General features: G+C 54.6%; 48 protein-coding genes and 1 tRNA gene (1 of these 49 only partly in view). 16 read left to right on the top strand and 33 right to left on the bottom strand.

Annotation, left to right across the window (positions count from 1 at the left end; translation table 11 throughout):
* The 7 genes from B2310_RS07675 to B2310_RS07645 all read right to left on the bottom strand — a co-directional run.
* Positions 1 to 294: the beginning of an FISUMP domain-containing protein gene (locus B2310_RS07675; protein ID WP_290730221.1), read on the bottom strand. It extends 363 nt beyond the left edge of the window; 294 of the gene's 657 nt are visible here — the first part of the coding sequence; it begins with the start codon at positions 292 to 294; the stop codon falls past the left edge of the window.
* Between the two features lie 2 nt (positions 295 to 296).
* The gene (locus B2310_RS07670; protein WP_290730218.1) at positions 297 to 2111 is read right to left on the bottom strand and encodes a fibrobacter succinogenes major paralogous domain-containing protein; all 1815 of its coding nucleotides are present in this window, start codon (positions 2109 to 2111) and stop codon (positions 297 to 299) included.
* Complete coding sequence (locus tag B2310_RS07665) at positions 2111 to 3670, bottom strand: PEGA domain-containing protein (RefSeq protein WP_290730215.1); 1560 nt, start codon at positions 3668 to 3670, stop codon at positions 2111 to 2113. Before B2310_RS07665 ends, B2310_RS07670 begins: the two co-directional genes overlap by 1 nt.
* 145 nt (positions 3671 to 3815) lie before the next feature.
* The gene (locus tag B2310_RS07660; RefSeq protein ID WP_290730212.1) at positions 3816 to 4451 is read right to left on the bottom strand and encodes a 50S ribosomal protein L25; all 636 of its coding nucleotides are present in this window, start codon (positions 4449 to 4451) and stop codon (positions 3816 to 3818) included.
* A gap of 36 nt (positions 4452 to 4487) precedes the next feature.
* Positions 4488 to 4559 (bottom strand) — tRNA-Gln (locus tag B2310_RS07655).
* An 83-nt stretch (positions 4560 to 4642) separates the two neighbouring features.
* Positions 4643 to 5527, bottom strand: a complete 885-nt coding sequence (gene ispE, locus B2310_RS07650; protein WP_290730209.1) for a 4-(cytidine 5'-diphospho)-2-C-methyl-D-erythritol kinase — start codon at positions 5525 to 5527, stop codon at positions 4643 to 4645.
* 34 nt (positions 5528 to 5561) lie between these two features.
* Complete coding sequence (locus tag B2310_RS07645) at positions 5562 to 8384, bottom strand: DNA translocase FtsK (RefSeq protein ID WP_290730206.1); 2823 nt, start codon at positions 8382 to 8384, stop codon at positions 5562 to 5564.
* Between the two features lie 206 nt (positions 8385 to 8590).
* Between B2310_RS07645 and B2310_RS07640 the strand changes: the two genes are divergently transcribed.
* Entirely contained in the window at positions 8591 to 11650 is a 3060-nt protein-coding gene (locus B2310_RS07640; protein WP_290730203.1) for a CHASE2 domain-containing protein, read from the top strand.
* Between the two features lie 71 nt (positions 11651 to 11721).
* Here B2310_RS07640 and panC read toward each other — a convergent pair whose 3' ends face one another.
* The 3 genes from panC to folK are packed head-to-tail and all read right to left on the bottom strand — an operon-like array spanning position 11722 to position 13742.
* Entirely contained in the window at positions 11722 to 12573 is an 852-nt protein-coding gene (panC, locus tag B2310_RS07635) for a pantoate--beta-alanine ligase (RefSeq protein WP_173364895.1), read from the bottom strand.
* A 9-nt stretch (positions 12574 to 12582) separates the two neighbouring features.
* Positions 12583 to 13233, bottom strand: a complete 651-nt coding sequence (locus B2310_RS07630; RefSeq protein ID WP_173364894.1) for a deoxynucleoside kinase — start codon at positions 13231 to 13233, stop codon at positions 12583 to 12585.
* The gene (folK, locus tag B2310_RS07625) at positions 13233 to 13742 is read right to left on the bottom strand and encodes a 2-amino-4-hydroxy-6-hydroxymethyldihydropteridine diphosphokinase (protein ID WP_290730199.1); all 510 of its coding nucleotides are present in this window, start codon (positions 13740 to 13742) and stop codon (positions 13233 to 13235) included. The genes B2310_RS07630 and folK overlap by 1 nt, the downstream gene beginning before the upstream one ends.
* Before the next feature lie 224 nt (positions 13743 to 13966).
* Here folK and rho point away from each other — a divergent pair, with 224 nt between their 5' ends.
* Genes rho through B2310_RS07610 form a run of 3 tightly spaced genes read left to right on the top strand, consistent with a single transcriptional unit; the run spans position 13967 to position 18072 of the window.
* The gene (gene rho / locus B2310_RS07620; protein WP_349679644.1) at positions 13967 to 15853 is read left to right on the top strand and encodes a transcription termination factor Rho; all 1887 of its coding nucleotides are present in this window, start codon (positions 13967 to 13969) and stop codon (positions 15851 to 15853) included.
* Between the two features lie 56 nt (positions 15854 to 15909).
* On the top strand, positions 15910 to 16716 hold the full coding sequence (proC, locus tag B2310_RS07615) for a pyrroline-5-carboxylate reductase (protein WP_290730196.1): 807 nt from the start codon (positions 15910 to 15912) through the stop codon (positions 16714 to 16716).
* An 18-nt stretch (positions 16717 to 16734) separates the two neighbouring features.
* A complete protein-coding gene (locus tag B2310_RS07610) occupies positions 16735 to 18072 on the top strand; it encodes a sigma-54 interaction domain-containing protein (protein WP_173382003.1) in 1338 nt (445 codons plus the stop codon).
* Here B2310_RS07610 and B2310_RS07605 read toward each other — a convergent pair.
* From B2310_RS07605 to B2310_RS07540, 14 genes are all read right to left on the bottom strand, one after another.
* Positions 18038 to 19246: a bifunctional diaminohydroxyphosphoribosylaminopyrimidine deaminase/5-amino-6-(5-phosphoribosylamino)uracil reductase gene (locus tag B2310_RS07605; RefSeq protein WP_290730193.1), complete on the bottom strand. Its 1209-nt coding sequence runs from the start codon at positions 19244 to 19246 to the stop codon at positions 18038 to 18040. The two genes, B2310_RS07610 and B2310_RS07605, sit on opposite strands and share 35 nt — an antisense overlap.
* A 30-nt stretch (positions 19247 to 19276) precedes the next feature.
* Positions 19277 to 19726 carry a rhodanese-like domain-containing protein gene (locus B2310_RS07600; RefSeq protein ID WP_290727379.1) on the bottom strand — a complete coding sequence of 150 codons (450 nt, stop codon included), beginning with the start codon at positions 19724 to 19726 and terminating at the stop codon, positions 19277 to 19279.
* Between the two features lie 20 nt (positions 19727 to 19746).
* A complete protein-coding gene (locus tag B2310_RS07595) occupies positions 19747 to 21030 on the bottom strand; it encodes a hypothetical protein (protein ID WP_290730190.1) in 1284 nt (427 codons plus the stop codon).
* A gap of 45 nt (positions 21031 to 21075) precedes the next feature.
* Complete coding sequence (locus tag B2310_RS07590; protein ID WP_290730187.1) at positions 21076 to 21822, bottom strand: hypothetical protein; 747 nt, start codon at positions 21820 to 21822, stop codon at positions 21076 to 21078.
* Positions 21806 to 23197 carry a lamin tail domain-containing protein gene (locus B2310_RS07585; protein ID WP_290730184.1) on the bottom strand — a complete coding sequence of 464 codons (1392 nt, stop codon included), beginning with the start codon at positions 23195 to 23197 and terminating at the stop codon, positions 21806 to 21808. Before B2310_RS07585 ends, B2310_RS07590 begins: the two co-directional genes overlap by 17 nt.
* An 82-nt stretch (positions 23198 to 23279) precedes the next feature.
* The gene (locus B2310_RS07580; protein WP_173364886.1) at positions 23280 to 24200 is read right to left on the bottom strand and encodes a M23 family metallopeptidase; all 921 of its coding nucleotides are present in this window, start codon (positions 24198 to 24200) and stop codon (positions 23280 to 23282) included.
* A gap of 107 nt (positions 24201 to 24307) precedes the next feature.
* Entirely contained in the window at positions 24308 to 25921 is a 1614-nt protein-coding gene (locus B2310_RS07575) for an ABC transporter ATP-binding protein (protein WP_290730181.1), read from the bottom strand.
* On the bottom strand, positions 25918 to 26187 hold the full coding sequence (locus B2310_RS07570) for a PqqD family protein (protein WP_290730178.1): 270 nt from the start codon (positions 26185 to 26187) through the stop codon (positions 25918 to 25920). Before B2310_RS07570 ends, B2310_RS07575 begins: the two co-directional genes overlap by 4 nt.
* 12 nt (positions 26188 to 26199) lie before the next feature.
* Complete coding sequence (locus B2310_RS07565) at positions 26200 to 26658, bottom strand: S24/S26 family peptidase (protein WP_290730175.1); 459 nt, start codon at positions 26656 to 26658, stop codon at positions 26200 to 26202.
* On the bottom strand, positions 26655 to 27572 hold the full coding sequence (locus B2310_RS07560; protein WP_290730172.1) for a hypothetical protein: 918 nt from the start codon (positions 27570 to 27572) through the stop codon (positions 26655 to 26657). The genes B2310_RS07565 and B2310_RS07560 overlap by 4 nt, the downstream gene beginning before the upstream one ends.
* Positions 27572 to 28636 carry a nucleotidyltransferase domain-containing protein gene (locus B2310_RS07555; protein ID WP_290730169.1) on the bottom strand — a complete coding sequence of 355 codons (1065 nt, stop codon included), beginning with the start codon at positions 28634 to 28636 and terminating at the stop codon, positions 27572 to 27574. The genes B2310_RS07560 and B2310_RS07555 overlap by 1 nt, the downstream gene beginning before the upstream one ends.
* Before the next feature lie 85 nt (positions 28637 to 28721).
* Entirely contained in the window at positions 28722 to 28862 is a 141-nt protein-coding gene (locus B2310_RS07550; RefSeq protein WP_290730165.1) for a hypothetical protein, read from the bottom strand.
* Between the two features lie 137 nt (positions 28863 to 28999).
* The gene (locus B2310_RS07545) at positions 29000 to 32776 is read right to left on the bottom strand and encodes an InlB B-repeat-containing protein (protein ID WP_290730162.1); all 3777 of its coding nucleotides are present in this window, start codon (positions 32774 to 32776) and stop codon (positions 29000 to 29002) included.
* A 200-nt stretch (positions 32777 to 32976) separates the two neighbouring features.
* Positions 32977 to 33738, bottom strand: coding sequence for a Nif3-like dinuclear metal center hexameric protein (locus tag B2310_RS07540; RefSeq protein ID WP_290730159.1), 762 nt, complete (start codon positions 33736 to 33738; stop codon positions 32977 to 32979).
* Between the two features lie 183 nt (positions 33739 to 33921).
* On the opposite strand from B2310_RS07540, the gene metK reads away from it, so the two are divergent.
* Entirely contained in the window at positions 33922 to 35112 is a 1191-nt protein-coding gene (metK, locus tag B2310_RS07535) for a methionine adenosyltransferase (RefSeq protein ID WP_290730156.1), read from the top strand.
* 87 nt (positions 35113 to 35199) lie between these two features.
* Here metK and B2310_RS07530 read toward each other — a convergent pair whose 3' ends face one another.
* Complete coding sequence (locus B2310_RS07530) at positions 35200 to 36612, bottom strand: glycine--tRNA ligase (RefSeq protein WP_290730153.1); 1413 nt, start codon at positions 36610 to 36612, stop codon at positions 35200 to 35202.
* A 198-nt stretch (positions 36613 to 36810) separates the two neighbouring features.
* Between B2310_RS07530 and dnaA the strand changes: the two genes are divergently transcribed.
* Positions 36811 to 38139 carry a chromosomal replication initiator protein DnaA gene (dnaA, locus tag B2310_RS07525; protein WP_290730150.1) on the top strand — a complete coding sequence of 443 codons (1329 nt, stop codon included), beginning with the start codon at positions 36811 to 36813 and terminating at the stop codon, positions 38137 to 38139.
* A gap of 10 nt (positions 38140 to 38149) precedes the next feature.
* Positions 38150 to 39217: a CapA family protein gene (locus B2310_RS07520; protein ID WP_290730147.1), complete on the top strand. Its 1068-nt coding sequence runs from the start codon at positions 38150 to 38152 to the stop codon at positions 39215 to 39217.
* Between the two features lie 132 nt (positions 39218 to 39349).
* On the opposite strand, the gene B2310_RS07515 is transcribed toward B2310_RS07520, so the two are convergent.
* Positions 39350 to 40336 carry a diaminopimelate dehydrogenase gene (locus B2310_RS07515; protein WP_290730144.1) on the bottom strand — a complete coding sequence of 329 codons (987 nt, stop codon included), beginning with the start codon at positions 40334 to 40336 and terminating at the stop codon, positions 39350 to 39352.
* Between the two features lie 384 nt (positions 40337 to 40720).
* Here B2310_RS07515 and B2310_RS07510 point away from each other — a divergent pair, with 384 nt between their 5' ends.
* The 5 genes from B2310_RS07510 (at position 40721) to B2310_RS07490 (ending at position 45108) form a co-directional block, all read left to right on the top strand.
* A complete protein-coding gene (locus B2310_RS07510; protein ID WP_290730141.1) occupies positions 40721 to 41851 on the top strand; it encodes an FISUMP domain-containing protein in 1131 nt (376 codons plus the stop codon).
* Between the two features lie 115 nt (positions 41852 to 41966).
* Positions 41967 to 43109 (top strand): LEPR-XLL domain-containing protein, encoded by a 1143-nt coding sequence (locus B2310_RS07505; RefSeq protein ID WP_290730139.1) that lies wholly within the window; start codon positions 41967 to 41969, stop codon positions 43107 to 43109.
* A gap of 132 nt (positions 43110 to 43241) precedes the next feature.
* Positions 43242 to 43502: a DUF4160 domain-containing protein gene (locus tag B2310_RS07500; RefSeq protein WP_173555229.1), complete on the top strand. Its 261-nt coding sequence runs from the start codon at positions 43242 to 43244 to the stop codon at positions 43500 to 43502.
* 3 nt (positions 43503 to 43505) lie between these two features.
* Positions 43506 to 43742: a DUF2442 domain-containing protein gene (locus B2310_RS07495; protein ID WP_290730136.1), complete on the top strand. Its 237-nt coding sequence runs from the start codon at positions 43506 to 43508 to the stop codon at positions 43740 to 43742.
* An 85-nt stretch (positions 43743 to 43827) separates the two neighbouring features.
* Positions 43828 to 45108, top strand: a complete 1281-nt coding sequence (locus B2310_RS07490) for an ATP-binding protein (protein WP_290730133.1) — start codon at positions 43828 to 43830, stop codon at positions 45106 to 45108.
* On the opposite strand, the gene B2310_RS07485 is transcribed toward B2310_RS07490, so the two are convergent.
* On the bottom strand, positions 45105 to 45542 hold the full coding sequence (locus tag B2310_RS07485) for a dUTP diphosphatase (RefSeq protein WP_290730130.1): 438 nt from the start codon (positions 45540 to 45542) through the stop codon (positions 45105 to 45107). The genes B2310_RS07490 and B2310_RS07485 overlap by 4 nt on opposite strands.
* 236 nt (positions 45543 to 45778) lie before the next feature.
* On the opposite strand from B2310_RS07485, the gene B2310_RS07480 reads away from it, so the two are divergent.
* Positions 45779 to 46120, top strand: a complete 342-nt coding sequence (locus B2310_RS07480; RefSeq protein WP_073113603.1) for a P-II family nitrogen regulator — start codon at positions 45779 to 45781, stop codon at positions 46118 to 46120.
* Positions 46121 to 46177: 57 nt separating this feature from the next.
* Positions 46178 to 47443 (top strand): ammonium transporter, encoded by a 1266-nt coding sequence (locus B2310_RS07475; RefSeq protein ID WP_290727425.1) that lies wholly within the window; start codon positions 46178 to 46180, stop codon positions 47441 to 47443.
* A gap of 99 nt (positions 47444 to 47542) precedes the next feature.
* Here the strand turns inward: B2310_RS07475 and trpA are convergent, their stop codons facing one another.
* Together trpA and trpB are read right to left on the bottom strand one after the other, a co-directional pair.
* Positions 47543 to 48292: a tryptophan synthase subunit alpha gene (trpA, locus tag B2310_RS07470; RefSeq protein ID WP_290730126.1), complete on the bottom strand. Its 750-nt coding sequence runs from the start codon at positions 48290 to 48292 to the stop codon at positions 47543 to 47545.
* A 74-nt stretch (positions 48293 to 48366) separates the two neighbouring features.
* Entirely contained in the window at positions 48367 to 49641 is a 1275-nt protein-coding gene (gene trpB, locus B2310_RS07465) for a tryptophan synthase subunit beta (protein WP_290730124.1), read from the bottom strand.
* A gap of 546 nt (positions 49642 to 50187) precedes the next feature.
* Here trpB and B2310_RS07460 point away from each other — a divergent pair.
* Positions 50188 to 51075 (top strand): hypothetical protein, encoded by an 888-nt coding sequence (locus B2310_RS07460; RefSeq protein WP_290730121.1) that lies wholly within the window; start codon positions 50188 to 50190, stop codon positions 51073 to 51075.
* Positions 51076 to 51109: 34 nt separating this feature from the next.
* Positions 51110 to 52093, top strand: a complete 984-nt coding sequence (locus B2310_RS07455) for an FISUMP domain-containing protein (protein ID WP_290730118.1) — start codon at positions 51110 to 51112, stop codon at positions 52091 to 52093.
* A gap of 44 nt (positions 52094 to 52137) precedes the next feature.
* On the opposite strand, the gene B2310_RS07450 is transcribed toward B2310_RS07455, so the two are convergent.
* From B2310_RS07450 to B2310_RS07435, 4 genes are all read right to left on the bottom strand, one after another.
* Complete coding sequence (locus B2310_RS07450; RefSeq protein WP_290730115.1) at positions 52138 to 53643, bottom strand: bifunctional indole-3-glycerol phosphate synthase/phosphoribosylanthranilate isomerase; 1506 nt, start codon at positions 53641 to 53643, stop codon at positions 52138 to 52140.
* A gap of 40 nt (positions 53644 to 53683) precedes the next feature.
* Complete coding sequence (locus B2310_RS07445; protein ID WP_290730112.1) at positions 53684 to 55279, bottom strand: bifunctional anthranilate synthase component II/anthranilate phosphoribosyltransferase; 1596 nt, start codon at positions 55277 to 55279, stop codon at positions 53684 to 53686.
* A 1-nt stretch (position 55280) separates the two neighbouring features.
* On the bottom strand, positions 55281 to 56750 hold the full coding sequence (locus B2310_RS07440) for an anthranilate synthase component I family protein (protein ID WP_290730109.1): 1470 nt from the start codon (positions 56748 to 56750) through the stop codon (positions 55281 to 55283).
* A 369-nt stretch (positions 56751 to 57119) separates the two neighbouring features.
* Positions 57120 to 57671, bottom strand: a 552-nt coding sequence (locus B2310_RS07435; RefSeq protein WP_414655107.1) for a type I glyceraldehyde-3-phosphate dehydrogenase, incomplete at its 5' end; no start/stop codon positions are given.

Here is a 57671-nt window from a genome sequence, read left to right as displayed (position 1 = left end):
TCCTGCTATATCGCAGTTCCTGTCATCGTTATCGTAGCAATAGCTCTTTCCTGTATCAAAATTGAGATTTTCCGCCATCCATACCTGACCTGCTATATTAACGGTACTATACCAACGGCCATCACGTTCGTCCGTCATATATCCGTACGAGGGCAGAGGATTATCTTCCGTAGTCGCCGACGAACCGCTTGCATCATCCGGTTCAAATTCGTCCTTGATTTGCTGAGCATAGTCGGTGCAGGCGCAGAAGCACATCAACGAGAAAAGGACAAGGATGTCAATCAACTTCGTCATAATCAGTCTCTAATGCAACGGATAGATTTTGATTCTTTCGTGTCATTGAGGAACATAGAAGCGGTATCATCGGAATACGAAAAACTCAGTGTATATACTCGATCCACATTTACAGAGGATGTCCAAAATAAGGTCACAGCGGTCTTAGAGATGAAAGCTTCGTTAGTGTTAATGTATCCAGCCGGCAGCACCGTAAATCCAAAATCATCAGTTCCGCCTTCTCCTTTCCCGGTATCCCACCAGCCAGTAGTAGATTTGAGCGTCTTCCCCGCTATCTCATAGCCGCCGGCAACCGTAATTAAAGTTTCGAATTCATCCTTCGACGGCAAATGCCATCCATAAGGGCAAGCGAGCTGCGCATCCTGCCATTTGTAAAGACGGCCATACGTATCGCAACTGGACTCATCGTTATTATAGCAGAGGCTGTTTTCCGTCACAAAATTAAGATTCTGCGCCATCCACGTCTGCGATTCGATCGTCACTGTTCTATATGTCCGTCCGTCGCGATCATCAAAGAGGTCTTCATCCTGGTAAAAGACAACAGATGAAGAAGAGGATTCCGCGCTGCTGGAAGAGCTATAATTTTCGCCATTCATAATGCAACGGACACTGTTTCCATCGGCAGAATCATATTCGCCATGGATTGAAGCATCTCCAAAGCGGTCTATTATCAGATTATATCCAGAAGTACCATTTGAAGCCTTGGCGTTGCTCCAGAAAAACGCCATTGAACCTTCGTCGGAGTAGTTTCCAGAATTCCCCCTAAATCCGCCGGGAAGTGCAGAAAAGCCAAAGGAATTTTTTCCCTCACTGTCTATCCAGCTATTCGTCGCCATCAGTTTCTCGGCCGCATTATTCCCCACCGTCGCAAGCAGAGTATCAAACTCTTCTGGCGAAGGCAGGTGCCAGCCATCCGGACAAGCGTCCTGTGCTGCAGTCCAAACATAGAGGCGACCGTATTTCTCACAGTAGCTCATATCATCATCATAACAATAACCGTCATCCATTTCAAATCTGAGATTTTCGGCCATCCATGTCTGCGAGCCGATTTCTATAGTCTTATAGGTCCGGCTATCGCGATCGTCAAAGAATTCCCCATACAGGTGTTGACTGGATGAAGACTTGGGCCCCAAGCTGCTTGAAGACAGATCGCTTTCTCCATAAAGGCAGCGTATGGAATAACCGTAATTCTTGCTCCCTTGATTCAGACGAACCTCATCATAATCACTGCGCATGATCAGGTAGTCGGCAAGGGTATCGTTATCCCCCTCGGTCGAGCTCCAGAACCCAGCAGTAAGGCCGATTCCATCAAAATATCCTTCATAGCCCAACAAGCCACCAGGTAATGCACCAAAGCCAAAGGAATCCGTACCATTACCCCTATCATCCCATAGTTTGGTATACTTGAGCACTGTCGCAGCCGTAGACCTGTCACCCACATTCTTTATCATTATATCTATTTCCTCTTTTGTGGGCAAGTGCCAACCGGCAGGACAGGCATACAAAGCGGCATCCCATTTGTAAAGACGGCCATACGTATCACAATTCTGATAATTGTCATCATAGCAATAGGTGTCCACGATATAGTAATTCAGGTTTTGCGCCATCCATTCCTGGCCTGCAATCTTAACTGTCCGATATTCCTGGCCATCACGATCGTCCGTCATGTATCCGTACGAAATTTCCTTAATCTCATTAGCAGCCATGCTAGCGTCATCCGGATCGAATTCGTCCTTGATTTTCTGGGCATAGTCGGTACAGGCCGAAAGCACAAGGCTTACAAGCAAAGCAAGCAATATCTGAAATTTTCTATTCATCAGAAGTCTATGATTAAGAATGTTGTACCAAGAATAAAACCGAATCCACCGACTCCAGTCAAAACCCATCCAATGTTTCGAAGCATCTGAGACTGCTTAGCGGCATCCATATTTTCTTTATAGTTGTCGGCAGTGGCAGATTTGTACTGTTCTTCTGCATCGATATTGAAGACTATACCCATGGCAAGCCCTGCTCCCGCAAGAACTGCCGATACAGGCAGAAGCCATGCGGCATGGTCAACCAGGCTCCATGACGACGAGGAAGAACTGGGCACATTTGTCGGCACGCTCGTTCCCTTGGGAGGCGTCGTACTGGTTGTCGGAGTCGTACTTACGTCAGGCCTTGCCGCGCCACCCCTCCTCTTGCGTCCAGAGACCTTGCCCTGCCCACCGTTTTCCGGGACCGTATATTCGTATTCGGTGGTTTCGCCAGCAACGAGGTCCAGCTTGAGAGCCGTCCTTGTGGCACCTTCTCCGATTTCGACTTTTGAACACAGGGGAACGCTTCCCAAGTAGGGAGTCTCACCTACGGGAGCATCATTGACGAACACGGGCAGCTTCAACAGTTCACCCGAAGGCTTGCTCGCCGATAACGCGATTCCGCTGGGAATCGGAACAAGCGCGTCTCTAAAAGTTTCTTCCTTGCCCTTGTAGATTCCGACCTTGAAAGAAGCGGGATTGTAGCAGCGGTGAGAAAGTTCCACGGAATGAACGCCCGGATCAAGTTCGATTTTTCCAGCCTTCACCTTGTTCCCGTCGAGGGTCATTTCCAGTTCATCGAGTGTGCCACCGCCATTGAGCTGCGGTTCGACAACGAGCGTTCCGAAGCGAGGCACGAGGTCGAGAGAAACTTGCTGGCCGTTCCCGGTTATATCGAAAGATCCTTCCGCATCCTCGTAATGATCAAGGACCGCCAGAAAACGATGCCTTCCCGATTCGAGGAGGATCTGGCACGGGGTCGAATTGCACTTCGGCACAGGACGCCCGTCGATACTCAAGGCTGCACCGGGAGGATTAGTCGAAACGTGTATCGCGAAGGACTGGTTGCCGGCCCCGTCAAAGCCAGTGCGGATAATCCCCTTCGCACCGCCGCGAACCTTCCTGAAGAACTCGGGAGCCTTCGCCATAATCACTTCGATCAAGGCCTCGACATCGGCACCCAGTCCGTTGAAGCTGGCGACCAGCTTGTTTGTGGACGTCTCATAGATTTCGGTGCTGATGGAGAACTTGGAGCCCACCTTACCGACACGCGCCTGGCAGATGTAATCGGCGGAAATATTCTTACCCGTTTCCACAAGGCAGCTGCCCTCGCAGTCCTCAATGGCCTTGCCCGGCGGAAGCATTTCCTGGATGTTCTCGCGGGTCATGATGGTGTATTCCAACTCGGCAGGGAGTTCCTTGACCGCCTCTTCACGAAGTGTATTCGTGAGATATATACGTTCCGAAGGAGACAAGAGGTCCTTGGTATCGGAGACTGTCTCCAAAACCGCAACATGCTTAGCAAAAGAGGCTCCCGTAAAGAAAGCCAAAACGAGAAAAATATGGATAAGACGGTTCATACCGCATAAATAATTTTTTTTTTGCAATAAAGCAATACCCAGCGGGCCCCAATGTGAACTTTTTGACACATTTTTCAAAGTTTCCTCCGTGCATGCGAAAAGGGCCCGCCACAAATGGCAGGCCCCTTTGCAAAACCAGGCAAAATTACTTGGCTTCGGCGGCAGCCGGAGCAGCAGCGGCAGCGGCCGGAGCAGCTTCCGTAGCGGCAGCGTCGTCCTTCTTCTTGGACTTCGAGGTAATCGAGAAGATCACCGTGCGCGGGAGGCTGGCGAGCTCGCAACCTTCCGGGAGCTTGAAGGACTTGGCGTAGAACGTCACGTTCGTCTCGAAATCGGAAATATCCATTTCGAGGACGGTCGGGATGCAAGCCGGCTTGGCGGCGAGGTACAGGTAGCGGGTTTCCTGAGAGAAGAGGCCGCCCTGGGTCTTGACACCGACCGGAAGACCGGAAAGCTTCACCGGCACGCGGACCTTGACCTTGGAGTCGTCGCTGATCTTGATGAAGTCGATGTGGGTGATCGCCTGCGTGATGGCATCCTTCTGGTAGTTGTAAATGACAGCGGGATTGCCGGCCTTGCCGTCGATCTCGAGGTCGAGAAGGGTGTAACGCTTGCCCGGGGCGAGAACCTTGCGAACATCGATAGCGCTGACGCTGATATTCACAGACTCCTGACCCTTACCATAATAGACGGCCGGGATCTTGCCTTCCTTGCGGAGACGGGCGCAGTCGCGGCTCTTGCCTAGCACTCTCGAGGTTGCTGCGAGTTTTGTGAGTTCCATTGTAGACTCCAATTTGGTTTATTGTTAAAAGATTCATTGGGGTAGCTGGATTCGAACCAACGAATAACGGAATCAAAATCCGTTGTCTTACCACTTGACGATACCCCAATGGTGGGCGCAAATATAAAAAAAGAATCCCCTTTTTCAAAGGGGAAATGCGCTTTTCATGCCTAAAAAGGGCATTTTTGACGCTAACTGTGCCAAAATTTGGTGAGGGCGATGTAGCGGGAGTATGCCTTGAGGGTTTCAGCGGCGGCTTCAGCCTGCTGCCTGTCGACAAATATTCCGAAGACAGATGCGCCGGAGCCGCTCATGAGGGCGACCCTCGCCCCGAGGTCCAAGAACTTGTCCTTCATCGCGGCAACGAGCGGGTGCTTCGGGAAAACGGAAATCTCGAAAGCGTTGAAGAATGCGCCTGAATCGAGCAGCGGCCCGCCGAAAGAACGTTCCGCATCGGAGGCAGTTTCCCATGCGAGCTTGTAGCCTTCCCAGCGGTCAGGCCCGGACTTGGGTACTCCCGCATAGGCATCCTTGGTGGGGACAGCGTCGTGCGGGGTCGCGATGAGCAGGACCTCGCCTGCAGGCAGGTCGAGCGGGGAGATAAACGATAAACGATCGCCGATGCCCTCGGCGAAAGCCGTGCCGCCTCTGACCAGGAAGGGAACGTCAGCCCCGAGCTTTGCCCCGATGCGTTCCAGTTCCGCAGGCGGCAACCGCAACTCCCAGAGGCGGTTCAGCGCGCGGAGCGCCGCTGCTGCATCGGCGGAACCACCGCCAAGGCCTGCACCGAGCGGCATTATCTTGTCCAAAAAGATATCCGCACCCAGGTCGTTGTTGCCCACATGCGAACGCAGTGCGACCGCCGCCTTGTACACGAGGTCCGATTCCACGGGGTATTCCTGCGGGTTGCTGTACTCCAGGTGGATTTCTCCGTCGTCGCGGGCGCTGAATTCAAGCGTATCGCCGACATCTACCGTCTGGAAAACCGTTCCCAAGTCGTGATAGCCGTCCTCACGCTTGCGGATGACATCGAGAAAAAGATTGATTTTAGCGGGAGCAAATTCTTTCATAGTCATTTCAAACTTCTCACTTCACACTACACACTTCACATTATCTAAACGCTCCGGAGCGTTCGAGTTGCATGAGTTCGTCCATGCCGATAAGCATCGCGCGCGGCTTGGAGTTGCCGGTACTGCGGGCGCACAGGCCCATGCCGTAAAGCTGGTCCACGATCTTGCCTGCACGGCTGTAACCCACGCTGAAGTGACGCTGCACGGCAGAGGTAGAAAGGCCGTTCCCGCATTCGATGGCCCACTTGGCCACCTCGAACAGGAGCTTGTCCTTCTTCTCGTTCATTGCGGCATTGCCATCGTCGTCATCGCCTTCCCCGCCCGCTTCCTCGACCTCGAAGGTCTCGAGCTGCGGGTAACAGACGTTCTGGTTGCTACAGGCGTCGGCAAGTTTTTCCGCTTCCTCGTCACTCAGGAATGCGCCGTGTACGCGCACCGGGTCGGGTGCATTCACCGCCTTGAACAGCATGTCACCGCGGCCAAGCAACTTCTCGGCACCGGCGTGGTCCATCACGGTACGCGCGTCCACCTGGGAGGCCACCTTGAAGCTGATACGCGTCGGCAGGTTCGCCTTGATGTTACCGGTTATCACCTTCACCGACGGGCGCTGGGTCGCAAGCACCAAGTGGATTCCCACGGCGCGCGCCTTTGCGGCAAGACGGCTCACGTTCTTCTCGATTTCCTTCCCGGCGACCATCATGAGGTCTGCCATTTCGTCGATAATCACGACGATAAACGCCATGCGGTGGCCGCGGTCCGTATCGGGCACGTCTTCGGGGAGCAGGCCTGCATCGAATTTCTCGTTAAAGCCGTTGAGGTTACGCACCTTCGCCTTCGCAAGCACTTCGGTACGGCGGTCCATCTCGTAACAGAGCCACTGGAGCGCCTGGATGGCGACTTCGGGCTTGGTAATCACGGGAGCGAGCAGGTGCGGAATGTTCTCGTACATCTTGAGTTCCACCGCCTTCGGGTCCACGAGAATCATACGCAACTCGTCGGGAGTCTTGCTCAAAAGCATGCTCGCCATGAGGGCGTTAATGCACACGGATTTACCGGAACCGGTCTGGCCCGCAATCATCAGGTGCGGGGCCTTCGCCAAATCCATCGCAAACGGCTCGCCGGAAATATCCTTACCGAGGGCCATGATAATCTTGTCCGGCGAGGGCTTGAACGCATCGCTCTCGAAGATGTCGCGCCCGAAGATGGTCTGCATCTTGCGGTTCGGGATTTCAATGCCCACGGCGCCCTTTCCAGGAATCGGCGCGAGGATGCGGATAGAGACCGCCTTCAGGGCCATCGCGAGGTCATCTTGCAGCGCGCTGAACTGGCTTACCTTCACGCCCGGGCCCGGTTCCACCTCGAAGCGCGTAATCACGGGGCCAGTCTCGCAACCGACCACCTTCCCCTTCACCTTGAAGTTCTCGAGCTTTTCCTCGAGCATGCGGCCAATCGCATTGAGTTCCTCTTCGGTGTAGTCCGCAGGCTGCGGATCGTGCTTGTCCAGAATTTCATCCACCGTCGGAATGCGGTACGGGTCGTAATGCACCGTCGGGTCGGGCTGTGGTATCCCGTTAGCGGCACCACCCGTAAACGAGGTGCCCGAAGAAGATGTTCCAATCTGGTTCGGAGCCTCGTATGTCGGATCCTGTTCCATTGTCGGGTCGCGTTCCGCCTCGTCGCTCGTGACAATCTCGGGCATAAAGGTCTCTTCTTCAGAAGAAGCGTCGCCACCCGCAGCCAGCGTCGGCTCATCATCTTTTTCTGTTCCGGGGAATGCGGCGATCCTCGGAGCCACATCCGGTTGTTTCTGTCCAGCGACCACGGTCCTTTCAGATTCATTTTCTGCGACCACGGTGGCATCATCGCGCGTTTCGGCCGGCAAAGCATCGGGCTGAGTCCCACGAACAGCACCTTTCACCACAATCTTGTTCTGGTGGGCGCGTTCCCAGTTGAGCATTTCGCGGGCACGGCGGATTTCGGCAATCTTGTCCCTGATTTCCTTGATTTCGAGCGCACTCATGTTGCGGTAGTTGTCACGCAGTTGCTGTTCCAGGCGCAAGATTTCAGGATCTTCGCCCGTAAAATCGGGTTCAATCGCCTGGTCCGCAGCCACCGGAGCGGCGGGCATCGTCGGCGCAATCGTCGGAGCGACAGTCGACTCGTCCAGTTCTTCGCCGTTTCCGCGGGCCAACACTGGAGTTTCCATCCAGTTCTTGCGAGCACTAAAGGGTTTGAGCTTACCTTTATGCTTGAGCTTGAAACCGTCCGGTTCCTTGAAAATCGTGTCGTCGTCGAGGAACGTGATGCCCTTGCGCTTCGAAAGCCCGATATTCTCGCTCACCACGCCACTTTCGGTATCATCTTCCTCGGCGGTTTCGTCATCTTTTCCGCGCTTCATGAAGAGCCCTACAAGCCAACGGAATCCGCTTACGACAAAAGCAAAATGCCTCGGTCGCAACCCGAACGAGATGACAAGAATCAGAACCAGCCCCGCAAGAAGCAACAGGAACGGAGCCAGTGCAGACACATTGCCGAAAACGGGTTCCGCAATGTTCTTGCAGAAAAACTGGCCCACGATGCCGCCGTTCATCATCAACACGTCGCGGCCCAGCTGCGATTCTCCATAATTCTTGAGCGCAAGGAGACAAGCAAGATCAATCGTAAGAAGGCTCATGCCGACAGCAAGCCCTATCCCCCGCATCCGTACCGGACGGAGCGCAAGGCAAAGGCCCCAAAGCACAAGAGCAAACGTAAATGCAACAACAGGAAGTTTGCCGAAGATAAAGCAGAACGTTTCGGGAATCAGCTTGCCGAAATAAGGGCCAAGCCAGTTGCCTTCGGTGCCGCTATAGACAGAACTCACACAACCTAACAAAAGCACCAGGCCTACACCGACCAGAATCCATCCGCACAAAATAACTCCGAATGGCAAATCCCCAGGTTCGGTTCCCTTCACAGCCGACTTTGTTTTTGTTTTTTTACTAGAAGTCTTTTTCCGTTCAGCCAAAATACGCTCCTTCGAGTTTACTTACGAAATATAGTTTATATTCTTTTATTATTATTGACAGCATGAACAAGAAATTATTGAAAAAACTGAAGAAAATCGGCGTCGGTTCCGTTATTACTGCAGTCATCATTTTCCTCATTCTTTTCCTTGGTAACGCGCAGGATCCGTATGTCGAGGTGATGCGCTCTACCGCCGAAGACCTCGAGAATTTCTTCTACGACCAGTTCTTCAAGATGAAGACCGGCAAGACATTCGAAAAGCTTGAAAAGGACGGCAAGGTCGCCGTGAGCAAGAGCTTCGACCCGAACATCATGATCGTGGATATAGACGAGCCTTCCCTTACCAAGCTCGGCAACTACAACGAGTGGGACCGTTCCATCCATGCAAACGTCATCAAGAACCTGAGTGACGGCGGCGCATCGGCGATCGGCTTCGATATTCTGTTCAAGGACGCGGACTTCGGCGAGAAAAAGGCGAACCAGGCCATCAGCATCCTCAATACGGTGGACTCCACCAAGCCCTGGGATACGCTTTTCACGAGCATCCGCTCGCACTACAACTTCGACTCGCTCATGGTGAAAAACATCGAGGAGAGCGGGAATGCCATCGTCTGCTTCATGATGGACGAAACGACCTCGTTCAAGCACAAGACCATGTGGGAAAAACTGGCGAAATACGAACGCGCCGAAGAACTCGGGTTCGGTTCCACGTTCGCAGAATCGCAGGTCGATTCCGTAGAATATGTCGAGACGAAGACCCTGCTCGACAACATCTACCCCGAACTCGCACACGCAGGCGCGCAGATGGGTTCCGTGAACGCCTACCCCGACGATGACGGCGTCGTGCGCCACGTTTCGATGCTCTACCGATTCCCGAACCCCTACGTCTACCCCGACGTCCCCAGCCGCATCTATTCCACGATGTCGCTCATGACGACGCTGCACCTTTTCCACCAGAAGCCCGAGAACGTGGTCATCAAGATGGGCAAATACATCGACCTCGGCAAGCCATTCGGCGTCTACAAGGACTCCACAGACAAGTTCCACGTCACCTACCCGCAGTTCAGCTACCCCATGTTCCTCCAGCTGCGCAATTTCCTCAAGAGCCCGGATGCCATCAAACGCGCGACAAACGAACTCGTCGACATCACGACGAAGGTCGCCGTGCGCAAGAGCGAAAACGGGAAACCCCTGTTCATGCTCTTCGAAGGCCAATCCCTTGACGAAGACCTCTCTAGCACGCTTCTCAAAATCGCCGATACGATTGACGGGGACGAAATGAACGCAATCGGAGCCGACGAAGAAAAAGAAATTTTCGAAGGCGTCGTGATGAAGCGCGATACCGAGGAGGACGCCCCCGACCACTTCCTCGTGGAAGATTCCAACAATGACGACGAATTCATTATCACCCCCTACATCCTGAACACGATTCGCTATTTCAAGGATTCTCTCGAAAAGATTCCCGAGAACCGCACTATCCACCTTTCCATCGATGTTGACCTCCGCTACGATGCAGAAGCCAAAACATGGAAATCGAATCTCGACATCCTGAGCGACAAGGTGCTCCAGGATATCGCCCGAACACCCAACAACAAGGTCGACAGCCTAAAGCCCGGTGAAGAATTCCGCTTCGGCAACCGCAAACGCGTCCCCATCGACAACTACGGCCGATTCCTCGTCAACTACATCGGCCGCTACAACACCGACCCCGAAATGCGTCCGTTCCAGCATGTCGCCTACTACGATGTCACCAACAACCGCCAGGACCCCGGTCTCTACATGGGCAAGGTCTTTATCCTCGGGTCCGCCGCCCCGGCACTGTTCGACTTTGTGCCAGGCCCGCACGAAGAAAACAACCCCGCCGTGCTTATCCACGCAACCATTATCCAGAACATCCTGAACGACAACTACATCGTAAACCTCGCGGAGCACTACCAGCAGATTATCGTCATCCTGCTCGCCATCGTGTGCATGCTGCTCGGCCTGTTCGTCCGCAGCTACATTTCCATCGGCATATCGCTTTTGATGATGGGAGCCTACGCGTTCATCGCGTTCCGCTATTTCCAGGGCGGCATCTACCTGGGCGTCTCTAAGCAGCTCCTCGCCATGCTGCTCACGAACGTCGCTGCACAGGTTGTCCAGTTCTATTTCGAAAACAAAGAAAAGAAGTTCCTGAACGACGCGTTCAAGCAGTATATCTCCCCCGAACTGATCGACGAGATGGTGAACAACGAAGTTATGCCCAAGCTCGGCGGTGAAAAGCTCAATATCACGGCCTACTTTACCGATATCGCAAGTTTCTCCACCTTCTCCGAAAAAATTGGTGACCCGAGTAAGCTCGTCGACCTGCTGAACGAATACCTGACCAAGATGACCGACACGTTGCTCCACAACAAGGGCACGCTGGATAAATACGAAGGCGACGCCATCATCGCGTTCTTCGGAGCGCCGATGCCCCTGCCCAACCATGCGCAGAACGCCTGCGACACGGCTGTCGGCATGCAGAGCGAACTCATGAAACTCCGCAAGAAGTGGGCCGTGGAAACCGATGAGCACAAGAACCAGAAATGGCCCAAGGTGGTCCACGACATGCACATGAGAATCGGTATCAACTCCGGCGACATCGTTACCGGAAACATGGGATCCGAAACCCGCAAGAACTACACCATGATGGGCGATGCCGTGAACCTCGCAGCTCGTCTCGAAAGTGCCGCGAAGCAATACGGGGCCTACATCCAAATTAGCGAGGACACCCAAAAGCACCTCGACGAAGGCCGTTTCATCTACCGTTCTCTCGACACCATCCGCGTGGTGGGCAAGAGCCAGCCGGTCCGTACCTTCGAACTTCTCGAGCGCACCGGATGCGAGAACGAAGCGAACCTCCTCAAGCTCGTCGAAATCTGGGAACAGGCCCGCGCAGCCTACCTCGCCATGGAGTGGGACAAGGCCATCGAACTGTTCACGCAGTGCCTCGACTACGAGCCCCACCATCCCGACCGCGACCCCGGCAGCAAGACGACACCTTCGCACGTCTACATCAAACGTTGCGAAAGCTACAAGGTCAACCCGCCTGTCGCTGCCGGCGAAACCTGGGACGGAGTGTTCACGGCCACCGAAAAATAATCGGTCCAAGGCCCCGAATACAAGAAGCGCCGGCAAATTGCCGGCGCTCTTTTCATATCCGATGGAACACGCTAGTTGAGCTCGATGTTGTCGATGAGGCGCGTCTTGCCGAAGAACGCGGCGACGAGAATGACCGCCTTGTCCGACGCCTTGAGGACACCCGAGAACTTCTGGAGGTCTTTCTGGTTCACGACCTCGACGAACTGGACCTGGCCGCGGTTCAAGAGAATCGACTTCACCACGATATCGCGGAGTTTAGCGACACCCTTCTCGCCCGCGACAAACGCGGCCTTCGCATCAGCGAGACCCTTCGAGATTCCGAGCGCCTGGGTGCGTTCTTCTTCGGAAAGGTACTCGTTGCGGCTCGAAAGCGCAAGGCCCGACTTTTCACGGACAATGGGGACGCGCTTGATTTCGATGTCAAAGTTCAAGTCCTTCACCATGCGTTCGATGAGGAACACCTGCTGGTAGTCCTTTTCACCAAAGTAGGCGCGGTTCGCCTTCGTGATGAGGAACAGCTTCGAGACGACCGTCAGCACGCCACGGAAATGGCCCGGACGGTAGGCTCCGCAGTAGAGGCTCTCGAGAGTCTCGTCGCGCACCATCGTCAGCGGATCGCCGGCCGGATACATCTCAGAGACGCTGGGAGCAAAAACAAAGTCGGCACCCAGTGATTCAGCCAATTTCGCATCCGCTTCGAGACGCTTGGGATACTTGTCCAAATCCTCGTTCTTGCCAAACTGAATCGGATTCAAGAAAACACTGACAACCGTTATATCGCAATCCTTTACCGACGCCTTGATAAGCGCCCCATGGCCTTCATGGAGAGCCCCCATCGTCGGAACAAGACCGATGGTCTTGCCGGATGCCGCGAGCGGCTTGAGGGTGTTGCGAAGTGTTTCGATTGAATCAATGATTTGCATATAACCTTCTTAATTACTTTCTGGAACAAAATAAGTCGTTTGCTTGGGACATGCAGCAATGGCGTCGAGCACCAGCTGCAGGTGGTTTTCGTTGTGCACGAAATCGATATGGTCCGTGTTGATAATCAGGACGGGCGCATGCGAGTAGTGCCAAAAATGGTGGTCGTAGCGGCTCTGGAGGTCCTTCAGGTAGTTTCCCTCGATGGCTCTTTCCATGGGGCGGCCCCTACTCTTGATGCGGTTCAAAAGCGTGGGGATGCTCGCCTGCAGGTAGACGACCATGTCCGGTCGGGGAATCTCGTGTTCGATAGCCTTCGATACCTGCTCGTACATGGCGAATTCGCTGTCGGAGAGGTTCTGGGCCGCAAATATGGCATCCTTGTCGTAGGTGTAGTCGCTTACGAGCAGGTCGTGGAAAAGGTCGCTCTGGAGCGCCGAATGCTGAAGTTGCTTGTGGCGTTCGAGCAAGAAGAACAGCTGCGTCTGGAAGGCGTAGGGTTCCGGATTCTCGTAGAACTTTTCCAGGAAGGGGTTTTCCTCGTAATTTTCCTCGATACAGAGGGCGTTCCAGCGCTCGGCGATAATTCGCGCAAGCGTGGTCTTCCCCACGCCGATAACGCCTTCGATGGCGAGAAAGTGAACACCTTTTTCGGTCAGCATTACGGTTCCTCCGCTGTAATAGTACGGAACGGAATCTTGCCTTCGCTTTCGACGAGGTTTGCAAGCATTTCCTTCACGGTACAATTGTTCAACGGGTCCACCCAGTCCGACGCGATGTCATTCAGGGGGACAAGCACGAACTGGCGGTTGGGAATTTCGGCATGCGGGATCGTCGGCCGGCCGGCCATGACCTTGTTGCCGAAATAGAGCAGGTCGAGATCAATTTCACGGGAATTCCAGTGACCGCGGGGCTTGCGTCCAAGTACGACCTCGGATCCCTTGAGGTAATGGAGCAGGCGTTTCGGATCCCCATCGTACCAGAAACTCACGACCTGGTTGAAATAGGGACCTTGCCCTTCCGGACCTACCGGAGGAGTCTCGTAAATCGGGCTTTCAAGCCACCCGCCCGAAGATATGCGCGAAAGCATGTCCCGTCCTTCGGCAAGCCTACGGGAGCGGGGACTTAAATTGCTTCCTAGCGCAACAAAAACGCGGTCTAGTGATTCCACGTGCTTTAATATAGCTATTGCAGAAAAATTTTGAGTCCCGTTTATTCCTTTTTTTTGCTGGATAATCATCTTTTTTTCTTTTTTCCATCGAAAAAAGCATTTTTTATGACAAACATCATTTTTTTTTGTATTTTATACGTGAATTCCGAGGGAACCTCCGAGCGGGGCCCTATCTTCTGGAAAATTTATTCTACCCAACATCATACAAGCCAAAGGAACGAATAGTGCCTAGACAAAAGAAGGTTCAAGACGAACCGCAACTGCTTTCCGACACCATTGATTTAAACTCCCCCATCGACTACGAGAAACTCGGCGACCTAGCGCAGCCGATTCCGAGCGCCGAAGGTGCGGAACCCCAGCCCAAGCGTCGCGGCAGGCCCTCCAAAAAAACAGCCGAAGCCCCGGAACCCAAAGAATCTTCCAAGACAAAACAGCCGGCCTCCGAACAGGCCCCCGAACCGGCACCCGCGGCTGTCGAATCCGCACCTTCGGAACCGAAGGCAGAAAAAGCGGAAGCTCCTGCCGATACAACAAAGCCCGAAGCCGACCCGAACAAGGGTGCACAGGCAAACGGTCAGAACAACCCGCAAAACAACGGCCAGAACAACGGGCAGAACGGCGGCAAGTTCAACAACAATAACAACAACGGAAAGTTCAACAATAACAACAATAACAACAATAACAACGGGAACAACGGCAAGTTCAATAAGTTCAACAAGTTCAAGAACCGCCACAACAGGAACCTCCCGCAAGACGACTTTATCGACGAGAGCATCCAGCTGCCCCCGCCGCCGCCCGAAGTAGTGGCGGCCGCAAAGGCAAAGTGGCGCGAACTCCGCGGGCTCCCGATGTTCGAACTGCAGCAGCGCGCCGAAGAACTCGGCATCGAAGACTACAAGCGCATGCGCAAGCAGGCCCTCGTCTACAGCATCCTTTCTTCTACCGGTGGCGAAGAGACTCCCATATACACCGAAGGCGTGCTCGAGATTATCCCGGAAGGCGGCCACGGATTCCTCCGCAACCCCGACCACAACTACCTCGCCGGCCCCGACGACATCTACATCAGCAGGAACATCATCCGCCGCTACGACCTCAAGATGGGCGACACCATCACGGGCCAGGTGCGCCAGCCACGCGAAGGCGAGAAGTATTTCGCCCTGATGCGCATCGACACAGTGAACTTCGAACCGCCCGAAAAGACGAAACGCCGTGTGGCATTCGAATACCTCACCCCCATCCACCCGATCGAAAAGCTCAATCTGGAATGGAAGAAGGACGAATACAGCACACGCATCATGAACCTCTTCACCCCCATCGGCAAGGGCCAGCGCAGCATTATCCTCGCGCCCCCACGTACCGGTAAGACGGTGCTCCTCCAGAACGTGACGCAGGCGCTCACCGTGAACCATCCCGAAGTGAAGCTCATGGTGCTCCTCATCGACGAACGCCCCGAAGAAGTGACCGAAATGAGGAAGCTCATCGACCGCCTCAAGGACGATGCCACCAGGGCCGGCAAGAACATCCAGGCCGAAGTGCTCGCATCCACGTTCGACGAACCGCCCGAGCGTCACATCAAGGTGGCCGACATGGTCCTCGAGAAGGCGAAACGCCTCGTGGAACACGGCAACGACGTGGTGATTTTGCTCGACTCCATTACGCGTTTTGCCCGCGCGAACAACGTTGTCATCCCGCATTCCGGCAAGATCCTCTCCGGCGGTGTGGACGCGAACGCCATGCAGCGCCCCAAGCGCTTCTTCGGTGCCGCACGTAAAATCGAAAACGGAGGCTCCCTCACCATCATCGGTACGGCACTCATCGAGACCGGCAGCCGCATGGACGAAGTGATTTTCGAAGAGTTCAAGGGTACGGGCAACATGGAACTCGTGCTCGACCGCCGCATCGCCGAAAAGCGCATCTGGCCGGCCATCGATATCTTCAAGTCCGGCACCCGCAAGGAAGAACTGCTGCTTAGCGACGAGGAACTGCGCCGCGTCTGGGTGCTGCGCCGCTACCTGCAGGATATGACCACCGTCGAAATCATGGAATTCATGCGTGACAAGCTCAAGCTGTTCGAGACGAACCGCGACTTCCTCACGTCCATGAATGGATGATAATTAATTGATAATTGATGATTGATAATGGATGATTTTATATAAGGATTAAGGTTATGAACCAGAAAATTTTCTTTGCGGGCACGGGCAACATGGGCGGCGCAATCCTGCGCGGGCTCCTGAATGCGAAAGTTGACCCCAAGTCCATATTCTTCTTTGACCCGAGCGATGCTGCCGCGGCTGCGGTAAGCGCACTCGGCTGCGTCCGCGTGAAGAACTTCGCGGAAGGCGTCAAGAAGGCCGACATCACCTTCCTCTGCGTGAAGCCTCAGATTTTCAAGCTCGTCGCCACCGAATGGAAGAACGCCGTCAAGGCCCTCAAGGGCACAAAGACCTTCGTGAGCATCATGGCGGGTGTCGCCCGCAAGAATCTCGTCGAAGTTCTCGGCGCAAAGAACCAGGTGCTCCGCGTGATGCCGAACCTGCCGCTCACTGTCGGCAAGGGCACCGTCGCGCTCGCGACGGACGGCGTCAACGAAGCGACCCTCAAGGCTGCCGAAGAAATCTTCGGGAACATCGGCGTCACCTGCCGTGTCGCCGAAAGCCTCATGGACGCCGTCACCGGACTTTCCGGTAGTGCCCCCGCCTACGTGTTCGAGTTTATCGAAGGCCTTACCCGCGGCGGCGTAAAAGCCGGTTTAACCCGCGATGTGGCCCTCAAGCTCGCCCTCGGGACCATCGAAGGCAGCGTGGAACTCGTGAAGCAGTCGGGCAAGAGCCCGAGCGACCTCTGCGCGATGGTCTGCTCGCCTGCCGGTACGACGATTGCAGGCGTGGACGCCCTCGAAGAGGGTGCATTCCGCTCGAGCCTCATCAAGGCCGTAGTCGCCGGTACCGAACGCTCTAAGGAACTGGGCAAGTAGTCCCGGAACAAAAAAGCGATGTCCGCAATCGATCTGTTCACCAAGGAAACGGACACGTCCTCGTTCATACAGGACGTGCTTTCCTCGGTAAACTATTCGGTAGCCCTGCACGACACCGCAAACGCCTCAGAGGCAACGGCACCCATCGTCATCTGGGACCTTGATTCCTTCGCGGCCGACAACGAACGCGAACTTCCGAGAATCCACAGGGAGCATCCCGAAACGATGGTGCTCGCCTACGCCCACAGCCCGGACGCCTACAGTTTTGCGGGGAACTCCTACGACATCATCCTTTCGGTAGAAGCCGTACGTCTCCACCTCATGAGCAAGATAAGCCGCCTCAAGGAAATCCAGAAGGCACGGCTCATCTTCAAGGAACGCATGAGCCACCTCGTGGGCAAGAGCAGGGCCATGCAGGATCTCCGCAAGAAGGTGGAACGCGCCATCCTGCATACGGGACCAGTCCTTATCCAGGGAGAATCGGGAGTCGGCAAGGACCTCGTCGCACGCGCGATTGCCTGCATGTACGACAAGTTCGTGGTCGTGAACTGCAGCGCCATCCCGGACACCCTATTCGAAAGCGAACTCTTCGGACACACGCGCGGTGCTTTTACCGGAGCGCAGAACGAACGCATCGGGCTCTTCGAAGACGCTAACGGCGGAGCCATTTTCCTCGACGAAATCGGGGACATGCCGCTGCATGCACAGGTAAAGCTCCTGCGCGTCATCCAGAACAAGGAAATCCGCCCCATCGGCGCGAACAAGACACGCCATATCGACGTGCGCATCATCGCCGCCACCAACCGCGACCTCCGCGACGAAATTCGCGAAAAGCGCTTCCGCGAAGACCTCTTCTACCGCCTGAACGTGATTCCCGTGCAGCTTTCGCCGTTGCGCGAACGCAAGGAAGACATCGAGGACCTCGCAAACTACTTCATAAGGCAATACGCGCCCGCGGGCGAACCCTACACGCTGTCGGAAGATGCCCTCGAGAAACTCCGCAACCACAGCTGGCCGGGCAACATCCGCGAACTCGAAAACGTCATCCAGCGTGCGCTGTGCTTTACTGCGCCCGGGACTCTCACGGCAGACGACCTGCAGATAGAACCCGCAGCCAGTCTCCAGAGCCAAGCACAGGGCAACATTTCTGCTTCGAGCTTCGAAAGCTACAACGATTTTCAAGATTGGCAGCACCAGGAAGAACGCACGTTCCTGATTGCAAAAATCCGCGAAAACGGGGGATCCGTGAGCCTTGCCGCCGAAAAGCTTGGCCTATTGCGCACGACCCTCTACAACAGGCTTTCGCGCCTGGGCATAAACGTCAAGGATTTTCGCCTGGGCGATAAAATACAGTAAGAACGTCGTGCCCCGCCATGTAGGATTCGCGGGCGACCAATTCTTCGGGCATATCAGGACACAAAAGGCCTTCTAGACCGGGTTCTTCGAGCCGCTCCTCGACGCTGCAGTCGGTGGAACGCCAAAGGTCGAGCCGGTCCCAGAGCCCGCATTCGAAAATCATGGAGGCCAGCTTGGCACCCGGTTCGACCATGAGCCTGTGCATGCCGCGTTTGCCCAGATCCTGGACCATGAATTTCCACCGAGACGCAAAGTCTTCGCCGAGCAAGCGAACGACCTCGGCTTTCGATTCGAGCGCAGGCTGTTCCACACAGGAATAGACCAGGGTCCGGGAATCGCCAAAAACCTTCAGGGAATCAACCTCGCAAGCCGTAAATTCGCGGTACGGCGCCCAGACGATTTTAACGGGGCTGTTTCCATGGACTAAGCGAACATCAAGCCCCGGGTTGTCCGACAGGAGCGTCCCCGACCCTACGAGAACGGCATCGCTCATGGCGCGCAACTCGTGATTCCAGCAGTTGGCGGCCTCCCCCGTGATGGAAACCGGCAAATGAGCCCCGCCACGGCCGACGGCACCCATGAATCCGTCCTGCGATACGGCCATTTTCACCTCGACAAAGGGAGTCGCGTTACGGACAAAATGGTCGTAGCCTTCGAAATAGCGTTCGACGTCGCGATAGACTTCGCGACCCTCCAAAAGGGACTCGTCCGCCACTCCATGCGACGGCGATTGCCCGGAGGAAATCACCATGCAGCCCTCGGGACAGGATTCGTCGTCCCAATTTTCGGCCACATGCGCACGCGCACAGGCATCCTCGCCCTCGTAGACTTTTATTCCCGCATTTTCGAGAATGCCGCGGCTCTTGCCACGGACAACGGGATTCGGGTCCGCATGCGCGAAATAGACCTCGGAAATGCCGGCCGTGATAATGGCGGATGTGCAGGGGGGCGTGCGGCCCTGGTGACAGCACGGTTCGAGCGTCACGAACAGGGCCGCCCCGCGGGCGAGTTCGCCCGCGTCACGCAGCGCCATGACTTCGGCATGGGCCGAGCCGGGGCGCTGAGTCCGCCCCTTCCCCACGACAATGCCGTCCTTCACGACGACAGCACCGACTGCAGGGTTCGGTCGGCTCACCCCCACGGCAAAGAACGCCTCATCCAAGGCGAGCCGCATATAGTTCGTAACGTTACTCAATTTTCCGCGTTAGTTTTTCGGAAACGCCATGAACCCGCCGACCACGTTGAACACGCGCTCGTAGCCATTCTGGATCAGGATGTTCGAGACAGCCATGCTGCGCTTGCCGCTACGGCAGAAAATCAGCAGGTCCTTGTCCTTCGGGAACTCGGCAAGCCTCTGTTCGGCTTCCTGCAGCGGGATGTTCACGGAGCCTTCGGCGGTCCCTTCCGCCACCTCGCCCGGAGTGCGCACATCAATCAGCATCGCACCCGCCTTTTGCATTTCGAGCGCCTTCGCCCAGTCGATATTCGTAATCTGGGCCTTCGGGGCCTCGGGCGCCGGGGCCGGGGCTTCCTTCTCGGCCGGAGCAGGCTGGGCCGGGGCGGCTTCCGCCTTTGCGGCAGGCTTGGCCTGGGGGTCGTTGCAGCCGGCCATCATGAACATTGAACATGCAAGCATTGCGAATAGCTTTTTCATATCATACCTCACTTAAAAAATTAACGGTGGTCCTCGAAATCGTACTGGTTAAAGAGGATGGACACACCAAGGACAAAGACCGTTTCACCGTTGGCCCCCTTGATGGGGACCATGTTATACATGATGCCCTTGCCAATATTTCCAAAAAAGCCCTTCCACGAGACGCTCCTGCCCGTATCGAAAACTTCCGTCAGTGCACGCATCATCATCGGGAGCGCCTGCTGGTTAACCACGGCATCAAGGCACTTGCCTATCGCATCGTTCGGGCTCATTATCTGGAAATCGGTCACGAAGGCCTGGTTACAGCCGCGCACGATATAGTTCGGGTCCACCCAGAAAACGCGGATATCCGGGAACATGAACATGGCAGAGAACATCGAATCACGGTAATCCCCCGCATTGAGGACCGCATTTTCGAGAATCATGTCCATGCGCCGAGCCGATCCCTGGAACACAAGGTTGTTCCGTTCGTCCGTCGTGAGGCTTCCTCGGAAGCTGTACCACACGAGAGTCTTCTCCGGGCCATACAGTCGCAGCTTGATCGATTCAAACGGGTCGCCCCTCGAACCGAATGTATGGAAATCCTTGACCCTCCTGTTCAGCATGGCGTTCAAGAGTTCCCAATCCGGTTCGGGCATCATCTCGTGGACATTCACGTAGCCCGTAGATTGAGGGATTACGCGGTGTTCCTCGTCGAGAAGCGGAGTCAGGAGCCTGAACTTGCGGTCCTCGACTTCGAAATTCCAGAGGAAGTCGCCCGTATTCTGCAGAAGGTTGTCGAGCCTGGACTGCAAGCGTTCGCGTTCCTTCCTGTTCTCGTTCTCTTTCGTGATGTTCCTGATAAAGCAGACATAGTCCGTCTCCTGAACAGAAATATGTTCTACCACGGCCCTCATCTCGTACCACTGGATTCCGCTACTTTCCTGGTTCGAATCCAGCTTGGGCAAGTTGATGGAGAAAATGAACGACACATTCTGGTGTTTCTCGACATCGTCGAAGAATAGGGTCATCCTGGCCCAGTCCTTCGGATCCTGAAGGTCCTGGAACGAGCTTCCCGAGCTCAGGCGCTTAAAAAGGGGGTCCGACATATACATCGGAAGCCCGTAGAGGAACTCCATCTTTTGCGAAAATACGACGATGAATTCGTTAAGGTTGCCCGAAAAGCGCTCGTAGAGGTGCTGCCTGCGCATGCTGTCCTTCAAGAGGAAAACGCTAATACCGCAGACGACAAGCAGGATGATCGTCACCAGGAGGAGCACGATAATCCAGTTCATGCCAAATTCACTCGTCACCAATGCATTCATACAACACAAGATAGACAAATTTGGGACCCGTCAGCACGGCCAAAATCACTTGTTGATTCTTTTGACGGCCCAGACACCGTTCCAGTCGCCGATTTCGTCGCGAATTCCGTGCTCCGCACCGAGCAGAAGCCCGCCCCATGCGACGGAAATCCCGAAATCGAGCCCAAAACCCGGAAAGGCATAAGAAGCCTCAATCGAAAAGACGCCAATCCGCACCGAAGTCCCAAAGGAGACGGACTCAAAGTCGCTCACCGCAAAGGCGGAAAAATTACCAGTCGACTCCCAAAAGATTCCGACCCACGGAAGCGAAATCTTTTCGTCGACAAAGCCGCACCACCAAGAAGACAGCGCGAACCGCCCAAGCCGTCCGAGCAGGCCGAACTTCACGCGGTACCGGAGCCACGCCGCATCGCCCGGGACCCATTCGGCAACGGGACCCCAGGCAGCCCCCGCCTTCAGCTTCCAGAATGAAAGCGAAGCCTCAAGCATGGCGTAGGATTGCCGGAACGTCGAATCGAGACTGTAGTAATCGTAGACGAAGGCCCCGCCCAGAACTCCCATTTTCCAGCTTGCGGACAAGGAGGCGGCGCGCTCGGAGGGGCCGGAGCCTCGCCACCAGGTCGAGGCCGCGAGGGCACCCCCGTGTGCCCCCGCAGGGTTGGAGTTCCAACCCGCCGGCCCCCCGGGAACTGCAGATGCAAAACCGGCAAAAGAAACCGGCGATTCGAACGCGCATGCCAAATCCAGAAGCACGAGCACCGATGCCAACGCAATTCTACGGACGCAAGACAATTCCCACCACCTTCTCGTAATTTCCGGATTTCACACGGACATAGTTCACACCCACGTTCCCGAACTTCTGCAGCGGAATCTCCCGCCATACCGATGAATTCGAATCCGCATTCCCACTCCAGACCTTGCGACCGGCCGAGTCGAGCAAGCCCAGTTCTACGGCCGTTTCGCTCACCACGCGCACCCGCGGAGGCGGCCCCCCCATGCGGAAAATGCGACCCGAAACCGTAAACTCGACCGCACCGGCATTCCCTCCGCGCACCTTCCCCACAAACCCCGGCGAATTGTCGCCCCGGGAGGTCAGCGGGCTGAATCCCGAAGGACATTCGACCGTAGACTTGTCCCACGAGACGCTATCGATGGCGCTCGAATCAAAACAAAGCGACAGCGAACCGCCCGCGTTGTTGAGGACGCCCATCTTTACCTGCGATATTTTCACGTCGGCAATGCCAAGAAAAGCCCTCAGTTCCAAGGAATCCTTCGTCACGAGAAGAAGCCCGCCCGGGCCGATGGAATCGGCGATACCGCCCAACGCACCACCCCTGCCACAGAACCCGAACCGCGAAAGCGGAAGCGGACGCTGCGACACGTTGTAGATTTCGACCCATTCGGGTTCCGGTTCCTGGGGGCAGTGATGCACCTCGGACACCACAAGGGGGGATTGCCCCGGAATAAACGCGAGGGAATCCCACGAATCGTTCGCCGGGTAATCGTCTTCGGGAAGCCGCACCCGAATCCAGGCCGCCCCGTCCGCAGCCACCTCGCTCTCGAAACTTGTAGTCGACGGAAGCATTTCCGTTCGGCTACTCCCCCTTCCGAAAAGCCCCGTCCATTCGAGCGAGACGTCCGTCTCCCCACACCCCGTCAGCCTGCCCGACACGAAGAAGCCGTCCCCTCCCGGAGCGGCAGAGACCGAAACCGAAGCCACGCCGCAATCCTTTACGCCCGTCTCGAAGGCAGGGTTCGCAATTCCAAAAGTCGGGGCCGCAAAGTCCCAGTCGTCCGTCGAGCCGCGCCTCTGCATCGACTTGCCCGGCTTGGGAATATCGAGTTCCACCGAATCGGAACAGGCCCCGGCATGCAAAGTCCAAACCGAGCCGCGAGAATTGGGAAGCGACGGCCGCAAGGGGGCGCATGCGACAGCGCTCCGTGCCGGACACGACGCGCTGTCGTGGACCAGGACGAGCCTGGTCCCCGCCGGGTAGGCGTATGCGCCCCGCGTCCCGTCCATCGAAATATATAGAGAATCGGCAGCAAAAGCGGAATCCAGCAGGATTTCTACGAATTCACCCTCGCTGTCCGGAACATCGGTCGGGTCCGGAAAGAACTCGACAAACATCGGGCATGCCGCAGCAGTCGCCGCCGCGAAAAGCATGTATTTCAAGATATCCCCCGAAGGGGTTTACCCCGCCCGCCGCCCCGAAGGGACGCCACCTATACTGGAACAGGCAAAGGTATCAGTCGACCGAATAGTCGCCTGGAAGAATATAGGCAACCGGATTCACCGGATGATCCCCGACCCAGACCTCGTAGTGGAGGTGAGGGCCCGTGGAGCGCCCTGTGGAACCCATATAACCAATTGTCTGGTAGCGCCGGATAAACTGCCCGGGCTTGACAATGAACATCTGCATGTGGCCATAGCGGGTCTTGAGACCGTTGCCATGGTTTATCGCCACGTAGTTTCCGAAAGAGGAACTGAACTGCGCAAGCTCGACGATGCCGTCCGCCGTCGCATAGATCGGGGTCCAGCGGTCGTTGGAAAGGTCTACCCCCTGATGCATCTTGCCCACCTCGCCCGTCACCGGATGGATGCGGGGGCCGAAACCGGAACCCACGTGACCGCGCGTCGGGGCAATAGAGGGAATGTAGCGCCAGCGGGACTGCTGCTGGCCCACATATTCGGAAAGTGCAAGGAAAGACTTGTTGTTGAGTTCAATCTTGTTCTGGAGGCGTTCAGCATTTTCGCGGAGCAGCGCCATCCTCTCAAAAACAGGAGAAGAACCGCGCAAAAGGAGTGAATCGGGGCCGATATAGCCGCCGGTGCCGAGCTCGCGTTCGGCCTCGTTCGGAGGGGTCAACGCGAACTTGGAATGAATCCTCTGCTCGTCCTTGAAAAACACGGAAGACGTCTGGTTCAGGTAATCGATAGAGTTCTCGATCTGGGCCATCTGCTTGTTGAGGTCCATGCGGCCCTTGATGACATGCTTCATCACCAGGTCGTAGCCGATGGTCGCACCGAGCTGGACAACCAGCAGCACCAGTCCGACGACGACGAAGGCACGGATAAAACCGTAACCACGGAACAAGAATTCGGGCAGATGCAAAGTCAGCGACTTCGATGAATTCTGGTAGTGGATGTTTGCCTTCACGAATTTCACGGGAACGAAGATAGAAAAAACGCCCTAAAAAGAAAAGTCCAGGACCGCCGCAATCACCCCAAAAGGGCGAAATCGGGCATCTAGTAATGTTTTTTTAACAGAAAGGCCTAAAAAGTAAGAATTTCGTCACAAAGGCCGGCGACAGTCCCGCGATGAGTCACGAAAAGCATCGTCTTTCCGGGATAGGCATCGAAGAGCCTGCGGAAGAGTTCGCGTTCGGTCTCCTCGTCGAGGGCGGAACCCACCTCGTCGAAAAGCCACACGTTCCCCGGCCGCAAGAGCCCGCGCGCGACAGCTATCCTCTGAGCCTGGCCCTCGCTCAAGCCCAGCCCGCGTTCGCCAAGTTCCGTGTCGAGCCCCTGGGGCATGTCGAGCACAAAATCGGCACAGGCGTCGTGCAGCGCCTTCCGCATTTCGTCCTCCCCCGCCTCCGGGTTCGCGAGCTGGAGGTTGAAGCGCACCGTCCCGCTCAGGAGCGTATTCCCCTGCGGCACGTAGACGAAATTCGAGCGGGTCTCTTCCGAAATCTCCACCTCGGAAGCACCGGAATAGAGCGACAGGCGACCACCCTCGGGGTGCGCGAGCCCCAGAAGCAACCGGAAAAAAGTCGTCTTGCCCGCACCCGTCGTCCCCATGATGGCCGTCTTGGAACCCGGCTTAAAGTCGTGACTGAACCCGTCTATTACGCCTGCGCCATCACCATAGCCGAAACGGAGGCCTTCCACACGGATTCCCGGTATACCGTCGAGCGTCACGCCCTCGCCGCGAACCGCCGGAGCACCACGCAGTTCCTGCAGTCGGTCGATGCTCGCTGTGGAATGCACCACCTGGGGTACCATGTTGAGAATCGAAAGAATCGGGCCCTGAATCTGCCCCACCAACTGCAAGAAGGACGTCAGCATGCCGACCGTGATAACCCCGTCGCGAAGCCCGAGAGCGCCCCACACGAAGGCGAAAAGGTAGCCGAGCCCGAAAGCGGAGCCCAGCGCGAACCGCGAAACGGTCGTGAACCGCGTCCTTTTCAGCACCTTCGATTCGAGTTCGCCCTGCATCTTGCCGAGGCGGCCCGCGACCCAACCCTCGCTCTCGAGACTACGGAGCACCGCATTGAATTCCACGCCCTCCTGCACCTGCATCTGGATACGGCTCTCGCGGTCGCGGATTTCGAGGGTCATGTTGCGCAACTTGCGCGAGACGAGCTTGCCGAGCACGATCGCCACGGGGGTGAACAGGAGCAGCGCCCAGGCGAGGCGGGCGTCGAACCAGCGCATCAGCAGGAACGCACCCACCAGCTGGAGCCCCGTCACAAGCATCTGCGGCAAGGTATCCATGGCCGTCGTCGAAACGGATTCTATGTCTTTCGAGAGCCTGGAGGCCACGTCGCCCGAATGGAGCTTGTCGCCGCCGTAGAGGCTACGCGAGAAAAGCCCCTCGAACGCCTCGAGCCGGAGAGCATTCGACTTGCGGACCACCGCGGACGCCGTCATGTAATAAAAAAGGAGCCTGAGGACAATCCCGCCGACCACCGTAAGCACCAGGAAGACCACCATCCGGACGATATCGGTTTCGCTCCCCGTAACGATAGTCTCGTCGATAAAGCGCTTGCTGAGCCAGACCATCAGAAGCCCGAGCGATACGCGGCCGAGGCCCGCAACGATGCGGAAGGCAATGTTCAGGCGGAACCCGCCCGTACTATCCCACAGCCACGAGAGGTATCTCATTCGAGCACGTTCACCTTCTGCCATTCGCCGACAATCGCGGCGACATCGGCATGGGCGCGTTCCGCGTCCACGTCGTATTCGGCGCACAGAGCATCCGCAAGGGCATCGACCGTAAAGTCGCCCGCCTCGCACGCCTTGTCCCAGAGCCAGGCCGCCGTCTCGTTCAGGCACAGGAGTTTGCCGAAGTCGAGGGCGCCGAGCCCCTCGCCCATGATAACCTTTTCGCCGCACACGTCGCGCAGCACGAAACCTTTCTTAATACGCATAGAAAACTCCGTCTAGTTGCCAATCCGGTGGCAAACCCTATACAATTTAAGCAAAATCCTGCGGAACGGCAGGAGCGCAACCCACATTTTCACGGCCAGACGCATCCGCGGCATTTCGAGCGGAATCCGTTTACCGCCGGGGCGCACCACGTGAGTCACCTTCGCAAGCACGCCGTCCATGCCACAGGTCTCGCGACCGCAGAGGTTGCCGTCGCCCATGAGCGTCACGCGCCCGCCATCAAGAGAGACAATCCTGTGGACCACGAAGCGCCCGGTGTCCGTGCGGGCAAGCACCACGTCGAGCCTCTTCACCTCGCCGGGCTTCACGAGCACCACGCTGTCGCGGCCACCCTCGATGAAGGGACGCATGCTACGGCCGTTCACGGGAAAAGTGACCTCGATACCCTCGTTCACGAGGCGGACCGCCTCCGAAAGGATAACACCGTCGTCTATGCAGGTGCTCTCGCTCACTTGGCGACCGCCTCCACGCAAACCTTCGCCGCCTCCTCGTCGGGGAGGCACTGCAGGAACCACACCGGGACATTCATCGCAAGCCCGTTCTCCGTAGCATGGAGGCCGTCCGCGACGCCACGGTCCCAGCGCGCCCCCGAAATGCTCGTGATGAGGGCCGCATAGGCCTCTACACCGCGCAGGCGCACTATCTTGTTGAAAGGAGCCTGTTCCAGGAGCACGATACCGCCGATTTTAGCTTCCTCGTTCCTGTAGCATGGGGTCTTGCCGCTCCACGGCGAGCCGTAGACCCGGACGTCCTTGGAGCCGTCCGGCGATTCAAGGATACGCACCACCGGGTTGTCGTCGTTCAGGAGATCCGAACCCGCGTTGTGCTTGAGCCAGAGACGCGCGTGCGTACTCTTTCCCGTGCCGCTCTTGCCGAGGAACATGTAGCCGCGGCCGCCGTAGGTGACGACCGCCGCATGGAAAAGTACAGTGCCGAACTTGGCCGTCGCGAGAGCGTAGAGTACCATCAGGGAATTGTTCAGCGCAAAGCGCGAGAGGTGCTGCATCGTCGGACTATCGCCACAAGCACACAAATAAAGCGTTGCCTCTCTATAACCGGGCGCACACACAAGCACGCCCGCCCTTTTCCCGAACAGGCCGAAGTCGAACACGGACTCGCCCGCCGCCGTACGGCCGCAGACGATGATATCGCCTTCCTCTTCCTGGCGCGTATCCTCGACATACTCCGGAATAGACATTCCAGAGGCCACTGCCAATGTAAATATAAGAGAACATTCGTCATTCGGACTGCCGGCCGTGGTCTCCGCCACCTCGAACGGGGAGTAGTTCTGCATCAGCGCAAAGAGGGACTCCCCTGCCTCTACACGGAACAAGTGGCCCGCAACGCGGAAGAACTTCGAGACCATCAGAAAAACTCCTTGATCGAGAGCTTGCGCAACTTTATACGCAGCGGAACCGTACGAAGGAAAAGCTTCCAGTAGCCGACCTCGGACCAGAAGGTCTCCGCCGCATCGAAGGGGAACATCCGGAGCGAATTCTTGCGGTTCACGAGCCAGCGCATGACGGTACCCCTGCTGCGCTTGCCCGCATAGCGCCCGAAGTTGCCGCCCTTCATGACAACGTCCAGCATCCAGGCACCGCGCCCGGGATCCGGCCTGCAGAGCATCTTCGAACGGTCTAGCCCGAACGCTTGGCCCAAAAGCCACATCAACGCACCAGCCGTCCGATAAAGCCCGAACTTGCGGAGTTTCACGGAAATTTCAGCGCGGTCCGCCTCGGTCGCCTGCGACAGTAGCACGTAGTAGTCCATGATCTGCCGCATCCCGATGCCGCCCGCGATAAAATGCCGCTGGATATGCGAAAGCTGCATCGCGAGCGCGAACTTCATCGACGGAACGTTGAACCCCTCGGGAACCGGTTCCGGATGGGCTATCTCATCATCCAAAAAGCGCATGAGCCGCGCATTGCTAAACGGACTCCGGTTGCCCGACGACGGCCTGTAGTGGACTTCGACCGTTATGCCGTCCGCGGTCCGCGGCAGGTGCAGGTGGTGGCTCGATGCCATATTATTGACGCGCGTGGCGACATCGTCGTTCTCGCCCGTTTCGGACAACAGCCCCATGCGACGGAGCAGGGCATCGACGCTTTCGCGACCCCCCTCGACCCAGATGTCGATATCGCCACACTGGCGCATGAACGGGTCAGGATAGAGACGCGCGTTCGCAGGCCCCTTGAGGATGGCGCACTTGCGGCCCTCCGCCTCGAACAGCCGGGTAAGCCGCGCCGCCTCGCGATTGATGAGCTTGTTCTGCCCCCTGACGGTCTCCGCCTCGCTCGCCCACTGGAAAACGACGTCGAACGGCGGTTGTCTGTCCTTCGGCAACTTGCAGACACCGGCGTATGCGACCCCCAGAAGCGACTGCTGGGTGGCCATGCGGTAGAGGAGCGGCCACTCTTCGACAGACCCCACCTCAAAACAAGAAAAACCCTCCCCGCTTACACCGAGTGCAAGTCGAAGAAGGGCAAAGAAATGCTCGTGGAGAGTATCCACTAAATTATGCTAACGGATCCTGTTTGAACGGGGCAAAGCCGACTTCACCGGGATTTTGGGGATCAGGGCTACCGCAAAGAATGAGATTGCCCTTGTTTTTCAGATCAACAGTTTCCATTTCCGGAGCGATGTATTCTTTTTTCATGACTTCCTCTTTTTAAGGTCTAGGAACAATGATGACATCAAGCGTTTCAGGAGCACTATCTCCCAGGAGCCTTACTCGGTGGGCAACAGCGACAACCTTCATTCGAGGTGCAACATATTTCCTTTTTTTATTCATCATTACCTTACGATTACTCGTTTACCATTATAATAGTAAATTCCCTTGGTGGTTGGCTTGGCGTTGAGCTTGCGGCCCTTCATATCGAACCAGCTGTCGATAAACTTGATTTCGCCAGTCCTCGTGTCGAGGGTGCCGATGGCTGTCGTTTCGCCCGTCTCGCGTTCGACAATCACAACATCCAGTGTTCCCGGGACGGAATCTTCGTCGATGGAAGCCCTGTCGAGTGACGTGCTGGATTTCTTCAGCGGGAATGCAAGTCTGTTACCCTGCTGGGCATTCATCTTGAGCAGGTAGGCGCGGAAAGGACGGATAAATGCGCCCGCCGCATTCTTTGCAAACTGACCCGCGGCAAGGTTGTTTATCGCATTGGCGGTATAGCCATAGGCCGAGCCTAGCTCCTCGTCGCCCTCGTTCCACTTCTTGTATTCGTACATTCCCTTGAACATCCACTTGGTGGCGGTCCCGCTTACCGGATTGTTCATCTCGGCCGTGTTCAGCAGAACCTTTTCACCATTCAAGTTGAACGTGATGTTTTGGGAGGTCGCACGGACGATGTAGGGCGTATTCGCGATAAGCTGGGTGTGGTTCTCGTCAGCAGCCGGGCAGAACGAGACCTGGTGCTTTGCCAAGTCGACATCCACGAATTCGTAGAATTCAGCCCCAGAGATTTTTGCCCAATCAACCGTAAAGGGCAAGACAATCGACGAGAACTTCATATCCGATGAGGTCTCGTTCACCGGGAAGGTCCTGCTGAAGCTGATGGCATCCACGCGAACATTTTGTTCAGCCGTGATAGCGTCAACCGAGCCCGAGGACGCTCCGTCAAGCTCCGCGGTCAACTTCCCGTTTTCGTCTTCGTAGACCTTGATGGCACCGAAGTCGTTCACGAGGAACGGATAGACTTTGTTCCACTTTGCGTAGAAGGTCGTATCGCCGGTAGAAGCAGCTTCAATCGATATAACCTTCTCTCCGGTATATTCAGCGTTGCCATACCAGCCATCGAATTCATAGCCATCCCTGGTCGGGGTAGCAAGTTCTGTTGCCTCTGCAGCCGTGTATGTATTCGGCGTCAGTTCAGCGGGTTCGCCATCTATATTGTATGTAATCGTGTACGGAACCGGCACCCACTTAGCGTAGAAGGTCGTATCGCCCGTAGAGCCCTTGGCAATTCCTGTCACGGCATCGCCTTCGAATTCGGCGTTAGTAAACCAGCCGCCGAAGGTGTAACCAGCGCTATCTGCAGGATTCCTTAATGTAATAGCATCATCAACAGTATACAAAGTATCACAATAAGGTTTATCCGTTCCTACATAAGTGATCTTGTATATCTTGTTCAACTTGGCATATAATGTCGTGTCACCATAGGCACCTTTTTTGATTTGTTCAACTTTGGTTTTATAGTCCATAGCAGAGTACCACCCCACCATCTTGTAACCATCAGGAGGCGTAAGATTTTTAAATTTCACGCTAAAGGTTGACGTTTCAACTGTATAATTATCTGGATTACTAGGATCATTGACACATCCATCACACACATAGGTAATCGAGTATACGATTGGATCGCTCCACGTCGGGTAAACAATCAAAGGAGCATTAGCGGAATACTCATCACCGAAAGCGTAAGTTAGCCCTTCTTCAGAAACCCATCCACTCTGCAAATAACCTTTGCGAGTATAAGACGCATCCCTTAATGTATAGGCTTCATTATGAATCTTTTTCTCTGCAGCAACAAGCCCTGTTCCATAGGCTCCCGCTCTATATGTGATGTCATAAGAGACAGTATCCCATTTCGCATAAAGTGAGATATTTTCGGTTAGACCAGAAGGAATACTTGTTTTCTCGTCTTTAAATTCAGCATCAGCATACCAACCCAAAAAACGATACTTTTCATTCCATTCTGGATCGGAAAGCGGCATTCCATCAACAGTAAACTCGTCTGCATTTGAATTTGTGCATTCATCCGAACAATTCAGCACATAATTCACCGTATAGGTATTCTTTGTCCACTTGGCAAAAAGATCGACATCACTCGTAATATTCTGTGTAAAGTCAAACGAATTTTCTGCATCTCTTTCAAACCATCCTTCAAATGTATATCCAGGGTGCGGATCCATCTTATCGACCGTCAGCTCTGTTGCATGCTCGTTTTCATAGACGGAACTTACATACGAAGCCGTAGATGTTTCATCTTCATAAAAACGAACAGTAAAAACAGGAGCGGTAGTCCATGCGGCAACCAAAGTCATGTCCTCTGTTGCAAGCGGAAGATTATCGAGCCCGTTTTCAACATAAAGAATCGTTGGATCATCCCCATTCGCCCAACCCATAAAATTATACTTCACATTTTGAACGTCAGTGAATGTAGTCGGCCTTTCAAAGCCCTGTACTGCAATTCTCTTTCCGTTTTCAACCTTTATCGATACCGATTCAGAAGATCCATTTGGGAATGTTCCGTGCAAATTCCCGTTAACAGGACTGAATGTAATCGTATGCATCTTATTCCAAGATGCCGTAATCGTTGTTGCCTTGGTAGCAGCTTTATTGTAATCATCACCAGACCAACCGGCAAACACATAACTGTCATCGCCCCAAGAGGGGTTTGCAACGCCATCATTATTAATTATATTCCCAGCCTTTACATATTTCACAAATGTTGTTCCGCCAGCAAAGGAGCCTTCATTTGCATTGAAGGTTATCTTGTAACCATCAGCGCCGTAACCGTTCAAGGAAATGCTAGTCGCAGCATCAGACCACGGAGAATCCTTAGTGCAAACACCATCCACCATTTCACCACCATTAAGGGTACAGGCGATCAATGCCGAGTTCAACTCCGACGCTCCTGTCGGAGAACCTGTAGTGTCGCCAGCCCTAGTACGGCCTATACTGTTATCCCCAAATATATCGCTATCATAATAAACATTTTCAAAAGCAGTTGTTCCATCATAGTGATTGCCAACAATGGCTCCCGCTGCACCTGCCCCCGTACTAGAGAGAGTGTTTCCAGCATAAACGCAAGAGGATATAGTTGCAACTGCACCAGAAGTATATGCCTTTGTATAACCCGCAATTCCTCCAACATAGGCAGTACCACTTGCATCGATGTTTACTTCACTATAACAATTGCGAATCGTTCCACCACCATTGTTACCAACAATACCGCCAACGGCTTGCCCATCACCAGAAGTAACCATCTTACCCGTCACATAGCAATTTTCAACGATGCTATTCGGATTTGCTTGCCAGCCAACAACAGTCCCAATGGAAAGCGGACTCTTTTCATTGTCTTTGTTTCCAGAAACATATCCATTTCCATAAGCATAAACCTCAACATTTTCAAGGATTACATTCTGTACATGTCCCGTGAAGGCTCCAATAAGCCCCAAATTCTGCGCATATTGTCTATCGTTCGGATACTTTTTTAGAATTTCCTCTGCACTTATGTACAAATTCGATATTATCTTATTATTGCCATCAAAATCAACTGCTCGTTGAGTCCCCTTTGCCGAAATCGGAATCCAGTGATAGCCAGCCATATCCAAATCAGCCATAACTTTTGCGCAATAAGGCGTTTGGTTGTCATTTACTTTTTTCGCGAACCAGGCTAGTTCCGCTGGAGACGTGATCTGATAGCACTCATTCACCTTTTTAGGCGCATCTGCATCTGCACTCCTGTGATCAATCCACGCATCCATAGCAAACCCCTGCCCCACAAGCATCAGGCAGGCCGTACAAACTAAAATTTTAAATTTATTTACAAAAGGCATAAAAACCTCCATTTTTGCTCAAATTTAGCAAATATTTGTAAAGATATAATAATTTTAAGAAAAATAACAACATCAAAAAGAAGGCGTGTGAGAATCATCACGCGCAAAAGCCTTTTTACGGTCCAATCCCTTGCCAGACATGTGATTTAGGTCAAATTCCCTACCTGCCCGGTCGGAATTCACATTCCCTCTTTTTTTGGGGGGCGGACCCGCTAGATTTCGTTGTCGATGTCGACAAACATGGCGGGAATCTTGAGCTCGTTTTCGATTTTCGCAGCCAGCGCCCGGACGCCGAAAATCTCGGTGCGGTGGTGGCCCGCCGAAATCAGGTTGAAACCGAGTTCCTCGACGGCGATGGGCACGGCTTCCTTGATGTCGCCCGTGACAAAGGCGTCACAGCCGAGCGAGATAGCCTCCTCGATGCCGCTAGCGCCCGAACCGCTGCAGATGGCTACCTTCCGGACCATCTCGCTGCCGTAAAGGAGGCTGTGCTGAACCCCGTGCTCGAACACTCCGCACGCAAGGTCCACAAAGCCCTCGCGGGAAACAGGCTCGGCAAACTCCCCCACGACGCCCACGGTACGTTCGCCCTCGCGCATAAACCCTTCGAGCTTCTCGAGGCCGAGCGCACGGGCTATAAGCACGTTGTTCCCGATTTCCATGTGGCCGTCGAGCGGCAGGTGGTAGCCGTAAAGCGAGATGCCGTTCTGCATCAGGCGGCGCATGCGCTCGCCGAACTTGCCCACGAGCACGCGGTTCTCGCCCTGCCAGAACCCGTTCGGGTGGTGGACAATAATGCAGTCCGCATGTTCCTCGATTGCCGCATCGATAAGCCTGTCACGGAAGGATACTCCCGTCACGATTTTGGTCACCTTGTCGGACGCCTCCACGCAGAGGCCATCCACACAGTAGTCCTTGAACGCGTGCGGTTCAAGAAGGTCGTTCAGCCAGCCGGAAAAATCAGATATGTTCATACCCAGAAAATAGCAAAAAAGAGAAAAATGACCGAACCGAACCTCACCCGCCCGTCCGGAGTTGTCAAACCTTATGCGTTTTTGTACATTTATGCATAGAAAACCAAAAAACGTTTTTTCAGCGCTTGGGGAAGCTCAAAAATGCGACTTTCTTTTCGGTGCTGTTAACAAAGGAGCCCAGCAATGGCACACTATCTATTTACCTCTGAATCCGTGTCCAAGGGACACCCGGACAAGGTTGCCGACCAGATTTCCGATTCCATCCTCGACGCCTGCCTCGCACAGGACCCGAAGAGCCGCGTGGCCTGCGAAACGCTCGTGAACACGGGCCTCGTCGTGATTTCCGGCGAAATCACCACCAAGGCGAACGTCGATTTCCAGGAAGTCGCCCGCAACACCATCAAGAATATCGGCTACGTGAACCCCGACCTGCAGTTCGACTACAAGGGCTGCGCCGTGCTCGTCGCGATGGACAAGCAGTCCCCCGACATCGCGCAGGGCGTGGATGCCAAGGCCGCCGACGGCAAGAAGGATGACAAGCAGGGCGCCGGTGACCAGGGCATGATGTTCGGTTACGCCGTGAACGAGACGCCGGAACTGATGCCCCTCCCGATCAGCCTCGCCCACAAGCTCATGGAAAAGATCCAGGAACTCCGCGAATCCGGCGCCATCAAGTGGCTCCGTCCGGACGCCAAGTCCCAGGTGACTGTGGAATACGACGAGAACGACAAGCCCGTACGCGTGGACACCGTCGTGATTTCTACCCAGCACGATGAATTCGTGAACGGCAAGGAACTCAAGCACGCCGTGATCGAAAAGGAAATCATCGAGAAGCTCATCAAGAAGGTCATCCCGGCCAAGCTCCTCGACAAGAAGACCCGCTACCTCGTGAACCCGACCGGCAAGTTCGTTGTCGGCGGCCCGCACGGCGACTGCGGCCTCACCGGGCGCAAGATTATCGTGGACACCTACGGCGGCATGGGCCGTCATGGCGGTGGCGCGTTCAGCGGCAAGGACCCCTCCAAGGTCGACCGCAGTGCAGCATACGCTGCCCGCTACGTAGCCAAGAACATCGTGGCTGCAGGCCTCGCCTACCGTTGCGAAGTCCAGCTCGCCTACGCCATCGGCTACAGCAAGCCCGTGTCCGTGCTGGTGAACACCTTCGGTACCGGCAAGATCGACGACCGCAAAATTGAAGAAATCGTTGCGAAGAACTTCGACCTCTCCCCGGCCGGCATCGAGAAGATGCTCGACCTGAGGAAGCCCGGCTACGTAGCGACAGCCGCCCTCGGCCACTTCGGCCGCACCGGCAAGCGCTTCACGTGGGAAAAGACAGACAAGGCCGCAGCACTCAAGAAGGCCGCGAAGATCTAATCCTGCGAAGCCGCAGAAAACGACATACGAAAGAGCGCTCCCGAACCGGGAGCGCTCTTTTCATTTATCCGTTACGGACAAACGCTATTAACAACCGAGCTTGGCGGACAGGTAAGCTTCGAGTTCGTCAATCTTTACCAGTTCCTGCTTCATGGAGTCGCGTTCGCGAACGGTCACGAAGCCCAGCTTTGCCGGATCGGATTCACCCTCGCCCACCGTGTCGAAGTCGACGGTCACGCAGAACGGCGTGCCGAGTTCGTCCTGACGGCGGTAGCGCTTACCGATGGACTGCGTTTCGTCGTATTCCACGTTCCAGCGGTTGAGGAGTTTCTGGTAGAGTTCTTCGGCCTTGGCCTTCACCTGGCCCTTCTTCACGAGCGGAAGAACGGCGACCTTCACCGGAGCAATCTTCGGGTCGAAGTGGAGAACGGTACGTTCGTCGTTTTCGAGCTTTTCGACTTCATAAGCGTCGCAGAGAAGCACCAACAGCAGGCGTTCCACACCGAGAGACGGTTCCACCACGTACGGAATATAACGCTTGTTCTGCACCGGGTCAATGTATTCCTGCTTGACCTTGGATTCGTTCTGGTGCTGCGTCAGGTCGTAGTTTGTACGGCTTGCGATACCCCAGAGTTCGCCCCAACCGAACGGGAATTCGTATTCGATGTCGGTGGTACCGTTGGAGTAGTGGGAAAGTTCTTCCTTGGCATGTTCGCGGAGGCGGAGCTTTTCCTTGTTCACGCCCAGGTCGTTCACGAGCCAGTCGAAGCAGTACTTGCGCCAGAAGTTGTACCATTCCAGTTCGGTGCCCGGTTCGCAGAAGAATTCCAGTTCCATCTGTTCGAATTCGCGGGTACGGAAGATGAAGTTACCCGGAGTGATTTCGTTACGGAAGCTCTTACCGATCTGGCCCACACCGAACGGGATGCGCGGGCGGACATTGTCGACAATGTTCTTGAAGTCCACGAAGATACCCTGGGCCGTTTCCGGACGGAGGTAAACCTTGTTGCCTTCGCCTTCGATCACGCCGATTTCGGTCTGGAACATCAGGTTGAATGCGCGGGGCTTGGTCCAGTCGGTCTTGCCGCAGGTCGGGCATTCAATCTTGTTGTCCATCATCATCTGGTGGACTTCGTCAAAGTTCTTGCCGGCGCAGCAGCCTTCGCCGAGTTTGTCTTCCAAAAGTTGGTCGGCACGGAAACGTTCGTGGCAAGCGAGGCAGTCGACCAGCGGGTCAGAGAAGTTTCCCACGTGGCCAGAGGCCTTCCAGACGCGGGGGTTCAAAAGAATGGAACTGTCGAGACCGAGCACGTCCTGGCGGCTCGTGACGAACTTCTTCCACCAGAGGTTCTTGATGTTGCGCTTCAGTTCCACGCCATACGGACCGTAGTCCCAAGTGTTGGCGAGGCCGTCGTAAATTTCGGAGCCGGGGAAAATGAAACCGCGGCGCTTGCAGAGGGAGATGATGTCCTTGAGGGCATCCTGAACTTTCTTTGCCATTATGTAATCCTTTATCGGCTAAATCAAGCCGGACTAGGAACCTACCTGGATGGTAGGCCCTGACGGGGGTCAAATATAGTTTTTTTGAGGACTTTCCCTCTACCTTATCAACATTTTACTCTTTTTTACTAGATTTATAGGCCTACTTGTTGATAGATTTATGATGTCCGCCCCTCACGGACAAGGAATAGAATATTTATGCAGATCGACTGGGAAAGATGCCTGAACTACTTGCGCGGAATGCTCTCCGATTCCGTCTTCAAGACTTATTTCGCACAGACAAAGCTGGTGAACCAGACTGCCGGACACACAGTGATTTCCGTGCCGCCCGGACTGGACACCAAGGTCTACTCTGCCTACAAAGAACTCATCAAGCTCGGATGGAAGGACGCGACGCACCTGGACACGCCCATGGAGTTCGAGTTCCAGCCGCAAGAAATCGCACTGCAGCCCGCACAAGCCCCTAGCGACAACAGCTTCAAGGACTTCCTCAAGCCGAGCGTCCCGCTTTCGGGGAGCTTCCGCTTCGAGAACTTCGTGCCCGGCGACAAGGCGCAGCTCGCATTCAACGCGGCCATCGCCGTCGCGAAAAACCCCGACGGCACGCAGTACAATCCGCTGTTCATCTACGGATCATCGGGACTCGGCAAGACGCACCTCCTGCAGGCCATCGGCAACTACATCCTCGAAGAAGACCCGACCAAACGCGTCTGCTACCTCACCAGCGAGGACTTCTCGCAGCAGTACATGAAGTGCCTGCGCGAAGGCCGCGTCACCGAGATGAGCGACTTCTACCGCAACGAGGTCGACATCCTCCTCATCGACGACATCCAGAACTGGACGGGCAAGTACGAGACGCAGAACGAGTTCTTCCTGATTTTCAACGCGCTGCACCAGGCGGGCAAACAAATCGTACTTACCTCCGACGCGCCGGCGGGCGAAGTGAAGAACCTCTCCGACCGCCTCGTGAGCCGCTTCGCCTGGGGCCTCACCGTGGACATCCAGCCGCCCGACGTCGAGACACGCGAAGCCATCCTCCACAAGAAGGCCGAAGAACGCCACCTCGAAATCAGCGACGACGTGCTGCATTTCCTCGCCGAGAAGATTGCGAGCAACGTCCGCTGCCTCGAAAGCGCCATCATCAAGCTCACGCTGCAGTCGAGCCTCATGAACCACGATATCGACATGAGCATTGCGCAGAAAGTGGCCGCCGAAATCGCGCCCACGCTCCGCCGCCGAGTAAGCCTCGACGCCGTGCTCCACGCCGTCTCGCAGCATTACGAGGTGCCCGAATCCAAGCTCACCGAGCCCGGGCGCGGCACCAAGGAAATCTCGAAGGCGCGCCAGGTCGCGATGTACCTCATGCGCGAATGTTCCTCCATCAGCCTCCAGAGCATCGGTTCGCGCTTCGGCGGCAAGGACCACTCCACCGTCGTCCACGCCATCAAGAGCGTGAAGAAGGAGATGGAGACGGACGCCGCTTTCGCACGCCTCATCGAAGGCCTCAAGAATTCCATCCACGACTAACGGAATCAAGATGAATTTATTCAAAGCCACCGGAATCTGCCTTGCGATGAGCGCAATGGCAGCTTTTGCCGAACCCGAAACGCTTACCGTCATCGGCGTCGGCGACATCATGATGGGCCTCAACTTCCCCGAAGAAAAAACCGTACTCCCCAAGCAGGACGGCGAGCTCGTGTTCTCCGAAGTGAAGGACATCCTGAGGGATGCCGACCTCACCACGGGAAACCTCGAAGGCGTGCTCATGAACAAGGGCGGGCTCCCGAAGCCCTGCTGCCGCTCCACCAAGAAGTCCGGCAACTGCTACTGCTTCCGCTCCCCCGAGAACTACACGCGCCACCTGCTCGACGCGGGATTCGACTACGTCAGCGTCTCGAACAACCATTCCGGCGACTTCGGCAGCGAAGGCAGAATCTGCACGCAGCGCGCCCTCGACGAAGCGAAGCTCGCCTATGCAGGATTCGAGAAGAGCTGCGAATACAAGATCCTTGAACTGAACGGCGTGCGCTACGGCTTCGCCTCGTTCTCCGTGAGCAGCGGCACCCTCACCGTATTCGATACAGAAAAGGCGAAGAAGACCATCGCCCTCCTGCGCGACTCCTCCGACATCGTCATCGCCACGATGCATATCGGAGCCGAAGGTTCCAAGTACACGCATATTACCCGCGAATCGGAAACATTCCTGGGCGACAACCGCGGCAACCCCTACCAGTTCGCGCGCCTCGCCATCGATGCCGGAGCAGACATCGTATTCGGCCACGGCCCGCACGTGCCTCGCGCCATCGACCTCTACAAGGGCAAGTTCATCGCCTACAGCCTCGGGAACTTCGCGACCTCCACCAGCGTAAACATCCAGGGCGTCACGGGATACGCCCCCATCGTGAAGATTACCATCGACAAGAAGACCGGCGACTTCAAGGAAGGACAAATCTACTCGTTCATCCAGAAGGGCAACAACGGAGATCGCAAGCCCAACCGCGACGACAAGGGCGCCTGCATCAAGCTCATGAAGGAACTCACCGAACAGGACATTCCCGAATCCCCCATCCAGATTGCCGACGACGGAAAGATAACGCTCAAGTAGCCGCGGTTAGCAATAGCAAAGCGCGACACGCCTATACAAAAAGCCCCGGACCAAAGTCCGAGGCAATTTTTTACGATTGTCATCACCGATTTTCACGGTTGTCATCCCCGCGCAGGCAGGGATCTAAATCGATTACAGGCAGTGAGCGCGGAGGTCTTCGTCGCTGAGCGTGCTGAGGTATGCAGGCGGAACGTCGAGAACGGTGAAGCAACCGGTCTTGCCGTCGTTAGCCTTCATGCGGAGTGCCGCGCGGGCGTAAACCACGAGAACGCTCGTCGTGAATTCCGGGTTGGAATCGAGCTTCAGGCTGTATTCGATCACGTGGGTGTGTTCCTTGTTCATGCCGGTCTTGCCGGTACGAATCACAAAACCGCCGTGAGCGAGCCCGCTGTGGTTCTTGTTGAATTCTTCTTCGCTGATGAAGTTGACCGTGGTGTCGTATTCGTCGAAGTAGTTCGGCATCGTCTTGATGGCGTTTTCGATATAGGCCTTGTCGGCACCTTCTTCGGCCACCACGTAAACGAGGCGCGTGTGCTTCTGGCGGGTGGTGAGTTCCGGCATGGAACCGCTACGCACAGCTTCGAGAGCGGCTTCCACCGGGCAGGTGTACTGCTTCGCGTTCTTCACGCCCTTGATGCGGCGGACAGCGTCGCTGTGGCCCTGGGAAACGCCCTTGCCCCAGAACGTGTAGTCCTTGCCTTCCGGAAGGATGGACTGGGCATACACGCGGTTCAGGCTGAACATGCCCGGGTCCCAGCCCACAGAAATCATCGCGATGTTGCCGGCGGCCTTGGCGGCAGCGTCGACGGCAGCGAAGTGCTGCGGAATCTTGGCGTGCGTGTCGAAGGAGTCGATCACGTTGAACATAGCGGCGTACTTCGGGGTGAGCACCGGCAGGTCCGTAGCGGAGCCGCCACAGATGATGAGCAGGTCCACCTTGCCTTTCCAGGCTTCCATTTCAGAGACGTTCAGCACCGGAACGCCCGCCGTCTGGATCTTGACCGTAGCGGGGTCACGACGCGTGAAAACGGCGACCAGTTCCATATCCGGAGCCTGCTTCACGGCGCATTCTACACCGCGACCCAGGTTACCGTAACCGAGAATAGCAATCTTTGCCATAACAATATCCTTGTTAAAAATTTTTGCGTAGAAAATATAGCATTAGACGAAAGACGATAGACGAAAGACGAAAGAAATTCATGTAAAAATTATAGGGAGTAAAGGGGGACGCCTCCCCCTGGCTGCAGCCTCGCCCTTCTGTCACCCTGGAGCACAGCGATAGGGTCCAAGGCGAGTCTTCCGTCACCCCCTCGTGCGGGCGCGGCAACCCCCGGAATGCGTAGACACGGAGGAATTTGTTCAAAATTTTTACTATTTTTTGGGATAGAAGGAACGAAGAGTATGTCTATCATTAGAAAAGCACCATTTGGTCATGTGGTAACCGCATTTCTGCAGTCATCTGGGTCCCGGCACGTAGGCCGGGATAAACTCCGGCGAGGATCTGTGCGTCTTGTGTTTGCTCTTGCATTGACGCTTGCGCTTGCCGCCTGTGATGACGACGAGAGCAGTTTCGTGCGGCCCGGGGAAGATTCCTCGTCGAGTGTCTGCGAGGACTGCGACGATGCCAGCAGCAGTTCTGTAAAGTCGAACTCTTCGTTCAGCGCGAAGTCATCTTCGAGTGTCAATGCGAAGTCGTCTTCTTCCAGCGTTGCACCGAAGTCGAGCAGCTCGGTGCGTTCGTCATCCAGCGTCGCTTCGAGCAGTTCCGTGCGTTCGTCATCCTCGGCTCCGGTCGAGGATCTGTCGAGTAGCAGTTCGGCGAAGTCGAGTAGCTCTGCAAAATCTAGCAGTTCTGCGAAATCCAGCAGCAGCGCGAAGTCCTCTTCCAGTAGCGTCACACAACAGTCCAGCAGCAGTGAATATGTGCCGTTTGACCATTCCGATGCTTTAGCAGAAGATTGGCGTATTGGTGAAAATCGTTATAAGACATTTACGGATCCGCGCAATGGTCGTAGCTATTACTACATAACGATAACGGGACATCCATTAACGGGAACAGGAAACGTGTCGGTGACAGTTATGGCAGAAAACTTGAATATCGGCGAGATGGTGCTCGGCGAAAACGACCAAAATAATGATTCTAAGGTTGAGCGCTACTGCTACAACAATGATACTACCAAGTGCGATGAATTCGGTGGCCTCTACCAGTGGGCCGAGATGATGCAGTTGCCGAGCCGCTGCAATACTGAAAGTTGTGCCGATTTGATTCAGCCGAACCACCAGGGAATCTGTCCCGATGGTTGGAGGCTTTTTACATATGAAGATTATATTGTTGTTCGTACAGCCGAAGGAAATGATGATGGCATCAAGGGCTTGCGTTCAATGCATGGCTTTAGCGGGAAGAATACAACCGGGTTCTCCCTAGTTGGCGCTGGATTAAGGGACCCTGAGGGAGGTGTGTTTAAATCTCTTAAAAAGGTTGCTTTCTGGTTTTACCCGCAAGAGCATAGTTACGATGTGACTGTATACGCAACGGGTGGCTATGTATCTGGCTCAAATGAGCGAGCTCCGCAACCAGATGATGGGGATTTAAAAACATATGGCTTCTCCGTCCGTTGCGTGAAGGTTGAATAATCACAAATTTTGACACAAAGTACAGCGCACCTGGAAGTGCGCTGTAATTTGTATATCCCAAATGGAATTTTTTTCAAATTCCACACAAAAAGTTTTAACTAAAAAGGCGAAAATCATGTCCAAGAATGTCAAGTCCAACAACAAGAACATCAAGAAGTCTGCTCCCAAGGCTAAAAAGTCCACCCGCAACAATTACAAGATCGAATCTCTCGAGCCTCGCTTGATGATGGATGCCGATCCTGGATTTGATGTAGAGCACTTGAATGATTATGCGGAACAGATTGAATCTATCTCTGGGAATATGGGCGAACAGGTGTCTGCTGCTGTCAATTCCATTGAAGGTTTCGATGCTTCTAAACTTGGTCTTGCGGAATCTGTCGGCTCCTTTACCACAATGTTTGGCGAAAGTGTAGACACCCTGAAAACGACTATTGCGGACAAAGTAAATGACGTGCTTACTCAGTCCTTGGATATGGCCCGCACTGCTATCGAGCAGGCGAATGCCAACCTTGAACAAGGGGTTGAACCTATCACCAAGCTTAGCCTTACGAAGCTTGTGGATACCTATGTGAAGAATTTCCTTGAAAGCGAACAGGGCGAAGAGTACAGGGGACTCACGTTCTCTGCGGAAGGTTCTAGGCTCACTGTCGGTATCGACCTTTCTGAATCTAAGTCGCTTGAGAATCTCGGTGTCGACCTCGGTTCTTGGGGCAAGGTTTCGGTAGATGGTTCTGCCAATCTTTCTGCTGCTGCACAGGCTAGCATTTCTGTTGAATTGGACAAGGACGGAAGTGGCACTTTCTTCGATAGCGACGATGATTTCGAGATCACTGCGCCGCAGGTCAATAAGCTTGAAATCTCCATCGACATTGCCGAAGCTTCAGCCAAGTTCATGAATATCGCTGTTTCCGAAACTGAATCCGATGCCGAAGCAAAACCGGACATGACCCTCAGTTATGCGCCTGATGAGGGTGTGACCAAGAATGTGGACCTGGAATTCAAGGTGGGCGAAATCGCCAATCTCCCGTTCTATGTGGCCGATGAGGGCGTCTTGAAAGTGTCGACCAACGATGGTGAACTCGATGTCCAGGTCCCGGAATTCAAGCTGAATAAGGATTTTTCTCTGGGTACGGTGCTCAAGGCTGTTGAATCAGTAAAGATAGAAGACTTGGTATCGGCCCTTAATAATAACATAGGTGATCTTCCTTCTGGGGTGTCCGAATTGTCTTTTGTCCAGGAAGGGCACCCGTTTCCTTGACCACCCCGCGCCCAAGCACCCCGAAAAAGTCCATTTTTGTCATAATCTGACATGGCAATTAAAGTATATTTGTTCGCAGACACTAAACCACAAACCTCGCCTTTTTATGCTTGTAGGCGAAAGGAGTAAAAAATGCCAGAATTATGCCGTTTTTTGGGCATCGTCATCCAAATGTACTTCAACGATCATATGCCTCCACACTTCCATGCGATATATAATGACTTGGAAGGTGTCTTCGAATTATCTACATTTGAGATGTTGGAAGGCAATCTTCCGGCAAGGGTCAAAGGTCTTGTTGTCGAATGGGCAACTCTTCATAAGCAGGATTTGCTAGATAATTGGAATTCTTTGACAAACACCGGAGAATACAAGAAAATCGATCCACTGGTCTAGACTATGCTTCACGTGATTGACGCAAAATATATTGGCGATTACAAGATATCCGTCGAATTCAACGACGGATGCCGTTTTGTCACTGATTTCGAAAGCGTCATCAAGTCGGACCACCGACCCATCGTGCAGCAACTAGCAGACATCAATACCTTTAAAGATTTCACGCTGCAAGCGCACACGATTACATGGTCAAACGGCGTCGATTTCGCCCCCGAATTCATCAAGAGCCTTAATTTTTGACAAAAATAGCAAAAAATATATTGTATTTTTGACAAAAAGTTATATATTTTTATTGTATTTTTGACAAAATGGCTAAAAGAAGGCCTTGCTTGTCAAAGGGGCCCGCCAGGTGGGGAAAACTCACGCCATTCGGGACGTACTGACAGCAGAACATGCGGATTTCTTTGAGATAAACCTCATCGAAACCCCTGCCGCGGTAGATGTTCTTGCCGCAACGCAAACTGTCGATGATCTTGTCCTGGGCTTTTCGGCTCTTAGCACGCAGAAACTGGAAAAGGGCAAGACAATCATCTTCATCGACGAAGTCCAGAAATACAAGGAAATGATTACCAAAATCAAGTTCCTTGTAGAAGAAGGGAGTTTCCGATATGTCCTGAGCGGGTCGCTCCTTGGAGTGGAGCTGACGAATCTCGATTCTGCGCCTGTGGGCTACATGACCACGGTAGAAATGTTCCCGCTGGATTTCGAAGAATTCCTGCAAATCACGAACATCGATGACAACATCATTTCTAGTTTGCGCTCGTCCTTCGAAAACCGGACGCCCGTCATGGATGCGGTAAACCAGAAAATGCTGGACCTGTTCACGCGCTACCTTATCGTGGGCGGCATGCCGGAGGCCGTGAGCAACTTTGCGGACAACAGCAACCTGAACGATGTCATGCGGATCCATCGCGACATTCTGAGTCAGTACAAGCTCGACTTTACGCAATACGAAACGGAAGACAAGCGTTTGTTGCTGACAAACGCTTACGAACTGATTCCTGCGGAACTTCTGAAACAGAACCGTCGGTACATCGTGACGGACTTGAAAAAAGGGCTCCATTTTGAGCGTGTACAAAGCACATTCCTCTGGCTGAAAAACGCTGGCGTCGCACTTTCTGTTTTCAACAGCACCGAACCGAGAATTCCATTAAAGCTGAACGAGAAAAGCAGTTTGTTTAAGCTTTACCTTGCGGATGTCGGCATGCTCACTTCGGAATACGGGATGAACACGAAGTCCATGCTGCTGACAAAAAATCAGAACCTGAATGCCGGCGGAATCTACGAAAACGCCATTGCTCAGGAACTCTATTCAAAAGGGTTCCGGCTTTACTATTACAATTCAAATCGCCTGGGCGAACTGGATTTTGTAATTGAATACAACAACCGAGCATTGCCCATCGAAGTGAAAAGCGGCAAGGATTACACCATCCATTCCGCCATGAACAACTGTCTTGCGAATTCCGAATACCAAATGCAAGAAGGCTTCGTCTTTGCAAACTGCAATGTTTCCCGAAAGGGAAAGGTGACGTATCTGCCCATCTACATGGTCATGTTCTTGCAGCAAGATTCAGAACAGATTGTTCTAGACAAGATTGAGTTTTAACAGATTCCCGTGCTGCCGAAGCCGCCGCGGTCGGCGCCTTCAAGTGGGCCTTCCTCGAAGGTAAGCGTGGGCTGCTGCTCCATGATGCGGAACTGCGCGATGCGGCTCCCCTTCTCGATGGTCACGTCGCGAGTGGCGTACACCGGCATTTTCCACCAGTCGTTCGCGCCGCAGTAGCTTGAATCCACCACGCCCACGGAATTCGCCTGCAGAATGCCGAAGTTCTTGAACGTGGAACTGCGCGGGGCGATATGCGCCTCGAAACCCTCGGGCAACTTCATCGCGACCCCCAGGTGAATGAGCCTGAACTCCCCCGCCTTGAGCGTCACGGTCTCCGCCGCCGCGAGGTCAATCCAGTCGGACTTGCCGCCGACGTAAGTGAGTTTCGGAATGGAATCGTCAAGATACTGAATTTTGATCGTCTGTGAGGCCATAAACCAAATATACATTTTTGTCTGCAGTCGAAAGGTTTTACAATTTCAGCCATAATTTCAAATTCCGTAAAACAAATTTCAGAAAATTTCATTCGGCCATCCAAGGAAACCGGTCGTCTTTTTGCGCAAAAACGCCGTAATTTCAAAAAATTTGCCATAAAAATCCAAATTGGCACGCTCTTTGCACAGAGGGGATGAATTCCAAAATTCCTTGGAATCAAACAAGGACAATAACAATGAAACTCGTTACGGCCTACATCCAACCCGAACGACTGAATCTCGTGAAGCAAGCGCTTTACGAAAACAACATTTTCAAGATGTCAGTTACCAACGTGCTCGGCTGCGGCCAGCAGAAGGGCTACAACCAGCGCTTCCGCGGCGTGGTGACCGAGGTGAATTTGCTCAAGAAGATTTGCCTCAAGATTGCGGTAAACGATGAATTCGTGCAGCCCTGCATCGATGCCATCATCAAGGGCGCGCGCTCCGGCGAAATCGGCGACGGCAAGATCTTCGTCACCTCGCTCGAACAGTGCATCCGCATCCGCACCGGAGAAACAGGGCCGGAGGCAATCGGTTAGACGAAAGAACGGCGCTCCGCGCCTACAGACAAAAGATTTATTAAAAGGATTTAAAGAATGAACGAAGTTACACAAGTCGTACCTGTCAGCGACGCAATCTTTATGACAGAAAACATCTGGATCATGATCAGCGCCATGCTGGTGTTCATCATGGGTCTTGGATTCGCCTGCGTTGAAGCGGGCCTCGTGCGCGCCAAGTGCGCTGCCAACGTCGCCTTCAAGAACATCGCGGTCCCCGCCATAGGCATCACGATGTACGCCCTGCTAGGCTTCGGCCTCATGTATCCGGGAACCTTCAACGGGATTCTCGGTTTCGCGGGCTTTGGCATTGGCGACTGGGCGAATCCGGCCAGTTTCACCTCCGCCTACAACGGCCACTTTACTTTGTTTGCAGACTGGCTTTTCCAGGCAATGTTTGCAGCGACCGCAGCAACGATTGTCTCGGGCGCCGTGGCCGAACGTGTGAAACTCAATTCCTTCCTGGTCTTCACCATTGTCTACGTGGCTTTCGTCTACCCGATTGTGGGTAGCTGGACATGGGGCGGCGGCTGGCTTTCGACCATCGGCAAGGCTGGTTTCCACGACCTGGCGGGTTCTACCCTCGTGCACTCCGTGGGCGGCTGGGCGGCTCTCGCCGGCGTAATGATTCTCGGACCCCGTATCGGCAAGTACGTGAACGGCAAGGTACACGCCATCCCGGCACACAACATTCCGCTTGCAACCATCGGTGTATTCATGCTGTGGTTCGGTTGGTGGGGATTCAACGCAGGTTCCGCACTCAGTGGCGACCCGAAGGCTACTAGCTGGATTCTCGTGACCACGAACCTCGCCGCTGTCGCAGGTATCATTACCGCAACGCTCACGAGCTGGATTGTTTCGAAGAAGCCCGACGCCACCATGGCTCTCAACGGATGCCTTGCCGGCCTCGTGGCAATCACTGCCGGTGCAGACGTGGTAACCCCGCTCTCTTCCTGGATTATCGGTGCCATCGCTGGCGTACTCGTAGTCGGCGCAGTATTCATGTTCGACCGCCTTCACTTGGACGACCCGGTCGGTGCTCTCTCTGTTCACCTGGTGAACGGCGTGTGGGGTACGATTGCCGTGGGTATCTTTGACATGACGGGCGATTACAGCGTGCTCACGCAGCTCATCGGTGTTGCCGCCTACGCCCTGCCCTGCTTCGCCGGCGCTAGTTTGATTTTCTTCGTCATCAAGAAGACAATGGGCCTGCGCGTCACGGAAAGGCAAGAACTCCGCGGCCTCGACCAAAGCGAACACGGACAAGAATCCTACAGCGGATTCCAGATCTTCAGCAACATGTAAACTCCCACCAAAAACCAAGAACGACCCCGGCAATCGCCGGGGCCGTTTTGTATTTAGATTCAAATTCAGTATTCGAACGAGACCGTTTGAATTCCGATTTTATCCGACAAGTTCGCGGGCCTTCGCTTCGATTTCGGCGATGGCTTTCTTGCGGCCTTCAGCGGTATCTGCGTTGGCGAGGACGATGTTCACGAACACGGAGCCTGCAACCACGGCATACACGTGCTTGCTGAGCACCTTGGACTGTTCGCCGTTACGGATGCCGAAACCGCCGAGAACCTTGGCACCGCCCTTGCCGACCGTGTCGATAAAGTCGAGTGTCGCCTGGTCAATGGTAGTTTCGCTGCCGGTCGTACCCGCGCGAAGAGCGGCATAGATGTACTTGAAGCCCTTGGATGCCATCGTTTCGAGGCGTTCCTTGGTCATGCTGGGTGCCGCCACCGGGATGTTTTCGAGGCCGTGTTTTTTGCAGGCTTCGGTGAGGCCTTCGTCGCAATCAAACGGCAAGTCCGGAATGATGCAAGCGGAAACGCCCGCGTCCTTGCACATCTTGACGAAATTTTCGACGCCCGGCGTAAAGGCGAGGGAGCCGTAAGTCATGATGTAAATCGGCGTTTCGGGGTGGCGTTCGTGAATCTTCTTCACGATTTCAAGACCCTGCTTGGTGGAATAACCCTTTCCCAGCGCAATGGTCGATGCCGTCTGGATGGCGGGACCGTCGGCGCTCGGGTCACTAAAAGCAAGCTGGATTTCAAGGATGTTCGCGCCACCCTTCACAAGAGCGTCGGCGATGGCGATAGAAGTTTCTGCGTCCGGGAACCCGGCAATGAGATGAGACATTAAGTTCATAGTTATAATCCCGTTTTGTCATGCCCGCCTGGTCCTATCGGCCTTTGGCCTCCAGGATGACTGGGCATCTCCTTTTATTTGTTCATAATTTCTGCGTCGTGGATGTCCTCGTTGTTTTCGAGGCGCTTGAGTTCGGCCTTTAGGAATTCCTTCCACTTTTCGGGACGGAACACCGGACTCGTGATGAAGATGTCCTTGTCGCCGCGGCCGCTCATGTTGATGACGAGCGCCTTGTCCTTCGGGAATTCCTTCGCGATTTTCATGGCGGCGGCGCCGGCGTGCGCACTTTCGAGGGCGAAGAGGATTCCTTCGTTGCGAGCGAAGAACTTGACCGCATCGAGAGCTTCCTTGTCGAAGATTGCCGTGAATTCCACGCGGCCCGATTCGCCGAGGGCGGCAAGCTGCGGCCCAATTCCCATGTAGTCAAGACCTGCCGAAATGGAGCGCGTCGGCATGGACTGGCCGTCTTCGTCAATGAGGAAGCGGCTCTTGTAACCCTGCACAATACCTTCGCGGCTCGCGTTACCCGTCATACGGGCGGCATTTTCACCCTTGTTCGGGCCGATGCCACCCGCTTCCGCACCAATCAGGCGCACTTTCGCATCGTTAATGAACGGAGTGAACACGCCGATGGAATTGCTTCCGCCACCCACGCATGCGACAACCGCGGCGATATCGATGTTGCGCTCGGCAGCCTGGCGCTTGACTTCTTCACCGATAATCGACTGGAACGTACGAACGATATCCGGGAACGGCGCAGGGCCGAGGGCGGAACCCAGCACGTAGTGAGTGTTCTTGAAATTCGTGGCCCAGTCGCGCATCGCCTCGTTCACGGCATCCTTCAAGGTGCGGCTACCGCTCGTGACCGGCACGACCTTCGCGCCGTACATTTCCATGGTCGCCACGTTCGGCTGCTGGCGGCGCACGTCAACCTCGCCCATGTACACCACACATTCGAGGCCGAGCTTCGCGCAAGCGGCGGCAGTGGCGAGCCCGTGCTGGCCGGCACCCGTCTCCGCGATGATGCGGGTCTTGCCCATCTTCTTTGCGAGCAAGCACTGACCGATGGCGTTGTTGATCTTGTGGGCACCCGTGTTGGCGAGGCCTTCGAGCTTGATGTAAATCTGAGCGCCACCCAACAGTTCCGTTGCCGTCGGAGCGTAATACAGCGGGGTCTCGCGGCCAATGTAGTCGCGCTGGATAACGTGCAACTCCTCGAGGAATTCCGGATCGTGGATGTACTTGTTGAACGCCGCTTCGAGGTCGTCGAGCGGGCGGCGGATGATTTCGGCAACGTACTTGCCGCCGAACTTGTCAAAGAAACCGTTGTTAGAAACCGTTGATGTCATTTTTATTTTGTCGCGCCTTTTGCGCCTTGAGGTTAATGGTTATGGCTTCTGGTCCACCCGGAAGACAAAAAAAGAGGCTTCCGGTGAGTCCGAAAGCCTTTTACAAACACTTGATGAAATCAGCAAACCGGACTCTATTTCGTAGAGCCCCACCACCAGCGGTTGAAACGGATTGCAGAAATCATCTTCATGTGCTCAAAATTAGAAACCGAAACTTATGTTGGCAAGGGAAACGCGCAAAAAAAATGAAGGCTTCCATCACCAGGAAGCCTTCTACTAAACACTTGATGAAAAGGCAAGTCCTGAATCCCTTTTCGTGAGAACCCTGCCGCAAGCGGCCAGAGCGGATTGCCCGTTTCATCTTTATGTTATGCAATATATATACTAATTCGTTGTCTGTCAATAGGTTAATGTCATATTTTTGTAAAAAAAACTGTGATAATCCTCATTTTTGAGCTTTTTTGCAAAAAAAGCTTCCGCTCGGGTAAACTTTTGTTTATTTTCAATACTTGAACAATCACCCTATAAAAAGAAAAAACAAAATATATGAAGACGACCCTCAAGTACACGCTTCCCCTTGCAGGGATTATGATGTTTGTCGCCTGTGGCGATGATAGCAGCAGTTCTCCGGCAGCTAGCGGAAACAAATACATCCTTCACGAAGACAAGCAGACCTTCGGCATCATTCACGACCGTTGCTATGTCAGCGAAAGCAACACACGCTGGGACGAGAACGTGGACACGTCCTGGTACCACTACAAATTTGTCGGAAACAAGCTAGTCGTATTCGCGGACGGCAACACAGCCGACAAGCATTACGAATGGAACGGAGAAGAGGCCGAAGACTCGGAAAGCAGCCAAGTAATGGCCGGAGGCAACAAAGGCAACATTTTCGGGACATGGAAAACAACTACGGAACGCTGCCGCTACGAAGATGGCGAAATTGACTGCGACAACAATAAAGAAGACGAAGAAAGCAACTCGACAATCTACGTTCTGGATGTTTCCAAAAGCAATCTTACCATGTCCTGGGAAATGGAGAAGAACTATTGCCCGGCAGAAGACCTTGAATATGATATTGAAGACCTCCTCGATTACAACGATGTAGAAGAGTATTCCGTATCATCATCCGATTGCAACACGGTCAAGTTCAAGGCGAACGGCAAGTCCGTGACGGCAACGATATCCATGAGCATTGACAAGGAAAATGTCGCTACGAGAGAGGTCACCTACACATCCGGAAGCAAGACCTGTCTATCTAGTTTCAAGAAGGTAAGCAAGATGCTGCAGATTCCCGAATCCCTGTGCAATGCCGATGACATGAGCAAATACATGAAGAAAACGCCCGGCTATCCTCATAAATATCAAGTCGACAACGACGAGGAATTCTACCCATGCCTTTCTGACATGCTCGGTGTGGAAATCGAATACTAAGACTACAACGCGGCGATAAACACAAGAGATTTATATGGACGCAAAATCGCTTACTTGCCTAGTATTTTCACTTATTGCAGGCGCTTTTGCCCAAACTGGCGAAGGCGTTCCTTTTACTGATTCCAGGGATGGAAAAACATACGGCACCATAGAGATTCGATTCCAGCCATGGATGACGGCCAACATGAACATAAAATTGCCAGGAAGCTTCTGCTACGAAAACGACGAGAGCAACTGCGAGCAGTTCGGTCGCCTGTACACTTGGGAATCCGCACAGAAAGCATGTCCTGAAGGCTGGCATATTCCAACATTCGATGAATGGAAAGAGCTAGTCGACAATGGTTCCACCATCGAAAACGAACATGAATACTGGCGAGGCTATGACGCGCTGCACATTCCCAAGTTCCTCGGAGGATTCAAGAATGCCAAGGGCAAGTTTGAATTAAAGGAAGTCCGCGCCGACTTCTGGACCGGGACCGAGAAGGACAAAGGCAAAGCGCATTATTGGTTCTGGAGTCAATCCTCCAAAAAATTCGGCAACGCCGATTATTCCAAGAAAGGCGCCATGTCAGTCCGATGCGTCTCTGATTGTCAAGGCGGTCAATCCGGTTATTGCGACGGGACTATGGCACGTGCCGAGTGGTGGGCGGATTTCCAGAACAGCCGTGTTACATCGTGTTTCAATGGCACAAACATGGGTGCTTCCGGGTATGAAGGAGAGCATTACGTTGTCAAGAACAACGGAACGGAATTTGATTGCATGAATTTATGCCCCGACGATAACGAAGGTCCTACATGCTTGGAAAATTCAGACCTTGTCGTCAAGGCAAAAATCACCAACAAGGGTTTTGCAAAGGCACTGAACGATAAAGACAACCGGGTTTTCTTCAAGCAGGACGACAACAAGAAAATACAGGTCTGCGTGTCAAAAGATTCAAAAGACATTGACGGTTTTTGTATCCCGCTCAATGATGCTGAAAAATTTCTGACGCCCTTGGCAAAGGAATTATTGAAGTAATAAACTTACAAGACCCTCCAATGGAGGGTCTTTGCATTACGGAATTATTCGACCGACAACTTTTCAAACAGCGCCCGCAATTTCTCGGGGTCCTTGATTCCGGGAGCGTCTTCGACACCGCTGGAGACATCGATAAGTTCGGGGCGGAACTTTTCGCAAATCGTGCCGACATTTTCGGGGGTGATTCCGCCGGCAAGCCAGAGCGGGATGTCTCCTGCTTTTTCGCGAAGCAGGTTTTCGGGAATGGTCTTTCCGGTGCCGCCGGGAATGCCTTCAACTTTCGCATCGAGCAAGATGCGGGGTTCACCGTGGGAGCGGAGGGCCGAAACTTGTTCGAAGTCAGAGGTTTCGCCTACGCGGGCAGCGCAGTAATGCGCATAGTCGGCGTCGGCAGGAGGCGTAATGCCGTGGAACTGCACCGCATCAAGCACACCTTCGCGGGCAAGCTTAATGGCGGTCTTGCCTTCGGGGGATTCTGGGTCTGTGATAACTCCAACAAGAATCGGGGTTTCTGATTTGTCATTGCGAGCGGAGCGAAGCAATCTCTCCTTAAAACTGCGCACGAATTCTTCGGTGGTCAGGCGCTTTGTGGTGCTGAAAACAAACCCGAGCATGTCGGCTCCGAGTTCGGCGGCAAGCAAGCCGTCTTCTTCGCGGGTGATGCCGCAGATTTTAACGAGGGGGCGGCGGGTAGCGCGTCGTTCCGCGAATTTTTTCCAGAACTTGCCACGAGCATTTTCGCGCCCGCTTTCGAACGCGGCCACAACTTCTTTTGCGAGCGGCGGATTCTTGGCAACCGCCTCCCCCACGAGAATTCCCGTAAAGCCAAGGCTACGCGCATAGTCGGCGTCGGCCGGCGTGTGGATACCCGATTCGAAAACCGCCTTTGCCGGGAGTTTACTGCGGACGCTCGCAGGCACCAACGGATCGGTGTGGAACGTCGCGAGGTCGCGGGAGTTCACGCCTGCGACAATCGTTTTTGCGGCATCTGCCCCGAGCGCGCTTGTGACGACCGAAAGCTTGCGGAAATCGTCCTTTTCACGGACTTCTACAAAAGCCTGCATGTCGAGACTTTGGGCGCGCTTAGCCATCTTCACGAGTTGAGCATCGTCGAGAATTCGGGCGATGAGCAAAACGGCGTCGGCGCCGCAACGGTAGGCGATGTTGATTTCGTCTTCGTACAGCAAGAAATCCTTGCGGAGTACGGCGCAGGTATGCAACCCCTGCTGACGACGCATTTCCATCAGGTCTGCAACCGCAATCAAGTCGCGGAGCGACCCCTTGAAAAAATTCCCTTCGGTCAGCACCGAAACCGCCTGCGCATGCGCTTCGGCGTATGTCGTCGCTAGCGCCACCGGATCCAAGTCTGGAGCGATATCGCCCTTCGAAGGCGATGCGCGCTTGACTTCGAGAATCGCACCCGCATTGCCGAGAAATTCCGTATGGCCTACGCGGCGCTTTTCCGGAATGTCGATGCCAAAGTTAAGCCCAAGCCGCTCGATATCGGCTTTGCGCATGCGCACGATTTTTGCAAGAATATCTTCACTCATTTTGCTGCCATTGTCATCCCCGCGAAGGCGGGGATCTCTGTTACGAATTTGTTTCGACCTTGACTTCTTCGATCTTCTTCAGCACAGAGCCGTCTTCCATCGCCTTCATGGCCTTGTCGAAGCCTTCCTTGATGCTGGCTGCCTTCTTGCTGATGTAAAGGGCGGCACCGGCGTTCAGGGCGCAAGCGTACTTGATGCCCGGGCGGCCCTTGCCGTTCAGCACGTCGAGAGCGAGGTTGAAGTTGTCGACGCCCGTACCGCCGGCGAGGTCTTCGGGATCCACGGAGGGGATGCCGAAGTCCTTGGGGTCGATGCGGTAAGTCTTGTACTCGCCATCTTCCAGAATTTCGGCGATGGTCGTCGGCACGCAGGGCGAAATTTCGTCGTAGCCATCGTCACTGATGGCAACCATCACGCGCTTCGCGCCGAGGGCCTTCGCCGCCTTGGTGAACGGTTCCAGCACGGTCGTGCTGTAGACGCCGAGCATCAGGTATTTGGCTTCGGCCGGGTTCGTGAGGGGGCCGAGCAGGTTCATGATGGTCTTCACGCCGAGAACGCCGCGAACCGGGCCGGCAAAGCGCATGGCGCTGTGGTAGACAGGCGCCATCAGGAACACGAAGTTCGTCTTGTCGATGACGCTTGCAGCTTTGTCCGGAGTCATGTCAAGCTTGAAGCCTGCAGCCGTATAGAAGTCGGCGGCACCGGACTTACTAGAGACGGCGCGGTTGCCGTGCTTTGCAATCTTTGCGCCACAGCTTGCAGCAATCAGGCCGGAGAGCGAGCTCACGTTGAAGCTGCCCTTGCCGTCGCCACCGGTCCCCACGATGTCGGTGAGTTCGTCGCCGCTGTAGGGGAACTTGCGCTTCTTGCTGCTGAGCACCTTCGCGCAGCCGGCGATTTCGTCGGCAACAGGGCCCTTGCTGGAAAGTGCCGTCAGGATTGCGGCCATCTGGCGTTCGTCCATAATGCCGTCGGTCAAGTCTTCCATGAACATTTCGGCGGTTTCGCGGCTCAAGTCCTTGCCTTCGGTAAGCGTGTTCAAGATTCCACGCACGTCAAGCGGTTCGCAACGGTAGTTGAGGAACGCCTTGAAGAATTCGTCGGCGCGGCCGCTGGCAATGGATTCCGGATGGAACTGCACGCCTTCAATCGGGAGCGTCTTGTGGCGGATGCCCATGATGTCGCCGTCGGTGGCGCGGGCGGTCACTTCGAAATCCGGCGAAAGCGTCGCTTCGTCAACGACCAGGCTGTGGTAACGCGTGAAGATGTTCTTCTTGCCGATGGTGCGGAAGAGACCCTTGCCGTCGAGGTCGATTTCTTCGGCGATGCCGTGCTTGATGAACTTGGCCTGCACAATCTTTGCACCGAATGCGTAACCGATAGCCTGGTGGCCGAGGCACACACCGAGAATCGGGAGCTTGCCCGCAAAGTGCTTGATAGCTTCCACGGAGATGCCGGCGTCTTCGGGGCGGCCGGGGCCCGGGCTCACGATGAGGCGGCTCGGGTTCAGCTTTTCGATGTCTGCAATGGTACATTCGCGGCTACGGAGCACGCGGATTTCTTCAGTGGTAATCTTGGCCAAAGCCTGGTAGACGTTGTAAGTAAAAGAGTCGTAGTTATCGATAATGACGATCATCTTAGTTTTCTCCTTCGAGCACGGCGCGGATGGCACCCAATTTTTCGTTCGTTTCTTCAAATTCGCGGTCGGCGTTGCTGGCCGCGACAATGCCACCACCGGCCTGCAGGCTGATGGTCTTGCCCTGCTTGAGGCAGCAACGGATGGCGATGCAGAAATCCAAATCTCCGTCGGATTCCATGTAGCCAACCGCACCCGCATAGAAGCGACGCTTGACCTTTTCGAGGCCCGAAAGAATTTCAATGGCGCTGATTTTCGGGGCACCGCTCACCGTACCTGCCGGGAAGCTGGAGCGCAGCACTTCAATCGCCTTCTTGGTCTTGGAAACCTTGCCCTGCACGTCAGAGACCAGGTGAATCACGTGGCTGAACTTTTCGCATTCCATGTACTTGGTGGTTTCCACCGTACCGGCTTCGCAGACGCGGCCGAGGTCGTTACGGGCCAGGTCCACCAGCATCAGGTGTTCGGCGCGTTCCTTCGGGTCGCCCTTCAGGTTCTTCATCAGGGCTTCATCTTCGGCATCGTCCTTGCCGCGGCGACGGGTACCAGCAATCGGGTGAATCGTCGCAATCCCTTCACGTACGCGCACGAGGCTCTCCGGCGAGGCACCGATAAACTGGTGCGTACCGTAATCGAGGAAGAACATATACGGAGACGGGTTCACCGTGCGGAGCCTGCGGTAAATGTCGAGCGCCGCGATGTCGCTTGCAAACTGAATGCGGCGGGAAGGCACGGCCTGCACGATGTTGCCGGCGACAATATGCTTCTGCAAGGCTTCGACCTTTTCCACGTATTCCTTGCGGGACTGTTCCAGGTCGGTCATCGTAATGCCCTTGCCGTACTGCGGTTCGGGAGCGAGGTAACTGAAGTCCAAATCCGCGAGGCGAGTTTTCACGTTCTCGATGGCCGCCTTCAAGTCAATCTGGTGCTCTTCATAGTTCAGGGCGAACAAGTGAAGCTTTTCGGTAAAGTGGTCAAACACGATGTAGATGTGGCCCACCAAAAATTCCGCTTCGGGAATGTTGAGTTCATCCACCTGCGGGGCAAGGCGAATGGTATCGCAACGGGCGCAGAATTCGTAACCCAAGTAGCCCACGCCCGAGGAGGGAATCGGGATCTGGTTGGGCGGCACCGTATTTTCGGCAGAAATCAGCGTGAGGGCGTCGAGAATGTCTCCCTCGCCTTCCTTGAGGAAGGTGCTTTCCTTGCCGTCGATGATGATGCTCACGTCGTTGTCGTTCTGGCGCAGACGGAAGCCCTCGTCCACCATCAAGGTAGAGTAGCGGCTACGGCCGTGCGAGAAACTCGCGGATTCAAAGATGGCCTTCGCACCGAGCTTCTTGCCGAGCGAAAACGGGGTGTAACGTTCGCCCGGGAGCGCCACGTAGATGCTATCGGTACGCGGTTCGTAACCAGGCTGTTGGGTGATGTGGTTGGCCGGTTTGTTCGGCGACTTTGATGTGTTGGTCATTTTGATCCTCTGGTTTAAAACTTTTTCCTAGTGTTCGGGTAGGCAAAGGCTTGGGTCCCGGAGGATTTCAACGATTTTGCTAAAAGAGAAAGGCCTCCGCGAGTCCGGAAGCCTTTGCTTAAAATCTTGGGTGATCTGCGACAAATACCGGGCTCTATGTCAGAGTCCGCGCCACCAACGACGGTTGAGAGTTGCACATGTCACAAAGTTCATCATGCCACAAAGATACCTAACGAAACATATGTTGGCAAGGGATAGCACCGAAAAAAAGAGAAAAAAATTTCAACCCGCATCGATATATATAAGATACTATAATATATAAAGAAGGCCCCGCCGAAGCGGAGCCTTCCTGTAAAACTCGCTAGAGAATTACTTGGTGATGACGCGGGCCATTTCGCAAACCTTGTTGCTGTAGCCCCATTCGTTATCGTACCAGGCGCAAACCTTCACGAAGGTCGGGTCGAGCTGGATGCCAGCCTTGACGTCGAAGATGGAAGTGCGAGCGTCGTTGCGGAAGTCGGTAGAAACGAGAGCTTCGTCGGTGTAACCGAGGATGCCCTTGAGTTCGCCTTCAGAAGCTTCCTTCATGGCCTTGCAGATTTCTTCGTAGGTAGCCGGCTTTTCGAGTTCGGCAGTGAGGTCAACGAAGGAAACGTCGGAGGTCGGAACGCGGAGGCTCATACCGGTGAGCTTACCGTTGAGCTGCGGGAGAACCTTGCCCACGGCCTTGGCAGCACCCGTAGAAGACGGGATGATGTTTTCGAGGATGCCACGGCCACCGCGCCAGTCCTTCTTGGACGGGCCGTCGACGGTCTTCTGCGTAGCAGTAGCAGCGTGGACGGTGGTCATGAGGCCGCGCTTGATGCCGAACTTGTCGTTGAGGACCTTGGACATCGGGGCGAGGCAGTTGGTGGTGCAGGA

The organism is Fibrobacter sp. UBA3629 (genome assembly GCF_002374005.1).
Classification (GTDB): domain Bacteria; phylum Fibrobacterota; class Fibrobacteria; order Fibrobacterales; family Fibrobacteraceae; genus Fibrobacter.
This window is presented reverse-complemented; position numbering and strand designations above follow the sequence as displayed.

What these genes read in the sequence shown, in the direction of transcription:
- B2310_RS07670 (WP_290730218.1), bottom strand. Translation starts at nt 2,111, where the DNA reads ATGAATAGAAAATTTCAGATATTGCTTGCTTTGCTTGTAAGCCTTGTG.
- B2310_RS07665 (WP_290730215.1), bottom strand. Translation starts at nt 3,670, where the DNA reads ATGAACCGTCTTATCCATATTTTTCTCGTTTTGGCTTTCTTTACGGGA.
- B2310_RS07660 (WP_290730212.1), bottom strand. Translation starts at nt 4,451, where the DNA reads ATGGAACTCACAAAACTCGCAGCAACCTCGAGAGTGCTAGGCAAGAGC.
- ispE (WP_290730209.1), bottom strand. Translation starts at nt 5,527, where the DNA reads ATGACTATGAAAGAATTTGCTCCCGCTAAAATCAATCTTTTTCTCGAT.
- B2310_RS07640 (WP_290730203.1), top strand. Translation starts at nt 8,591, where the DNA reads ATGAACAAGAAATTATTGAAAAAACTGAAGAAAATCGGCGTCGGTTCC.
- panC (WP_173364895.1), bottom strand. Translation starts at nt 12,573, where the DNA reads ATGCAAATCATTGATTCAATCGAAACACTTCGCAACACCCTCAAGCCG.
- B2310_RS07630 (WP_173364894.1), bottom strand. Translation starts at nt 13,233, where the DNA reads ATGCTGACCGAAAAAGGTGTTCACTTTCTCGCCATCGAAGGCGTTATC.
- proC (WP_290730196.1), top strand. Translation starts at nt 15,910, where the DNA reads ATGAACCAGAAAATTTTCTTTGCGGGCACGGGCAACATGGGCGGCGCA.
- B2310_RS07610 (WP_173382003.1), top strand. Translation starts at nt 16,735, where the DNA reads ATGTCCGCAATCGATCTGTTCACCAAGGAAACGGACACGTCCTCGTTC.
- B2310_RS07605 (WP_290730193.1), bottom strand. Translation starts at nt 19,246, where the DNA reads ATGCGGCTCGCCTTGGATGAGGCGTTCTTTGCCGTGGGGGTGAGCCGA.
- B2310_RS07600 (WP_290727379.1), bottom strand. Translation starts at nt 19,726, where the DNA reads ATGAAAAAGCTATTCGCAATGCTTGCATGTTCAATGTTCATGATGGCC.
- B2310_RS07595 (WP_290730190.1), bottom strand. Translation starts at nt 21,030, where the DNA reads ATGAATGCATTGGTGACGAGTGAATTTGGCATGAACTGGATTATCGTG.
- B2310_RS07585 (WP_290730184.1), bottom strand. Translation starts at nt 23,197, where the DNA reads ATGCTTTTCGCGGCGGCGACTGCTGCGGCATGCCCGATGTTTGTCGAG.
- B2310_RS07575 (WP_290730181.1), bottom strand. Translation starts at nt 25,921, where the DNA reads ATGAGATACCTCTCGTGGCTGTGGGATAGTACGGGCGGGTTCCGCCTG.
- B2310_RS07570 (WP_290730178.1), bottom strand. Translation starts at nt 26,187, where the DNA reads ATGCGTATTAAGAAAGGTTTCGTGCTGCGCGACGTGTGCGGCGAAAAG.
- B2310_RS07560 (WP_290730172.1), bottom strand. Translation starts at nt 27,572, where the DNA reads ATGGTCTCGAAGTTCTTCCGCGTTGCGGGCCACTTGTTCCGTGTAGAG.
- B2310_RS07550 (WP_290730165.1), bottom strand. Translation starts at nt 28,862, where the DNA reads ATGAAAAAAGAATACATCGCTCCGGAAATGGAAACTGTTGATCTGAAA.
- B2310_RS07545 (WP_290730162.1), bottom strand. Translation starts at nt 32,776, where the DNA reads ATGGAGGTTTTTATGCCTTTTGTAAATAAATTTAAAATTTTAGTTTGT.
- B2310_RS07540 (WP_290730159.1), bottom strand. Translation starts at nt 33,738, where the DNA reads ATGAACATATCTGATTTTTCCGGCTGGCTGAACGACCTTCTTGAACCG.
- metK (WP_290730156.1), top strand. Translation starts at nt 33,922, where the DNA reads ATGGCACACTATCTATTTACCTCTGAATCCGTGTCCAAGGGACACCCG.
- B2310_RS07530 (WP_290730153.1), bottom strand. Translation starts at nt 36,612, where the DNA reads ATGGCAAAGAAAGTTCAGGATGCCCTCAAGGACATCATCTCCCTCTGC.
- dnaA (WP_290730150.1), top strand. Translation starts at nt 36,811, where the DNA reads ATGCAGATCGACTGGGAAAGATGCCTGAACTACTTGCGCGGAATGCTC.
- B2310_RS07520 (WP_290730147.1), top strand. Translation starts at nt 38,150, where the DNA reads ATGAATTTATTCAAAGCCACCGGAATCTGCCTTGCGATGAGCGCAATG.
- B2310_RS07515 (WP_290730144.1), bottom strand. Translation starts at nt 40,336, where the DNA reads ATGGCAAAGATTGCTATTCTCGGTTACGGTAACCTGGGTCGCGGTGTA.
- B2310_RS07505 (WP_290730139.1), top strand. Translation starts at nt 41,967, where the DNA reads ATGTCCAAGAATGTCAAGTCCAACAACAAGAACATCAAGAAGTCTGCT.
- B2310_RS07500 (WP_173555229.1), top strand. Translation starts at nt 43,242, where the DNA reads ATGCCAGAATTATGCCGTTTTTTGGGCATCGTCATCCAAATGTACTTC.
- B2310_RS07495 (WP_290730136.1), top strand. Translation starts at nt 43,506, where the DNA reads ATGCTTCACGTGATTGACGCAAAATATATTGGCGATTACAAGATATCC.
- B2310_RS07485 (WP_290730130.1), bottom strand. Translation starts at nt 45,542, where the DNA reads ATGGCCTCACAGACGATCAAAATTCAGTATCTTGACGATTCCATTCCG.
- B2310_RS07480 (WP_073113603.1), top strand. Translation starts at nt 45,779, where the DNA reads ATGAAACTCGTTACGGCCTACATCCAACCCGAACGACTGAATCTCGTG.
- B2310_RS07475 (WP_290727425.1), top strand. Translation starts at nt 46,178, where the DNA reads ATGAACGAAGTTACACAAGTCGTACCTGTCAGCGACGCAATCTTTATG.
- trpA (WP_290730126.1), bottom strand. Translation starts at nt 48,292, where the DNA reads ATGAACTTAATGTCTCATCTCATTGCCGGGTTCCCGGACGCAGAAACT.
- trpB (WP_290730124.1), bottom strand. Translation starts at nt 49,641, where the DNA reads ATGACATCAACGGTTTCTAACAACGGTTTCTTTGACAAGTTCGGCGGC.
- B2310_RS07460 (WP_290730121.1), top strand. Translation starts at nt 50,188, where the DNA reads ATGAAGACGACCCTCAAGTACACGCTTCCCCTTGCAGGGATTATGATG.
- B2310_RS07455 (WP_290730118.1), top strand. Translation starts at nt 51,110, where the DNA reads ATGGACGCAAAATCGCTTACTTGCCTAGTATTTTCACTTATTGCAGGC.
- B2310_RS07450 (WP_290730115.1), bottom strand. Translation starts at nt 53,643, where the DNA reads ATGAGTGAAGATATTCTTGCAAAAATCGTGCGCATGCGCAAAGCCGAT.
- B2310_RS07445 (WP_290730112.1), bottom strand. Translation starts at nt 55,279, where the DNA reads ATGATCGTCATTATCGATAACTACGACTCTTTTACTTACAACGTCTAC.
- B2310_RS07440 (WP_290730109.1), bottom strand. Translation starts at nt 56,750, where the DNA reads ATGACCAACACATCAAAGTCGCCGAACAAACCGGCCAACCACATCACC.